Genomic DNA, 57,671 nt, shown 5'->3' with positions numbered 1-57,671 from the left:
CAATTGGTAGTATTTTGGATTCCCATTATAATACGCTTGTTTAGAGTATTTAACAAGACCTACAACAGATATGGGTCTGGAAAGTTCTGGGGTTTCTAATATTACTTCCTCCAGTTGGTCCATACGTTTTAAAGTGGCTAATTTCATAACGCCCTTTTTACGTTTCGTGTCCACCACAATTTCAACAGGCATAATCCCATTAAATTCTTCTTCGAAAAAACGGATGTCTTGGAAAAATTCTGCTTCCTCCGACATGTCTTCTATTAAACTCCCGGATATTTTTATTTGATAGATACCTATCATACTTACAATTAATAGTATAATAGCAGTAATATAAATAGTAACACGTCTGTGTTTTACCATGCGCTCTATCCAATTGGTAAATCCACCTATCCAACGTTTATTTAGATGTTCTAAATGTCTGTCTTTAGGATAAGGCAGAAAGGTGTAAATAATTGGAATAATTAAAATACACAAGATAAAAATGGAGATAATACTTAGAGAAGCTACTATTCCAAATTCTTTTAAAAGTGTACTTTGGGTTAGCATAAAAGTTGCAAAACCAGATGCTGTGGTCAAGTTGGTTAATAAGGTGGCATTTCCAACTTTAGTAATAACTCGTTGTAAAGATCTTACTTTGTTTCCATGAAGTTTAACTTCATGCTGGTATTTGTTTATTAAAAAGATACAGTTAGGAATACCAATTACAATTATTAGGGGAGGTATTAAGGCTGTAAGAACAGTTATTTCATAGTTTAGAAAACCTATAATCCCAAAGGTCCACATAACTCCAATACAAACAACCAGTAAGGAAATTAGCGTGGCTCTGGCAGATCTAAAAAAGAAAAAGAAAATTAAAGAGGTAACAATTAAAGCAAGAGCAATAAATTTCCCAATCTCGTCTATAATGTTTTGAGCGTTTAAAGTACGCACATAAGGCATTCCTGAAATCCGTACATCTAAGCCAGTGGCCGCTTCAAAAGCTTCAACTCTTGGTAATAATTGATCGAAAACAAAATCTTTCCTAGCAGCTGTGTTTACAATCTCTTTTTTAAGATAGATTGCAGAACGAATTGTTTTTGTTTTTTTATTGAACAGAAAGTTATCGTAGAACGGGTATTTTTTAAATAACTCGTCTTGCAGCGTATCTAACTGTGTTAAATTATGAATGGAATCCTTAATAAAAGGCTTTAATACAAATTTTTCTTTTTCGGTGTCTTTTAATAGCTTTTGAAGGTCTTTAATAGATACAACAGCTTCAACATCGTCCAGATCTTTAAAAGATTCTGAAAGGTTGTTCCAAGCATTGAAGTTTTTAACTGTAAACAGGCTAGAGTCTTTAACACCAAGAACAATAAGGTTTCCTTCTTCCCCAAAAATCTTTAAAAAATCGTTATAGACTAGGTTTACCTCATGGTCGTCGGGTAGTAGGTTAGCCTCGGTATAGGTAAAACGCATGTTTTTCCATTGGGTACTAAAGAGTAGAGTAACCAAAACAATACCAATAAGTATAGCAATCTTATTTCTAAGAATAAGACGCGCAACGACATCCCAAAAACTTTTTGTAAATAATTTAAACATATTAAAAATAAAACAGGCGCAAAGTTAGGCAAAAGCAATGTATTTGCTAACCGATTTTAGGTATAATGTCTTGTTAAAATGAATCTTTACAAAAAAGCGACCTAAAAATGAATGGGAATTTTTTAAATTGGTTTTTAATCTTCGAGTAGCAGATTTTTTATAGAAAGATAACGGGAATAAAAGTTTTAGAAGATGGATAGAAATTTAACACAATAAAAAAAAAGCGACTTGTGGGTCGCTTTTTTGTTATACAGTCATAATTTCTTTTTCTTTTACCTCAAACAAGGCATCGGCTTTTAGAACGTATGAGTCAGTTAATTTTTGAACATCAGCTTCTGCATTTTTTTCAAGATCTTCAGAAATATCAGATTTTTTAATATCGTCGTTAGCATCTTTTCTAGCTGTACGTATGCTTATTTTTGCATCTTCGACTTCGGCTTTAGCTTGTTTTGCCAAATCACGTCTGCGTTCTTCCGTTAATGGCGGCACGTTAATGATAATGGTATCGCCATTATTCATCGGGTTAAAACCCAGATTAGCATACATGATACCTCGTTCAATTTCTTGCAGCATGTTTTTCTCCCAAGGCTGAACCGTTATAGTTCTACCATCAGGTGTGTTTACGTTGGCAACCTGACTCAGCGGGGTTTGAGATCCGTAATAGTCTACCATGACACTTCCTAACATAGCAGGACTTGCTTTTCCAGCACGAATGTTTATAAATTGTTTCTCTAAATGCTTAATAGCAGCATCCATAGATTCTTTTGCCGTGTCTAATATAAATTGAATGTCTTCGTTCATCTTTAATTTTTTTTAATCCTTATTTTAAAAATAAGTTAAACGTAAAAGTACGTATTATAAATTAACTTTGGTTCCAATATTTTCGCCAGAAACTACTTTTAATAAATTTCCTTTTTTGTTCATATCGAAAACAATAATAGGTAATTCGTTTTCTTGACTTAAAGTAAAGGCAGTGGTGTCCATAACTTTTAATCCTTTTCTCAATACATCGTCAAAAGATATATGGTCAAATTTTGTAGCTTTAGAGTCTTTTTCAGGATCGGCATTATAGATACCATCAACGCGAGTTCCTTTTAAAATGACGTCTGCTTTAATTTCTATAGCTCTTAGAACAGCAGCCGAATCTGTTGTAAAATATGGATTTCCTGTTCCTCCACCAAAAATAACCACACGTCCTTTCTCTAAATGTCTTAAAGCGCGTCTTCTAATAAAAGGTTCGGCTACTTCTTCAATATGGATGGCTGTTTGCAGTCTGGACTGTACATCAGCATCTTCTAAAGCACTTTGTAAAGCCAGTCCGTTAATTACGGTTGCCAACATACCCATATGGTCTCCTTGTACTCTGTCCATACCGTTGCTTGCGCCTGCAACACCCCTAAAAATATTGCCGCCACCAATTACTATGGCAACTTCAATACCTAGTTCTTTAATTTCTTTAATGTCTCTAGCGTATTCTGCTAAACGTACGGGGTCAATTCCGTACTGTCTGTTACCCATTAGGGCTTCACCTGATAATTTTAAGAGAATTCTTTTGTATTTCATGTGTTTTTTAGATGAATATTATTCCTGTTTCAAGAAGAATAAAGGTTTTGCAAAGCTACATAAAATTTTTATTTTTTAAATTTTTAAAAATTGAGATTTTATAAAAAAAAAACCACTACATCTATAACAGAGTAGTGGTTTGTATTTTAAGCTTTCCTGCCTTCCTGTCTGTTTGACAGGCAGGTGTTGGAACTTATTATTCTCCTACAGAGACACGTTTAAATCCGGTAACTTCAACATCACCAAAAGATTTAACATATTCTGCAACAGTTTGCTTTTCATCTTTAATAAACTTTTGATCTAATAGACATTGCTCTTGATCTAAAGTGGTGTTATCTGAGATGAAACGCTCCATTTTTCCTGGAAGGATTCTATCCCATATTTGTTCTGGTTTTCCTTCAGCTTTAAGTTCTGCTTTTGCATCTTCTTCAGCTTTAGCCAATACTTCTGGAGTTAATTGAGCCATAGAAATAAACTGAGGAACGTTTTTAAGAGTTTTACCCATACGTCCTCTTTCAATATTGTCTTTTTCTATAACAGCAATTCTAGCTTCAGTTTCAGAAGCAATAAAATCTGCATCAAAATCTTTGTAAGACAAAGAAGTTGCTCCCATAGACGCTACTTGCATAGATAGGTCTTTTACTAAAGTTTCAGCATTTTCTACTTTAGAAGATAATCCTACTAAAGCAGCAATTTTATTAATGTGTACATAAGAACCTACATAAGGAGCTTCTAATTTTTCAAAAGCAGTGATGTCTAATTTTTCACCAATTACTCCTGTTTGTTCTATTAATTTATCTGCAACAGTCATGCCTCCAAAGTCAGACGCTAAAAAGTCTTCTTTAGAATTAAAGTTGATTGCTTTTTCAGCCAATTCGTTAGCTAATGCTACAAAGTTTTCGTTTTTACCAACAAAATCTGTTTCACATCCTAAAACAAGAGCAACACCAACCGTGTTGTCGTTGTTTATTTTAGAAATAGCAGCACCTTCAGAGTTTTCACGATCTGCTCTTTTTTCTGCTACTTTTTGTCCTTTTTTACGAAGAACTTCAATAGCTTTATCAAAATTCCCTTCTGCTTCTACCAAGGCTTTTTTGCAGTCCATCATTCCTGCACCTGTAGCTTGTCTTAGTTTATTTACTTCTGCTGCTGTAATCTTTACCATAGCTTCCATTTTGTATTTAAAATTTAAAAAAGTCGTTCAACCTTACTTTCAGAAAGAAAAGAATAAACGACTTATTAATGTTGTGTTACTTACTTTTTATTCTTCCTCTTCTTGAGCTGCTTTCTTTTTAGGAGCTTCTTTTTTAGCGTCTGCTTTAGGAGCATCTGCTTGTTTAGAAGTTTCTTTTTCAGCTTTTCTTTCAGCTAAACCACCTGCGATAGCATCTGTAACGTGAGTTAAGATTTTATTTATTGATTTAGAAGCATCATCATTTGCTGGGATAACATAATCTACTTGACGTGGATCTGAGTTGGTATCTACCATAGCAAAAATTGGAATGTTTAATTTTTGAGCTTCTGCAATTGCAATGTGTTCACGTTTAATATCTACAACAAATAGAGCTGCTGGTAAACGCGTCATGTCGCTAATAGAACCTAAGTTTTTTTCTAATTTAGCACGTTGACGATCTACTTGTAAACGTTCTTTTTTAGATAAAGAATTAAAGGTACCATCTTTCTTCATTCTATCAATAGTAGCCATTTTTTTAACAGCTTTTCTAATAGTAACAAAGTTAGTTAACATTCCACCTGGCCATCTTTCTGTAATGTAAGGCATGTTGATGTTTCCTGCTTTTTCAGCAACAATATCTTTTGCTTGTTTTTTTGTAGCAACAAATAAGATTTTACGACCAGAGGCTGCAATTTTTGCAAGTGCTGCTCCAGCTTCGTCCATTTTAGCTGCTGTTTTGTAAAGGTTTATAATATGGATGCCATTACGCTCCATATATACGTAAGGAGCCATGTTTGGGTCCCATTTACGTGTAAGGTGACCAAAGTGTACACCTGCTTCGAGTAAGTCTTTTACTTCTACTGCCATTTTGTAATAGTTTACGTTCTGTTGAATTAGCAATGATTTAGTGGTCTTTTTTTAAAAAAAAATCGCCTGAACCATTTAGATGCTAAACTAAATCCAGATTTCCTGATTTTAAAGAAATCTTGGACAACAATAACTGAGTTATATTTTTTGTTTTTTTCAACAAGATGGAGAGACTTAAAGTAAAGATGTCCCATCTTGTTGAAGATATATTAACGTTTAGAGAATTGAAATTTCTTACGAGCTTTCTTCTGACCGTATTTTTTACGTTCAACCATTCTTGGGTCTCTAGTTAATAAACCTTCAGGTTTTAAAGTCAATCTGTTTTCAGGATCTAACTCGCACATAGCACGAGATAAACCTAAACGGATTGCTTCTGCTTGACCTGTAATACCACCTCCATATACATTTACTGTAATATCAAAGTTGCCATCATTGTTAGTCAAAGCTAAAGGTTGGTTTACTTTATACTGCAAAGTAGCAGTAGGAAAATAAGCCGCTAAGTCTTTTTTATTAATCGTGATGTTTCCTTTTCCTTCGGCAACATACACACGAGCAACAGCCGTCTTTCTACGGCCAATTTTGTGAATTACTTCCATGTTATTTGAATTCTTCTAGGTTAATTGTCTTTGGTTTCTGAGCTGCATGAGTATGCTCTGAACCAACAACAACATTTAAATTACGGAATAAATCTGCACCTAATTTGTTTTTAGGTAACATTCCTTTTACTGATTTCTCTACTAATCTTGCAGGATCTTTTCCAAACAATTCAGTAGCAGTTAAACTTCTTTGACCACCTGGGTAACCTGTGTGACGAATGTAAGTTTTATCGTCCCATTTGTTTCCTGATAAGTTGATTTTTTCTGCATTGATAACAATTACGTTATCTCCACAGTCAACATGTGGTGTGAAGTTAGGCTTATGTTTTCCTCTTAAAAGTTTTGCAACTTTAGAAGATAAACGCCCTAGGCTTTGACCTTCAGCATCAACTAAAACCCACTCTTTATTAACAGTAGCTTTGTTTGCTGAAATTGTTTTGTAGCTTATTGTGTCCACACTTATTAAATTTTTTACCACGCGCGATGCGCAGTAGATTAAACATTCCTCTCTTTTTAAAGAGTTTGCAAATTTACGATTATATATTTGATTACCAAATAGTGGGGAAAGTTATTTTTGATAACTTTGTTTATATCTTTTTCTAGGTTTATTCTTAATCGAAAAATTTTAATTTAAAAACCATGAGCTAATTAACCAGATTAATAAATTGAATGACGGTAAAGTCTTCTTTTTATGTGTAGGTTGTCAATTGTAATGGTAATTGATAAAAATAAGACTTAATAATGATACAACTGTGTAACTTTAATATAACCAGGTATAATTGCCGTTGGCAACGCCAGAAATTGCAGTAAAAAAAGTTACCATATATATGGTGTATATAAATTTTAGTTTTTGAGGAATGTAATTTTGGTCGTACCTAAATATTTCTCTATTTAATGGAGCCAATAATTCTACGCTTTATATTATCCAACAGAAAGTTTAGCAGCATCTTTCCATAAATAATGAGGCATTGGCTCTTGAAGTTCCCAATTAATACTCATTGGTTTAGCTCCTTTGTAGTCTTTTAGTTCACCCTCACCAATAAATACATACCCCATACTTTTACCATATTCATTTTTAGCTTTTTCTCTAACAAAAAGTAAAATACGTTTTTCTGTTTTTTTATGATTTATATAAGATAAGCCTTTACCTAAGTCTGGTCTAGCTGAGTTTTGAGTTTGCCAATGGAATAACAATTCATTTACTGCATAATCGTCATACATGGTTGTTGGTGAAAAGTTCTCTTCTGATTTGATGAGGTTGATAAATAATATTTCGGTATTAAGATCCTTGTTTTCTGCAGTTCCCTCTCTGTTAGATGATTTCTTTTCGAAGCTGCTAAATTGAAAAGCAGCTAAAATTTGGTCTCTTGTATAGCGACTATGTAATTTTAAAGGTTGTTTATATGGAAGGTCTATTGGTAATTCTTTGAAGTTTATATTTTCAATTAATAACTCTATAACCTCTTTTATTTCTTCAACTAAAACTTTGTTGGCTCCAATTTGATGAATGCTTTTTTCTAAAGAGCTAAAACCACCTTCTTTTTGCCAAATATCATAATGTAACATTAAGAGCATGGTCTTTTCGGTTTTATTAAAATTTGAAATATTGATGTTGAAATCCTGTTGAGCAAGTTTTAGAATAAATGTGAAGTAGCTTAAAGAATTCGTAGAAAGCCACTTGTTAGAAATAGCTGATGCGATTTCTTTTTCGTTTTCAGAACTAAAATCATCTAGCTTACCAGCAAGGTTGCAAAGTCGTTTCCAACTACCTCTTTTGTAAATAGAAGATAAAGGAATATTGTAAAGCTTACTAAAGTTGGTGATTGTTAGAGGTGAATGTGTGTCGTGCTGAAATTGTTGTATTCTTTGGATTAATTTGTTTTTATTTAAAGACGTAGCTGCTGTTATGTTTTTTAAGATAGTAGTTTTTGCTTTTTTCTCTAAAATAATAGAACAGCCTAAAGGTAAATGGGGGAAATTATCTTCTACTTCTTTAACAACGGTAGTATTTGTTTTACCAATTAGTGCTCTAAACTTACTTTCAAAATTGTATTCAGAATGAGCATTTCCAACAAAGTCTAAAACAGTTAATGAATCTTTTTCTTCATATAAACGTAATCCTCTTCCTAATTGTTGAAGAAAAATAGTTAAACTTTCGGTTGGTCTTAAAAAGAGTAATGTGTCAATTTGAGGAATGTCAATCCCTTCGTTAAACATATCAACTACAAATAAATAATTGATTTCCTTTTTTTCTAATTTTTGACGAATAGCAGTTCGGTCATTACTATTATTACTTGTTAAATAATCAGCTTTTAGTCCAACTAAATTAAATTTTTCAGCCATGTACCGAGCATGTTCCATAGAGACACAATAACCTAGCGCTCTCACATCGTGTATGTCTTTTGTGTATTTTTCTAATGCATCGATAATTTCTCGGACTCTTCTGTCACTTTCTGTATAAATATTGGTTAACTCACTGGCAACATATTTCCCTCTTGCCCAACCTACATTTGATAAATCAATACTATCCGTAATGCCGAAATATTGAAACGGACAAAGTAATTTTCTTTTTAAAGCTTCCGGTAATCTAATTTCAGCAGCGATTTTATTATGAAAATCTTCTAAAATATCTCCCCCATCCATTCTTTCGGGAGTTGCTGTTAGTCCCAGAAGTATTTTTGGTTTAAAGTAGTCGATAATAGCTCTGTAGCTTTTCGCTGCTTGGTGATGACATTCATCTATTATAATGTAGTCATAATAATCGGGTGCTAATCCTACAGTTTCAAGTTGATTGTTAACTGATTGTACAGATGCGAAAACAAATTCAAAATTATTAGGGACCATTCCATCAACCCATAGTTCACCTATATTATTGTTTTTTAAAACACCTTGAAAGGTTGAAAGTGATTTTTGTATAATCTCTTTTCTATGAGCAAGGAAAAGCAGTTTGGATGATTCGTTATTTTGTCTAAAACGTTTATAGTCGAATGCGGAAATTACAGTTTTTCCTGTTCCAGTAGCGGCAACTACTAGGTTTCTATATCTGTTGTGAACGGTTCTTTCTACTTCTAGTTTTTCTAAAACTTCATTTTGATATGGAAATGGTTTAATGTCGAAATAAGCAGAAGTGTTTTCGTAGGGCTTACTAAATTTACTTTGCTTTAAAGCGCTTATAAGTTTGTCTTTATGTATGGATTCATCAAATAATTCAAAATCATCACTCGCCCAATAAGCATCAAATGTTTTTTGAAATTTACTTATAATATGACTAACTTCCTTTGTTGTTACTTTTAAATTCCATTCCAAGCCATCTGTAAGTGCAGATCTTGAGAAGTTTGAGGACCCAATATACGCTGTGTGATATCCAGTGTCTCTGTAAAATAAATAAGCCTTTGCGTGTAATCTTTCGTTTGAAGTATTATATGATATTTTGACTTCTGTGTTTGGTAATCTAGAAAGTAATTGAATGGCTTTATAGTCGGTTGCTCCAATATAAGTTGTGGTTATAACTTTAAGTTTTCCACCGCGCTCTGTAAATTCTCTTAATTCATTTTCAAGAATAATAATCCCTTTAAACTTTATAAAAGAAACTAATAGGTTTATTTGATTAGATGAGAGAATCTCTTTCTTTAATTCACTTTCAAGAGATAAACCTGCATTTCCTCCTGTAAATAATTCACTTTGTGTAAGTCTAGTGTATGGTGTAATCTCTCTTAAGTGAAGGTCTAAGTCTGAAAAATGTGCATCTGCTTTAGAGAATACAGCTTTTAAAATTTCACCTTCAACACTTACTAAGTCATCATCAAATTCTTGCTTGTTTAGTTGTTCTTTTAAAAGCTTGATGATTTTGTTAGCAATTTCAATTTGTTTGTCAATCTTATTAACTCCCTTGACAAGTTGAAAAGCATGTTTTAAAGTTTTTGAAAGATGTTTTGATAGTACATCTGAAGCTTCTTCTTTATCTATTTCACTTTTCTTAATAAAAAATTTATCTCTATCGAGTTCATTTATTTTTTCAGTTACAAGTTGTGTGACTAACCCTTCATATATTCCTTGATTCATAACGCTAATAATTCTTTTACTACAGGCAAATCCGCCTCCGCCCAATCTAAACTAGGTAAGTCTCCTTTGTTTACTAATTTGTAATCTGCATGCTCTCTTAGTTTCAACTCCCCAGAAACATAATCGGCAAGAAAAGGAATTAAAGTGATTTTAAAATCAGGATAGGCATGAGTAACCGGAGTCAGTCTTTCCTTTAAATCAATAGTCAAGTTAAGCTCTTCTAAAACTTCCCGCTTTATGCAATCAATTTCCGTTTCTCCTGCTTCAATTTTGCCACCAGCAAATTCCCATTTTAACGGAAGTTTCATGGTTCCACTTCGTTGTACGGCAAGAATTTTTTCATCAAAACGAATGATGGCGCAGGTAACAAGAATAGTTTTCATAATAATTCGCTCCCCAACCAATTAATTCCAAAATCTATTTCCATATCAAAAAGGAGTTTTGGTATAAAAGCATCTTAGTTTTTAATTTCTGGGTTCTAAATTAATGAAAATAATACTCATGGCAACTTTTATACTGTCTAGAAAAAAGCTTGAATTTATGTGTTCTTTACATTAGGCTTTGAAACACTCTGGAAGACTGTGTTAAACGGATTAGTAATTCTTAATTATGCAAGTCTGTCTAAAAACGTGTCCATGTTTTAAGACTCTTTAACAGAACGCGTTAATCTTGGGTTAATCCCCTGAATATATTTGGGGTAGGAGGTTATTCATCTTATATTAAGTAATAAGAATTAATAACATATAAAAATTATATAAAAATGGATAACTTAAATAGAAAGACCGTTGCAATTTTGGCAACCAATGGATTTGAAGAAAGTGAATTAAGAGAACCAAAAAAAGCCTTAGAAGAAGCTGGCGCTGAAGTACATATTGTATCTCTGGAAGCAGGGGAAATAAGAGGATGGAAAGATGGAAATTGGAGTAAGTCTTATAAAGTAAATAAAACACTAGACGAGGTTTCGCAGAAAGATTATCATGCGTTGATGCTTCCAGGTGGCGTTATTAACCCAGATTTATTAAGAAATAATGAAAAAGCAGTGAGTTTTGTAAAGTCGTTTTTTGAAAACAAAAAGCCTGTTGGTGCTATTTGTCATGGACCCTGGTTACTGGCAGAAGCCGATGTGCTAAAAGGACGAAAAGTAACATCTTACAGCTCGATTAAAACGGACATTAAAAATGCAGGAGCCAATTGGGTAGATAATGAAGTGGTAGTAGACCAAGGTTTAGTTACTAGTCGTTCGCCAAAAGATTTACCTGCCTTTAATGCTAAATTGGTAGAAGAGGTTTACGAGGGGAAGCATAAGATGCAAACTGCTTAGAATATCACATATTAAAAACTAAGAACTAAACTGTTCTTGATAAAGAAAACGATTCTTCTGGAATCGTTTTTTTTATATATTCTTAGAATTAAACTTTTGTTAGTGCTGTTCCTTTATGGGTGGCAATATGTTCGGATTTATCGCTTTTTATTTCGTATTGGGGGTCGTTATCACTGGCATGATGCGTATAACCTTTATAATCAAAATCTGAATGATGAACTTTAATAATTTTTCCACTAACATGCCCGGCTTCGGAGTTCCATGTTACATGATCTCCAACTTTAAAATGTTTCATAATAATTGTTTTTTAAAATTTAAATATTTCGCATAACATAATCAGTTATTCTATCGCATCTACCAAACCCGAATTCAAAAACTTGTTTTTTATCGGCCATAGCATAAAGCGAATCTTTAAGCATGATTTTAGAACGATGCAATCTTACTTTTACATTGGCAACTGTTAAATCTAATACGGTTGCAATATCTTTTAAACTCATTTCTTCTACTTCCTTCATAATATAAACGGATTTATATTTGCTGTCTAATAGGTTGATTGCTTTTTCTAAAAGTTGCTTTGTTTCCATCTGAATTAATTTGTCTTGTGGATTTAGCTGTTTGCTGTCTGGGAGTTCTAAAATGCTGTTTTTTAAATGGTCATCAGGCGTTTCTCTTAAATGGTATAATTTACCTTTTTCTCTTATTCTAGCTAGGGCTTCGTTAATTCCAATTCGAATAAGCCAGGTAGAAAAAGCAGCATGTTGTTTAAACTGATACAACTTCGTATAAGCCTTAATATAGCTATTTTGCATAACATCTTCAATTTCTGCCTCTTCGCTTAAATACCCTCGTATTACCCGATATAATTTCTGATTGTTTCGTCTAACCAGAATTTCGTAGAGTTCTTTTTCACCTTTTAAAATACGGGTAACAATGTCATTCTCTTTTATTTTATGATTATTATAATCGTTGATATCTATTACCTCCATAATCTGTCTTTTCTATTTAGATTCAAAAAGGACATTTAAGTTACAAAATTTTGTAACCTTTTTAAAAAATGAGAATCAAAAGCTTGAAAGAAATTTATAAACAATTAAAAACTACAATTATGAATACTCAAGTGGAATTAGTAAAAAACTTATTAAAATATACCTATGGTATTGTGCCAATTGTTGCAGGGCTGGATAAATTTGCCAATATTTTAACTAATTGGAGTGCGTATGTTTCAGATGGATTAGCTGGAATCTTGCCTTTTGAACCTACTACTTTTATGATGCTTGTGGGCGTTATAGAAATTTTAGCAGGTGTTTTAGTTTTTACAAAAACAAAAATAGGAGCATATATTGTTTCGGCTTGGTTAAGCTGTATTGCTTTAAGCTTAATTTTTAGTTGGACTTATGTGGATGTAGCCGTTAGAGATTTGGTTATGGCTATTGGAGCATTTTCTTTAGCTAAACTATCAGAAAACAGACAAACTAATACTATTAAATAGATAGTAGTTAAGATGAAGTTTAATGGAACTATATTCGTTTAATATCTATGTGCTTTTAGGTTGAGATAGAAAGAACTAAGGCAAGTTAAAAGCGTTTCGCGTGATAAATAATTTAATTTTAGCTAGCAGGATTTACTAGTTTAATTGAATTTTAACCAAGGTTTCTAAGGTCAAATATTTATATATTTACCCAATTCAAATATATTTATATTTTTAAAATACTAAGAAACTATGCTAAACAATAGAGGTCAGTTGCTTTTCCTGTTGGTTTTAACCTTGTTTTTTTCTTGCAATAAAGATGATGAAAATAGTGGTAAGACTCAGTCAGATATTTTTGTAGCTCTGCCTACTAGTCCCGTAAAACTTATAAATACAGATGGGACGTGGCTTGTGTATGAAATGCATATTATTGCTCCAAAGATGGATCGGGTAAATGTTTTTTATAATGATACTCAATTACTTTCATATACCCAGTTTATAACTAAGGGCAATGCCCATATAGCAAGTATTTGGCTTGAATATCCTGAGGCAGGTTGGGACAAAGAATTGCTAAGACATAATTTTGAATATAGAGATGCAGCTAATAACCAAAAATCTTATGTCTATAACTTAAAAATAGACCAACAGTATCCAGATCCTGCTACCGTAGCGTTTCCCGTGCCTCAAGGAGTGTGGTTGGCTGAGGGAGCTCCGAGTGCTTCTTCTTATCATACCAGAGCTATTTTTCCGTATAGCGAACCAGTATTTGACTATGAGCAGCAAGGTTATTTAATAGGAAATAATCCACAGCGCTATGCTATAGATTACGCGATGTTAGTAAATGGTCTTCCTTATATTAATGATGGTAAAAACCTAACAGATTGGTACTGTTATAATTTACCAGTCTTGGCTGCTAAAGGTGGAAAGGTAATCTTTACTGAAAATAGTATTCCAGATAATACAACTCCATTTGAATTAGATTATCCAACAGATATTACAAATGCTAATGGAAATGTAGTTTTTGTTGAACATACCGATGGAACTATTGGTACTTATTGCCATTTGGTGCCAAACTCTATTGTGGTAGAGGTAGGAGATATAGTAACTACAGGGCAAGAGCTAGGACGTTTAGGAAATTCTGGAAACTCTTTTGCACCACATTTACATATGCATGTATTACTAAATCCAGAAGGGAAAACTTTAGAAAGCTATGAAGATGGGTTTTTTATGGAGAGTTCGCCATATAAATTTGCCCAGTTTGCAAAGCTTGGAGATGTGGCTCCTGGGTTTTTAGATCAAACTCCCATTGTGCCTTTTACGTCAAATACCTCAGAAGTCTACTCAGATATGCTGCCTTCAGAAAGTGATGTTATTGAGTTATAAGCGATAATAGAAATGAAAAAAAGCATCCCTTCCAGGTTTAATGGAGGAGATGCTTTTTTTTATGCATTTTTTAAAGAAGGTTTATGCTTTTCCTTTGTCGGCACAACAAGCCATTTTGCAATCTTCTTTACAAGCCATTTTCTTGTCGGCAGACGTTTCAGATGCTTCAGCTTTGTCTTTACAACAATCTTTTTTGCAGTCTTTGTCACATGCTTTCTTTTCAGCATCGGCATTTTCTCCAAAATTATCTACTGTGTGCATATCTGTTACAGAATACATATCTCCCGCTTTCTTTACAACCTCTTTTAAAGAAGTGGCATTTACTTTTGCTTCGTCGTATTCTACCATAGCCAATTTCTTTTCAAAGTCTACAGTTGCAGATTTTACACCTTCCATTTTAGCCATTTTCTTTTCAATGGTTTTTGCGCAACCCATAGCACATGTCATTCCTTCAATAGTGAATTCTGCTTTGGCATAAGTGGCATTTGGATCGAAAGAAGTCACTTCTTCTGTGCTTGTTTCAACTTCTACCGTTTTTATTTCTGGTGTAGTTTCGTTTTTACAAGCTGATATAAAAACAGTTAAAAACAATAACCCGATAATATTTTTTAATGTTGTCATTTGTATATTAATAAATTGATTTAGAGACAAAAATACAAATTAATAGTGTTTTCTATATTAAAAAAGAGAAATTTGTGCCTTTAAAAAAAGGTATGAAAAGTTTTCCAGTAAAATGGCTATATTTATTTGCTTTGTCCTTAATCTGGGGAAGTTCTTTTATTTTAATTAAAAAGTCGCTTCTTGGATTAACTCCTTATCAATTAGGAGCTTTAAGAACTATTATTACAGCTGTATTTTTATTTCTTGTTGGTTTCAAAAGTATTAGGCAAATCGAAAGAGTTCAATGGAAATGGATTGCTTTATCTGGGTTTCTAGGCTCTTTTTTTCCTGCTTTTTTGTTTGCTATTGCAGAAACCGAAATTGATAGTTCTATAGCTTCTATATTAAATTCTTTAGTACCTTTAAATACCATTTTATTCGGCTTTTCCATCTTTAAAATCACCTCTACCAAACGTCAGGTTCTAGGGGTTGTAATTGGGTTTATTGGAACTGCACTGCTTATTTTAAAAGGCGCTGAATTAAATCCTGAGCAGAACTATTTATATGCTGGATTTATTATTCTTTCTACTTTTATGTATGCATTAAATGTGAATATTATAAAAACGCATCTACAATATGTAAAACCATTGGGAATTGCCGTTGGGAATTACGTAGTCATTCTAATTCCTGCAATTATAGTTTTGATGTTTTCAGATTTCTTTACAGCAGAAACTTTTGAGAATCCAAATTTGAAAATGTCTTTGGTTTACGTAACCGTTTTATCTTTTTTTGGTACAGCTTTGGCTAAAGTACTGTTTAATAAACTAATCCATATATCTACGCCGGTGTTCGCTTCTTCGGTTACCTATTTAATGCCAATTGTAGCATTAACTTGGGGGATTTTAGATGGAGAGTCTTTTACGCCTTTACAGTTTTTTGCTACTGTTATTATCCTTTTGGGTGTTTATTTATCCCATAAAAGAAAGAAATAACCATCAGCAGTTAAATAGCAAACAGTATTAATTTTTTATAATATTTACTATCTTAAAATTAAGGAATACCTATTATTTTTATTAAAAATTATGCTTTTAATAAAATAATCACGAAATTGAGTGAAACTAATCCAAAAGCATTAAAAATGAATACATCAGCTAAAATTTCGATTAAATACGGATTAATAACCGCCATCTTATTAATTGCTTATTTTTTAATATTGAAACTTATGGGATTGCATACTAACCCCTGGTTTAGATTAGCAAATGGTTTAATTATGGCTTTTGGCATTTATACCGTTATTAAACAATATAAGTTAATTTCCGGAAACGATTTTACGTATATCAATGGATTTAAAACAGGTTTAATAACAGGGTTTTTAGCAACCTTTGTGTTTGCTCTCTTTATGGGGATTTACTTTTTTCATTTAGATGTAGAATTCATGAATACTTTATTAAAAGATTGGTTCCAGGACTATAACCATGGAGGAGGTATTTTAATATTTGTTATAATTATAGAAGGATTGTCTTCTACAACCATTTTGACCTTAGCTTTTATGCAGATTTTTAAAATCAGTAAAAATGTGCCCCAAAATAAATAAAACGTTTGTAATTTAATTAATTAGCAGTATATTTGCACCCGCTTTCCATTAGGCAAGCAGGTATATTTTAAACAAATTTAATTAATAAACGTTACGCTATGTACGCAATTGTAGAGATAGCAGGGCATCAATTCAAAGTTGAAAAAGACCAAAGAGTCTTTGTCAATCGTTTAGCAACAGAAGAAGGTAAGCAAGTGTCTTTTGACAATGTACTTCTTTTAGCTGATGGAGACAAAGTAACTGTAGGCGCCCCAGCTATAAACGGAGCTCAAGTAGGAGCCAAAGTATTAAAGCACCTTAAAGGTGATAAAGTAATTGTTTTCAAGAAGAAAAGACGTAAAGGTTACCGTGTAAAAAACGGACACAGACAAGCTTTAACTGAAATCGTAATTGAAAGCATTGTAGCTTCGGGAGCTAAAAAAGCAACCAAAGCTGAAAGCGAAGGAGCTAAAGCTGAAAAGAAAGCTGCTCCAGCTAAAAAGGCTGAAACTAAAGCTGCTGCTCCAAAAGCAGAAGCTAAAAAAGCTGCTCCTAAAAAATCAGCTGCAAAAGCAGATGATTTAAAGAAAATTGAAGGTGCTGGACCAAAAGCTGCAGAAGCATTAGTGAATGCAGGTTATGAGACTTTTGCAAAAGTAGCAAAAGCAAAACCAGAAGAATTAAGTACTGTATTATCTGAAGCTAGCTCAAGATTAGCTCATATAGTTACAGACACTTGGCCAAAACAAGCTAAATTAGCTGCAGATGGTAAGTGGGATGAACTTAAAGAATTACAAGACAGATTAGACGGTGGAATTGAAAAGTAATTTTCATTTCATTTAATATTAATAAAATAAAACCTTAAGACAATGGCTCATAAAAAAGGAGTTGGTAGTTCGAAAAACGGTAGAGAATCAGAATCAAAACGCTTAGGTGTTAAGATTTTTGGTGGACAAGCTGCTATTGCTGGAAATATCATCGTAAGACAAAGAGGTAATACACATCACCCAGGTGAAAATGTGTATGGTGGAAAAGATCATACGTTACACGCTCAAGTGGACGGAATAGTAAAATTCACAAAGAAAAAAGATAATAAATCTTATGTTTCTGTAGAGCCTTTTGAGGCTTAAGAAACTGTTTCTTTTACTCAAGTAAAAGGCCCTTTCAGATGTTCTGAAAGGGCTTTTTTATGTGCTCTTTTAAAATAATTTCCAATTAGATCTATTTTTTGAATCGTAATTTTTTACTGTACCTATTTTCTGGTTTTTGAATAAAACTCTAATTATTAAGATACTTGAGAATGCAATTCCTAAAATTGTATCAAAAAAGAATCCCAAACAGTGCTGCTTGGGATTTTTGTCTAATATCTAAAACCGACGTGTTAGTATGCAGTCAATAAAGACTTACTTTATAAAAACACGGGTCTATTTTTTAGTATCTATAGTATTCAGGTTTAAACGGACCTTCAACTTCTACACCAATATATTTAGCCTGGTCATCACGAAGCTCGGTTAACTCAACACCTATTTTTGCTAAGTGTAATTGAGCTACTTTTTCATCTAAATGTTTAGGTAACATATAAACTTCGTTTTGGTAAGCATCTCTGTTTGTCCAAAGTTCTATTTGAGCCAAAGTTTGGTTGGTAAAAGAGTTACTCATTACAAAACTTGGATGTCCAGTTGCACAACCTAAATTCACCAAACGTCCTTGAGCCAAAATTATAATGTCTTTATCGTTAATAGTATATTTATCAACTTGTGGCTTAATTGTGTTTTTAGTATTACCATGGTTTTTGTTTAACCAAGCCATGTCAATTTCGTTATCGAAATGTCCAATATTACAAACAATAGTTTTGTCTTTCATGGCTTCAAAATGGCGACCTTGAACAATATCTTTATTTCCAGTAGTTGTAATTACAATATCTGCATTCCCTACAACAGTTTCTAATTTTTTAACTTCAAAACCATCCATAGCAGCTTGTAAAGCACAAATTGGATCAATTTCTGTAACTGTTACAATACTTCCAGCACCTTTAAAAGATGCAGCAGTACCTTTTCCAACATCTCCATAACCACAAACAACTACACGTTTTCCAGCAAGCATGACATCTGTTGCACGTCTAATAGCATCTACAGCACTTTCGCGACATCCGTATTTGTTGTCGAATTTAGATTTTGTAACACTATCGTTCACGTTAATGGCAGGCATTGGTAAAGTTCCAGCTTTCATACGTTCGTATAATCTGTGAACTCCAGTAGTTGTTTCTTCCGAAAGACCATTTATACCAGCAGCAAGCTCTGGATATTTATCAAGAACCATATTGGTTAAATCTCCACCATCGTCAAGAATCATATTCAATGGTTTTCTGTCTTCTCCAAAAAATAAGGTCTGCTCAATACACCAGTCAAACTCTTCTTCTGTCATGTCTTTCCATGCATAAACAGCAGTTCCAGTAGCGGCAATGGCAGCAGCAGCCTGATCTTGAGTAGAAAAAATATTACAAGAACTCCAAGTAACTTCAGCTCCTAAAGCCTGTAAAGTTTCTATTAAAACTGCTGTTTGAATAGTCATGTGTAAACATCCAGCAATTCTAGCTCCTTTTAAAGGTTGTGAGTTTTTGTATTCTTCACGAAGACTCATTAACCCTGGCATTTCGGCTTCAGCTAATTCAATTTCTTTTCTTCCCCAATCTGCTAGTGAGATATCTTTTACCTTATTTGGTACGTAAGCAACGGTTTTTGTATTCATTCTTTCTAAATTTCTTTTGTTTTATTAAAGTCAACATCTTTGGTTTAGCACTTTAATTCGTTAAATTCGCTACGTTAAAAATGAGACATTCGCCTTAGGCGGTGCAAAGATAACTAATAACTTTTAGAAAATTAAATGCCTCTATATAAATCCTTTAGTCCTAATTCCCAAACAATTGTTAAAATCTGGAAGATCACAGAATCTTACGACCAATTATTTCAGGCTGTTTCACTAAAGCCAGAAAATATGGAACGTGTTTTAAAAATGAAAAGCGAATTGCACCAAAGAGGGTTTTTAAGTGTGAGACATTTATTGGCAGAATTTGGATATACAGATACCGATCTGTATTACGACGAAAATGGCAAGCCTCATTTAAAAGATGGCAAGTATATTTCCATAACACATTCTTTTACTTTTTCGGGAATTATTGTCAGCGATTTTAAAGTGGGAATAGATATTGAAAAGCAACGTGATAAAATTGGTGTAATTGCTCATAAATTTATGGAATATGAGTTTCAATATTTGAAAAAAGAGAAGCCAGATTATATTAATAAACTAACCGTTATTTGGTGTGTTAAAGAATCTTTATATAAGCTTTTTTCTACCCCAGGCTTAAGTTTTTTACAGCATACATTAGTAATTCCTTTTACTATGGAGGAAGCCTCAACAGTGGCTTGGATTGACTATAAAGATAAAAAACACCGATTCGATACGGAGTTTTTTGAATTTGAAGGTTTTACTTGCGCATTCGCTTTACCGTCTTAATAAATTTAGAGATTGACATAATTCATGAAGCGTAAAAACTCAATATATTCACAGATTTTAGAATCTACTTCAGAAGGAAAAAGGATGCTAGCTGTTTTAATCGATCCCGATAAAATGACCATCGAAATGGTCTCTAATTTTCTTATAAAAGTGAATGCCTCCATAGCTACTCATATTTTTGTAGGAGGAAGTACCGTGGACGCTTTTGTTACAGAAAAAATAGTTTCAGAAATAAAAACGCAGACAACTTTACCAATTGTTCTTTTTCCTGGAGATGTGTCTCAAATAACCAACAAGGCAGATGCTTTGCTTTTTCTGTCTTTGCTTTCTGGAAGAAACCCTGAATATTTAATCGGACAGCAAGTTAAAGCGGTTTCAATACTTAGAGATATATCCTTAGAAGTTATCTCTACTGGATATTTGCTCATTGAAAATGGAAAGGAAACAGCAGTGCAAAAAGTAACGAATACCAAACCAATGTCTGTTGAAGATATTGATAATATTGTGGACACAGCAAAAGCCGGAGAATTGTTAGGTATGAAATTAATATATCTTGAAGCAGGAAGTGGAGCTTTACAAGCTATAGCTTCCAATATTATACAAAAAGTGAAAAATGAAATAGAGATTCCACTTATTGTAGGTGGAGGTATAAGAACGAAAGAACAATTGGAAAATGCCTATCTTTCGGGAGCAGATATGGTAGTTATTGGAACAGCTTTCGAGAATAACGAATCTTTTTTAGATAGTTTAAAAAGCAATATGATTGATTAGGCCGAGATTCGAAAATAGTAATAAAAATAATTATAACTAAAAGACTGCTTCTTGCAGAAATAAAGATGAAAATATCAGTAGACTTAACGCTATCGCCTTTACAGGACGATTATGAGATTCATGTTATAAATTTTATCAAAACTCTCAGGGATTCTAAATTTACAGTTCTAGAAAATCCGCTAAGCACGCAGATTTTTGGAGAATACCATGAGTTAATGCCATTTTTAACAGAGCAAATACATAAATCGTTTCAAGAACAAAAAATATGTGTCTTAACAATGAAAGTGGTAAAAACAGATAGAAGCGATTATGAACCAGATTTTTAATTTCTTTATAGACGCGTATCGCAATACAGAAACCTATTTAATTGTATTGGAGATTTTAGCTTTTGTTTTTGGCATTGCCAGTGTGTATTATGCTAAAAAAGTAAATATTTTAGTGTATCCAACCGGACTTGTGGCTACTGTTATAACTGTTTATCTTTTATATGTAGCTGGATATTTAGGAGATATGATGATGAATTTTTACTATTCTATTATGAGTATATATGGATGGTGGAATTGGGCACGGAAAAAAGATGACGCTCCTGTTGTTCCTATTTCAAGAACAAATCAACGAGAGAAAATTATTGGATTTGTTTTATTTATTATTACAGCAATTGTAACTTATACGGTTTACAAGGTTTATGGATACGAGCTTAAGATTCCCAATTATATCGATATTTTTACCTCTGGAATTTTCTTTACAGCTATGTGGTACATGGCTACTAAAAAACTTGAAAATTGGACTTTGTGGATTTTAGGAAATATCATTACCGTTCCGCTTTACGCTTATAGAGGTTTGGGGATATTATCTTTACAATATGTTGTTTTTACAGTTTTGGCAATTCAAGGGTATATAGCATGGAAGAAACACTTAGACAAATTAGAAGCAACTGCATAAAAGTAGTTTTGTTTGGACCAGAATCTACTGGAAAAACTGTTTTAGCCAAGCACTTAGCGTCACATTATAAGACACTTTGGGTGCCAGAATACTCTAGAAAATATGCTGAAGAAAAAGCAAAAAATAACGAGGTGTTAACTAAATCTGATGTATTACCTATTGCTAAAGGACAAATGGCTCTAGAAAATGATAGAGCAAAACGGGTGGAGAAACTATTAATTTGTGATACCAATTTACTAGAAACTAAAGTGTATAGCCAAGCCTATTACAACGGCTATTTTCCGAAAGTCTTAGATAAATATGTGGTTGAAAACAAGTATCATCTCTATTTTTTAACTAATATTGATATTCCATGGGAATCTGATGGCATTCGTGATAAACCCAATGACCGAGAAAACATGTTTAAAGCCTTTCAAACAGCTTTAATAGAAAATAATCTTCCTTATGTATTACTACAAGGAAGCTTGTCTAATCGGATGGAAACAGCCATAAAACATATAGATAAATTATTAAAAAATAACTGAATGTTTTCTAATAAAGACATACATCAAATAGAAAAAAAAGGGTTATCCGTTAAAAAGGTAAATTCTCAAATAGATTTGTTTACAACAGGTTTGCCCTTCGTAAACCTGCAATCTGCAGCTACTATAAATAATGGTATTTTAAAACTTTCAAAGGAAGAAAAAGAGACATTTATCCAGTTATTCGACCAGGAAAGGAATAACTATTCTATTATTAAATTTGTACCAGCTTCTGGAGCGGCAACCAGAATGTTTAAATCGTTTTTTAGTTTTTTAGAAAATTATAATCCGGACGAAGAAACTTTAAATTCTTATATAAACAGAACCAAAGAAACCTTATTAGCTGTATTTTTTGTAGGCTTGGAAAAATTACCTTTTTACAAGATTGTTATGGATAAAATAGCTAGTATCTATCCAGATTATAAAACATTCTCAAACGATAAACAGCATTATATATTTGTGAAAACCATGTTGGATAAAGATAAATTAAACTATGGTTTTTTTCCAAAAGGGTTATTACCTTTTCATCAATATAAAAAACATAATGCAACAGCTTTTGAAGAACATTTGTTCGAAGCTGCTTTATATGCATCCAGCAATAAAAAAGCGAATATACACTATACAATATCAGAAAAATATAAAGATATTTTTAACGCTGAGTTTAAAAAAATCCAAACCGTTGTAGAGTGTAAAACCAATACTAAGTTCGAAATTTCCTTTTCTTATCAAAAGGAAGCAACAGATACTATTGCAGTTACTTTAGAAAACGAACCTTTTAGACTAGAGGATGGCAGTTTGCTATTTAGACCTTCTGGTCATGGTGCTTTACTCTCAAATTTGGGCGATTTAGATGCAGATATCATCTTTATTAAAAACATAGATAATGTTGTAGTTTTTAAATATGAAGATGAAGTAAGCGAATTCAAAAAAATGCTGGCAGGAGTTTTAATTCAGGTTCAAAAGCAAGCATTTAATTATCTAAATAAATTAGAAAACCATAGACTTACTGAAAATGAAATAGTAGAAATTGCCATGTTTTTATCCAATAAAATGAATGTGGATATCTCATCAGAGTTTGAAAAATTTGCAACAGAATATCAAATAGAATATTTAAAAGCTAAACTCCACAGACCTATTCGCGTTTGCGGTATGGTTAAAAACGAGGGAGAGCCGGGAGGTGGTCCTTTTTGGGTAAAAGATGAAGGAGGACAAATATCTTTACAAATTGTTGAATCTGCCCAAATAAATAAAAAAGATAAAGCACAGAAAGATATTTTAAAAAATGCCACACACTTTAATCCTGTAGATTTGGTTTGTGGAATCAAGGATTATCAAGGAAATAAATTTAATTTGGAGCAGTTTGTTGATCCTAAGACAGCTTTTATAACCATGAAAACAAAAGAAGGAAAAGATTTAAAAGCACTGGAATTGCCAGGGCTTTGGAATGGAAGCATGGCACATTGGAATACTATTTTTGTGGAAGTGCCACTTATAACTTTTAATCCGGTTAAAACGGTTACAGATTTACTAAAAGCAACACATCAAATAAAATAGAATGTTTGATGCAAATTTACTTATTACCGAATTAAACTTCAAAGCTATTAGAAGCTCTGGAGCAGGAGGACAGCATGTTAATAAGGTATCGTCTAAAGTGGTTTTAAATTTCGATTTAAGTAATTCCCAAGTGTTTTCTGAAACACAAAAAGCGTTGTTGTTTAAAAATCTGTCAAACAGATTAACAACCGATGGAGTTTTAATTCTACAAAGCGACGAGAGTAGAAGTCAACATAAAAATAAAGATCTAGTAATAAAAAGGTTTTTAGAACTTATAAAAGAAGGCTTAAAAAAACCTAAAAAACGAAAACCTACTAAAGTTCCACGGTCGGTTAAATTAAAACGCTTATCTAAAAAGAAGCAACAAGCTGATAAAAAAGCGAATAGAAAACCACCTGAAATAAATTAAATAATTCCTTATTATTGGTTGCTAATTATTAATTGATAACTATCTTTGCAGCGTTCTCAAAAAGGGGTGCCTATTATCGGCTGAGATCATACCCAATGAACCTAGAACAGGTAATGCTGTTTAGGGACTTTAAACACAGTTATGTGTCATGCTGAGCTTGTCGAAGCATCTCACAAAAAAACAATCAATTAATAACAAAGAATAATAACCTCTTTTTATTCGCATAAATTTATTTTATCGGATGAAACTTTTATTCAACAACCTGTCGTTCTACAGTAGGCAGAATTCTCAAATTTTATTACTTTTTTTACTTTCAACTTTTTCAGTTTACTCACAAGAAAAGGAACAAGATTCTACAAAACTAGAAGCCTTGGACGAAGTTTTAGTTAAAGCAGTGCGTGTAAATGCCACATCGCCAATTACACACTCTAACTTAACTAAAGAGCAATTACAAAAACGAAATCTTGGTCAGGATTTACCTATTCTTTTAAACTATTTACCCTCGGTGGTAACTACTTCAGATGCTGGAGCAGGCTTAGGTTATACAGGAATTAGAGTACGCGGAATTAACGCACAATCTACCAACGTAACCATTAATGGAATTCCTTATAACGATGGAGAGTCCTTAGGAACTTTTTGGGTTAATTTAGGCGATTTTGCCTCCTCTGTAGAAAGTCTTCAGCTGCAGCGTGGGGTGGGAACATCGACCAATGGTTCTGGTGCTTTTGGTGCAAGCATTAATGTGCTTACAGATGCTGTTTCACAAAATGCTTTTGGAGAAATAGCCAATAGCTATGGAAGTTTTAATACTTGGAAGCACACCGTAAAATTTAGTACAGGTTTGCTTAACGATCGTATAGAAATTGCTGGGCGTTTGTCTCAAATTAAATCGGATGGTTATGTAGACCGGGCCACATCAGATTTAAAGTCGTATTTTCTTCAAACTACCTATGTAGATGATTATAGAATGATAAAGGCATTAACCTTTAGCGGGAAGGAAAAAACTTATCAGTCGTGGAATGGGATTGAAGATCCATATATTTTGGAACATGACAGAACTTTTAATTCTGCAGGAATGTACACAGATGAAAACGGAAATATTCAGTTCTACGATAACGAAATTGATAATTACCAGCAGGACCATTATCAGTTACATTGGAATGAGCGAATTAATAACAGGTGGTCCACTAATTTAGCTCTTAATTATACTCAAGGAAAAGGCTATTTTGAGCAGTATAAAGAAGATGCAGAATTTGCAGATTATGGTCTTGCAGATGTGGAAATTGGCAGTGAGACAATAACAGAAACAGATTTAATTAGACGTAGATGGCTAGATAATAAATTTTATGTTTTTAATGCTAATGCCAACTACAAAAATAATGCTTTAGATGTTATTTTTGGAACCTCTTTAAGTTCTTACTCGGGCGATCATTTTGGAGAAATTATCTGGGCGCAATATGCAAGCGATATGATGATTAGAGATAGATATTATGATGGAAACGGAAAGAAATTAGATATGAGTGCTTTTTCAAAAGGGCAATATAGATTAAACGATCATATTAGCTTGTATTTGGATTTGCAATACAGATATGTTAATTATAAAACTACTGGAACAAATTCTGATGTGGCACCATTTATTGTTGATAAGCATTTTAATTTCTTTAATCCTAAAGCAGGAATTACCTACACTCTAAACGATAATAATAACTTCTATTTTTCTTATGCTAGAGCTAATAGAGAACCAAACAGAGACGATTTTGAAATAAATGCCGACGTGAAGCCAGAGCAATTAAACGATTTTGAATTAGGATGGAGACATAAGTCTGATGCTTTTATTCTAAATACCAACTTATACTATATGTTATATAATGAACAATTAGTTTTAACTGGAGCTATTAACGATGTTGGAAATCCGGTGAGAGATAACTCAGGAAATAGCTACAGATTAGGTTTGGAAGTTGATGCTGTTTTTAATATTTCGAATAAATTTAGTATTCAGCCAAATGTGGCTTTAAGTACCAATAAGAACAAAGAAACAGTGGTTTCTTTAGACGGAGAATTAGTCGATTTAGGGGCGACAAACATTTCGTTTTCCCCTAATGTTGTGGCAGGAAATGCTTTTGTTTATAGGCCGCTGGAAGGCTTGCAAATGTCGTTATTAAGTAAATTTGTAGGTGAACAATATATGGGGAATACAGATACAGAGGCATCGAAATTAGATAGTTATTTTGTAAACGATTTTAATATCATGTATGAAATTGAAACAAAATCTATATTTAAAGCCATTATTATTTCTGGTTTAGTAAATAATTTATTTGGAGAAAAATACAGCTCTAATGGGTTTTATTATACTTATGATGACGATTGGTCCAATCCTAACCAAATAACAACAATTGAAGGCACTGGTTATTATCCGCAAGCTACTACTAACTTTTTGTTAGGGGTAACTTTGAAGTTTTAACTTCAAGTGATAGTGAGAACCTCAAATTACAATAAAAAAACTGCTCTATTTAAGAGCAGTTTTTTTATATGCAAAAAGGATAGTAGCGGCATCCTTTTTATTGTTTTTTAAATAAAAAGATACAGCGGATAGCCTGGTTTTAAAGCCAATTAAAGGCTTTAAAATTTGCCCTAATTATTATAAACCCGAATTATATTTCCAGCAACTTCTACATAATAGCGCTTTAACGCATAATGTCCAGTGGTTCCTGTTTGCCCAATGCCATTTAAAATGTCGTAATTATTGCCGTCATCACAATCGCAAGTAGCAATAACCCCTTGAACCGTTAAAGTAGAACAACTGCTTAATGGATGGTTAGGATCGCTTAATTCGAAAGCGCTATAATTTTCTCCAGAAGAGTGGAATAAAACGACGCCATTTATACCGTAATTATTGTTTAAAATAACATGATTATTGTCGAATTTTAAATTGCTGAATTGAGGTAGATTTGTGTTGACAAGCGTTCCCGTATTAAAAGGAACATTAGGAATATTTGGGTTATTTTTATAAGCATCGTCGTCACTTTTGCTACAAGAAGCAACTATAAGGCTTAATAAAATAATATAAAAAATACGTTTCATTTTTTTTATTAAATTTTCGGGTACAATTTACAACAAAAACTAAACACAATTAAATATTTTGTATCTTTGTACATCAATCTCGTGAGAACGAGATTTTTTGCGTTAATCCCGACCGGTTTCTTTTTGGATGTAAAACTGTGTTTCGGGATATTATCTATTATATAAACGATGAAGTTATGAGTAAAGTATCCTATTATACCGAAGAAGGTTTAAAGAAATTAAGAGAAGAGTTAAGAATATTAAAAGATATAGAGCGTCCAAATGCATCCCGAGCAATTGGTGAGGCTAGAGACAAGGGCGATTTAAGTGAGAATGCCGAATATGATGCTGCCAAAGAAGCGCAAGGTATGCTTGAAATGAAAATTTCAAAACTTGAAGAAACACTTGCAGGAGCGCGTTTAATAGACGAATCTCAGCTAGATGCAACTAAAATCTTGGTGCTTTCTAAAGTGAAAATTAAAAACCAAACCAATGGCATGGAAATGAATTATACTTTGGTTGCAGATGGAGAAGCTGATTTAGCTTCAGGAAAAATCTCTGTAAACTCTCCAATAGGAAAAGGTTTGTTAGGGAAGTCTGTGGGTGAAGTGGCTGAGATACAAGTACCAAATGGGGTATTGAAATTTGATATTTTGGAAATATCCAGATAACAAATTGTCTATTAAGGCATACAACTCGAAAATATTATCAAAAAGATTCCTGCAAAACAGGAATCTTTTTATATTTACGTAAATACATAAGATACTATGGCTTCTATATTTTCAAAAATCATTTCAGGAGAATTACCTTCATATAAAATTGCAGAAACCAATGAGTTCCTGGCTTTTTTAGATATCAATCCAAATTCTAAAGGACATACCTTGTGTATACCTAAAAAAGAAGTAGATAAAATTTTCGATTTAGATGAAGAAACGTATTTGCGATTAATGTCTTTTTCTAGAGAGGTAGCTATGGCCATAAGAAAAGCAATACCTTGTAAGCGAGTTGGGATGACAGTTGTGGGATTAGAAGTTCCACATGTACATGTGCATTTAATTCCGTTAAACTCTATGGAGGATATTAGGTTTCTTAATAAAGTAACTCTTAGCGAAAAGGATTTTGAAGATACAGTAAAAGCTATTAAAACCTATTTATAATAAATTTGGTACAACGGCAATTCCTATTAGAATAAGCATAAAAATTAAAGTGCTAATTATTAGAAGCCATGCTGTTTTTTTTAATTTAAAAGAAGATTCTTTAGGACTAAAAGCTCTTTGATGATAGTTAAAAACCCTTTCAATATCTTCGGTCCATCTAACAGGATATATACTGGTATTACATGTGCTGCATTCTAATAAATGCATGGTTTCTTGGGTAATAGATTTATAAAACTTATTCTCAACAAACCTTTGCTTAAACGTTAATTGCAAACCATTGGTATTATAGCATTCAGGACAATTGTTGTTTAAAGCAACTTCTTTAATAGTAATAAACTTCTCCTTCATAATTTAAACAGATTTCATTGAAATTTGCATGGTTGTTCCTTTACCAATTTCAGAATGTAAAACTTTTATCTTACCATCATGAAACTCTTCAATAATGCGCTTTGCAAGCGAAAGCCCTAAACCCCAACCTCTTTTTTTGGTTGTATAACCGGGTTCAAAGATAGCATTAAATTGCTTTTTTGGAAGTCCATTACCAGTATCGCTTACATTTATTTTTACAGTATTTTCTAGTTGTAATATTTCAATTGTAAGCTGGCCTTTCCCTTTCATAGCATCGATAGCATTTTTTACTAAATTTTCGATGGTCCAACTATATAGCTGTTTGTTTAAATTTACATAAATTTCGTTAGAAACTGTAATTAGTTTAAATTCAATTAATTTTGAGCTTCTGGCTTTTAAGTAATCATAAGAATCTATAGTCTCCTTTACAATGTCTGTTTTTTCTAAGGTTGGAAGCGAACCTATTTTACTAAAGCGTTCTGTAATAGTTTGAAGTCTGCTAATATCTTTTTCAATCTCGACTATGTATTCTGGATTAATATTTTCAGTTTTTAAGATTTCTGCCCAACCTATTAACGATGATAATGGGGTTCCAATTTGATGAGCCGTTTCTTTAGCCATTCCAGACCATAATTTATTTTGAGCTGCAATTTTTGAGCTTCTATAAAAGAAATAAGCTACGGCCCCAAATAAGAAAATAATAAGCAATAAGGCTAATGGATAATATTTTAATTTATTTAAAACCTCAGAATTGCCGTAATATAAAGTTCCGTAAACAACAGTCTCTTTGGTTTCGCTATCTTCATAAGAAATAACAATAGGTGTGTTTTCTTCGGAATATTGTTTAATTAGTTTTTTAATAGACTTATCACTTTTAAGCTTTTGGTCTTCTATATTATTAGAAAGCAAAACGTTTCCTTTATTGTAAACAAACATAGGGTTAGATATGTCTGAAGTAAAAACCTTATCTACCAAAGGATTGACATTTTCATCTAAAGGATTGGAGTTAATTTCTTGATGCGCAGCTGCCCAAATATCCATTTTAGACTGCTCTTCAATTTTAAACTCTTGAAAAAACACATAAGTATTCCATAATATTAGAGATATAATCCCAAAAGATGCCACAACAATAATCCACCGACTAAGATTTCTGTGTTTAGAAAAAAGCATAAAACATATTTTATTCTGAAATATAATGTAAAATCTATACATTTTATTGTGTAAGCAAAAACAAATAAAATTAGATATAGAATAAAAGGAGTCTAAAAATGTTGAATGCGAATTAAAATGTTAGAAACTATGCACGGTTTTATGGGAAAATTATCTAAAAAAATGGTTAGTTTTGTGCAAATAAAAAAATGATAAATGACATCTTTTGAGCCTAAAGAATTATCTGTTGCCAAATTACATGGGTATTTGCTAAGTGCTGTGTCACCTAGACCAATAGCCTTTGCTAGTACTATGGATGAGAACGGGAATCCAAATCTATCGCCTTTTAGTTTTTTTAATGTATTTAGTGCAAATCCTCCTGTTTTAATATTCTCGCCCGCACGTAGGGTTAGGAATAATACAACAAAGCATACTTTAGAGAATGTAATAGCCACTAAAGAAGTTGTAATTAATGTGGTAAATTACGATATGGTGCATCAAGCATCTTTAAGTAGTACAGAGTATGCAGAAGGTGTAAACGAATTTGATAAAGCAGGATTAACCATGCTAAAATCGGATTTAGTAAAACCTTTTAGAGTTGCCGAATCTCCTGTACAATTAGAATGTATAGTAAAAGAAATAGTTGCATTAGGAAATGAAGGTGGGGCTGGAAATTTAGTAATTTGTGAAGTTGTTAAATTACATATAGAATCTGATGTTTTAGATGAAGACGGAGTTATCGATCAAGAAAAACTAGATTTAGTTGCTCGGGCTGGAGGTAATTATTACAGTCGCGCTAGAAATGGTTTTTTTGAATTACCAAAACCTCTTACAAGTTTAGGAATAGGTGTGGATAGTTTTCCGGAAGAAGTAAAAAACAGTATGATTTTAACTGGAAACGATTTAGGTATGTTAGGTAATGTTGATACCTTGCCAAGTACCGAAGCGGTTAATGCGTTTTTAGAAACTGTAAGCGAGCGTTATCCAGAAATAAGAACAGCTTCGCATAGAGAAAAACATAAATTAGCTCGCAACTATCTAAGTTATGGCGATATTCAAAGTGCCTGGAAAATATTATTATCATAAAATAAATGAATGAATTCCTGTTTTGAGGAATATTAAAAGTTAAATTAAATTAAGTCATGGAAGTACAAGGAAAAATTAAATTAGTAGGAGAGACGCAAACCTTTGGGAATAATGGATTTAGAAAACGAGAAGTGGTTGTAACTACTGAAGAACAGTATCCACAGCATATAATGGTGGAATTTGTTCAAGATAAATGCGACTTATTGAATAATTTCCAAGTTGGTCAACAAGTAAAAATCAATATTAATTTGCGTGGAAGAGAATGGACAAATCCACAAGGAGAGGTAAAGTATTTTAACTCGATTCAAGGTTGGAGAATTGAAGCGGTTCAAGATGGTGCCTCAGGTCCAGGAACACCTCCAGTTCCACCAGCTGAAGCTTTTGAGCCAGCTAACGATTTAAAAGAAGACGAACACGACGATTTACCATTTTAGGTAAGTGTTGACATTTTAAAGAATGTAAAAATCTTAAATATTTAACCTCAATGTGAAAACGTTGAGGTTTTTTTATAGCACATAAATATGATATCCTATTTAACACAAGAAATTGTTTTTCCACAAGTTAATCAGGCTGATGCCGATGGTTTGTTGGCATTGGGTGGCGACCTTTCGGTAGAACGGCTTATTCTTGCATATAAAAGTGGGATTTTCCCTTGGTTTGAGGATGATCAGCCTATATTATGGTGGTCTCCAAATCCTAGATTTGTACTTTTCCCTGACAAGTTAAAAGTGTCTAAAAGTATGAAACAGGTTTTAAGAAATAGCGATTTTGTAGTAACAGTCAATCAGGATTTTAGAACGGTAATAACAGAGTGTGCTAAAGCAAAAAGAGTAGGACAACAAGGTACTTGGATAACCAATAGCATGATAAATGCTTATGTAAAACTTCATGAACAAGGCCTGGCTAAATCTATTGAAGTTTGGCAAAACGGTAATTTAGTTGCAGGGTTTTATGGTATTGATTTAACCAATGGTGTTTTTTGTGGAGAAAGTATGTTTACAAAAGTTAGTAATGCCAGTAAAGTGGGTTTTATAAGCTTTATTAGAAGCACAAATTATAAATTAATAGATTGCCAGGTTTACACCAATCATCTTGCTAGTTTGGGAGCCGAGGATATTTCTAGAGATTGTTTTTTGGAGTATTTAAACTAGGAGCGAATTAGTTATTGATTAAAAATCGCTAAATTTCTCTTAACTTAGATTATGCACTTCCTTATATCTAAAACACTCAATTTCATGGTCGTTTACCAAACCTGTTGCTTGCATAAATGCATACATAACTGTGGAACCAACAAACTTAAAACCACGTTTTTTTAAGTCCTTACTCAAGGCATCAGAAACAGTGGTAGTTGCTGGCGCATCTTTGTAATTTTTCACAGTATTTATAATAGGTTTTCCGTCAACAAACTTCCAAACGTAATTGCTAAAACTACCATACTCTTCTTGGATTTCCATAAATAATTTAGCATTCGTAATTGTGGCATTTACCTTTAGCTTGTTTCTAACAATGCCGACATCTTGCAACAGGCTATCAATTTTAGTTTGCTTGTAGTTTGCAATTTTTTTATAATCGAAGTGATCAAAAGCTTCCCTAAAGTTTTCACGTTTTCGTAGAATGGTAATCCAACTTAAACCAGCTTGGAAGGTTTCAAGAACTAAAAACTCAAATAAGGTTGCATCATCTGTTACTGGAACACCCCATTCTTCATCATGATAGGCTTCGTATAAGTCGTCTCCAACACACCAACCACATTTATGTATTTTTTGATTTTTCATTGAATAGTTATTGTCGTTTCTACGGAAATGGAAACCTCATTATCTTTTTTAGTACAGTAAAACCTTGTAATTTTTGTTTTAAGTAACTATTAATACTTCATATTAGTAGAAATCACTATAAGGGGTCAAAAAGGTTCATTTCAATTTAATAAAAACTTTATTTCTTGTAAGTTATTGGGTTAAAGATAGACATAGATATGACATAAATCATACTTGAAATAAGATTAAGCTCTTATTTTTGTAAAAATATTTTTAATAACAGATGGATCAAATAATAAAAGATAGTTTGACTAAGAGTATGTCTTATCAAGCATATAGAGAATTAATGGGACAAATGGTGGAAAATCAATCCACAACAGGAAATGATAAAAGTGAAGACATGGTAGAATATACCAAGTTGAACGAACAGCGTATGAAACGTTGGGATAAAACTTTAAAAGTTTCGGATAATACCAAAAAAGATCTGGCTAATATTGATACCAAACAAACATGGTTGGTACTTGCAGAAAGCTGGTGTGGAGACGCAGCACATGTAATTCCTGTATTTAATAAATTAGCAGAATTAAACGAAAATATTAATTTAAAATTGGTGCTTCGTGATGACAATGACGCTTTAATGAATCAGTTTTTAACCAATGGCGGAAAATCTATTCCTAAGTTGATAATTATAGACGATGCTACTAATAAAGTGATTAGTTCATTTGGTCCAAGACCTGCTGAAGCAACAAAGTTAGTTGTTGATTATAAAGCAAAACATGGAGAGATAACTCCGGAGATTAAGGAAGAATTACAACAATGGTACAACAAAGATAAAGGTCAAAGTGTGATGAGCGACTTAATGAGTCTACTTGCAGTTTCAGTTTAATTTTTACCCTTAAAGTAAAAAGTAATTGTGCCAATTTGAGATGCTTTTGAAGCATCTGTACTAAATCGAGCATCTTTAGCATAAGATAAGGCATGTTGCTTTAAACATTCATTATCAGAACTGGAAGAAGCATTGACATAAGTGTCTGTAACCAGACCAGAGGTATTTACCGTAATATTAATAACTATTTTTCCACCCTCCTCACATAAGTAAACAGGAGTTGGTAAATATTTATGCGTTCTATTAACCAAGGAATAGTGCATGCTACTGTTTTTATTAACAGACTGGCTGCTATTGCTTGGTTTTCTTTTGTTTAATATTTGGTTTACACTACTGTAAGAAGATAATACATCCTCGTCTATTTCTGAAGCCGCATTGGTATTACTTGGTTCTAAATTTTCATTTTCAGACAAGTCTTCCGAAGGCGTTGGTACATAATCCTTTGGAGGTGCTATGGGCTGATATGCTTGAGCAAATTTCTTATAATCTTGAGTTTCGTTGAAGGCTTTGTTAGTTTGAGAACTTGGTTTCTCTTCGGCTTCTGCTAATTTTTCTGCCTCAAGTTCTTCTGGTGTTTTTGGTTCTTCAGGTTCCAATAAATAGTAACTTTCTGCCATTAATTCTGTTTGTTTTGTAATATGAAAACTGAATAATAGAAGTAAGATGGTTCCTGAAACCAAAAAGGTAATTAAAAGTGCTTTATGTTTGTCTGATAAATTCAAAAGTAAAATGTTGGGTGTAAAAGCTTGCTCTGCTTCAAACTAATATACGAAAAATAGGGCTATTTGGTTGTTAAGCTTTCTATAAAGGCTTCAGGACTTAGTGCATTATCAACATGAAAGTCGCCAATTTTTGTGCGTCTTAAAACAGATAAATGAGAACCAGAGTTTAGTGCTTTTCCAAAATCGTTAGCTAAAGAACGAATATAAGTTCCTTTACTGCAAACTACTCTAAAGTGGAGCTTATTATTGTCTATAGCTGTAATTTCAAATTCTGAAATTGTAATTTTTCTTGGTTTAATTTCAACTTCCTCCCCCGCTCTAGCAAATTCGTATAAGCGCTTCCCGTCTTTTTTTATAGCTGAAAAAACGGGAGGGAATTGGTCTATTTCACCAATAAATTGTTTGGTAGCTTCGTGGATTGCTTTTTCTGTAATATGCTCTGTAGGAAATGTTTCGGTAATTTCAGTTTCTAAATCGAAAGAAGGCGTTGTCCCACCCAAAACAAAGGTTCCGGTATATTCTTTTTCTTGCCCTTGAAATGTGTTAATTTGCTTGGTCATTTTTCCAGTGCAAATAATCAATAAGCCTGTTGCAAGAGGATCTAAAGTTCCTGCATGACCAACTTTTATTTTTTTAATGTTGAAGGCATGACGTATTTCCCAACGTAGTTTATTTACCGCCTGAAATGAGGTCCAGTGTAAAGGTTTGTCTATTAATAAAACTTGTCCGGAAAGGTAATCTTCAGCTGTTAACATTTTAAATGGTAGTTAGACTATAAATAAAGTAATGGATAATAATTAGAGAAATTCCTAACACGATTCTATAATATCCAAAAATCTTAAATCCTTTTTTGCTTAAATAATCAATAAACGATTTAATGGCAATTAAAGAAACAACAAAGGCAATTACATTTCCAACAATTAAATAATTGATTTGATCACTATTTAATTCAAAGCCTGCTTGGTAATAATCGTATAATTTCTTGGCAGTAGCTCCAAACATAGTTGGAACTGCTAGAAAAAAGGAAAACTCGGCAGCTGTTTTTCTATTTAGTTTTTGAGTCATTCCTCCCACAATAGAAGCTCCACTTCTGGATGTTCCTGGAATCATGGCTAAACATTGGAAAAAACCAATTTTTAATGCAGTTATATAACTTATTTCCGTGTGTGCAGTGGGATTGTTTTCGTCTACTATTTCATTGGCTTTAAACCAATCGTCTACTTTTAAAAGAATAAAACCCCCTATTATTAAGGAAATTGCTACAGTAAGCGGACTTTCTAAAAGATCGTCAATAAAATCGTTTAATAGAAGTCCTAAAACTACAGCTGGAATAAATGCTACTAATAATTTGAAGTAAAAGTCGAGACTTTGAAAGAAGCGTTTCCAATATAAAACAACAACGGCTAGAATGGCGCCAAGCTGAATAACAATAGTGAAAAGCTTTGTAAAATCGTCGCTAGCAATTTTCATAAAGGACGAGGCAATAATCATGTGTCCTGTTGATGATACTGGTAAATACTCTGTAATTCCTTCAATAATGGCTAGAATAATAGCGTCTAATAAATCCATGGAGAAAAATAATCGATAGTTAGGCAGCAAATTCCAATTTTAATAGGAATTTGTTTAAAAGTAAGTGTGTAAATTATTGATTTGAACTATTATCTTTCTTGGGTTTTAATAAAATAGCATAAACCTGAATTCCAAAACCAATAAGAACTAAAGTTGGAGCCAATCTAATACGTCTAAAACTAAAAATGTCTGGGCTAAAAACATTAGGGTCGTCGCTTCCACCACCAGACATTAAAATAAATCCAACAGCAATACACGCTAAACCAATTAGCATGAATTTATAGTTTCTTTTCCCGAAGATAAAGGTGCTTTCTGTTTGCTCCTTACGTTTTTGTTCTCCCATGATATTTATATTTAATCCACTAAAACTTAGAAAGCGCAAAGTAACAGTTTTATTTAAACTATAACGTTAACAGATTCTAAAAAAGGATGCTACCTGTTTCTAAGTTTTAAAATCTTAATATGTTTTTGAATTAATAGTAAAGTTGATCTGTCTTTAAATTTAAGAAACGTTGTGTTGCAATAAACGTACTTATCCAAGTAATAACTATGCCTAATAAAAAGATGCCAGCAAACAAAGCTCCAATAAGAATAGGGTTCTGTAATAGGTTTAACTCAGGGAAAGTTTCATTTAAATAATAAAGAACAACAGCCACACCTAATAAAGCAACTATAGCTCCAATAATTCCTAAGCGCACACTTTTCCATACAAAAGGTCTTCTAATAAATTGCTTTGTGGCACCAACCATCTGCATGGTTTTAATGGTGAAACGTTTGGAATAAACTGATAACCGAATGGAACTATTAATTAATAAAACGGCAATTAAAGTAAAAACACCACTTAATACTAACACCCAAAAGCTTATTTTTTTTACGTTATCATTCATCAAGTTTACTAAATCATTATCATAGCGTACTTCATCCACAAAGTTTTTTGAAAGTGCTTCGTCTTTAATAGTTTCTAAATGTTCTGAAGTGACAAAATCGGCTTTTAAATGTACATCTATCGAGTTTTGTAACGGATTATATCCAAGAAATTCCATAAAATCTTCGCCATTTTCGGCTTTCATAGATTCTGCAGCCTGTTCTTTGGAAACAAATTCGGTCGATTTTACATACTCAGAAAGTGCTAAGCTTTTTTCAAGCTGCTTTATTTCTACATCTTTAGCTACTTCTTTCAAATAAATAGTTACCACCACTTGTTCTTTAAAGTGATCGGAAACTTTTTTTGCATTTATTATCAATAGACCAAGTAAGCCTAATAAAAATAAGACCAGAGCAATGCTTAGTACCACTGAAAAATAAGAAGAAATTAATCTTCGTTTTTGATAATTTTCAAAAGAAGAACTCATAGATATTTTGTTAACGATGTAAAAATATAAAAGAAATCTATTCTCTTGTGGTTTAAAACGTTTAAACTTTCAATATTCTTATAATAAGTTTAAATTTGCGCTTTTACAAGCGAAAAATAAGACAATGCAATACCATTTTAACGACATCGAGGCCAAATGGCAAAAATATTGGGCAGAAAACAAAACGTTTCAAGCCGATAATAGTAGCGACAAACCTAAATACTACGTACTAGATATGTTTCCTTATCCAAGTGGAGCCGGATTACATGTTGGACATCCACTAGGTTATATTGCCTCCGATATTTATGCCCGTTATAAACGTCATAAAGGATTTAATGTATTGCACCCACAGGGCTACGATAGTTTTGGATTACCTGCAGAACAGTATGCTATTCAAACAGGGCAACATCCAGCTGTAACAACAGAAGAGAATATTAAAACCTATAGACGCCAATTAGATCAAATTGGGTTTTCTTTCGATTGGAGCCGAGAAGTTCGAACCTCAGATCCAAATTATTATAAATGGACCCAATGGATTTTTATTCAATTATTTGAGTCTTGGTATTGCAAGCACACAAACAAAGCTTTTCCTATAGATGAGTTAGTCAAAATTTTTGCACTGGAAGGAAATGCTGCTGTGGAAGCTGTTTGTGATGATAATGTAGATGTGTTTAATGCAGCACAATGGAACAGCTTTTCTTCTATAAAACAACAAGAAATACTATTACAATACAGATTAACTTATTTAGCTGAAACTGAAGTAAACTGGTGTCCTGCACTTGGAACCGTTTTAGCAAATGATGAAATAGTAAACGGCGTTTCGGAACGCGGTGGACATCCAGTTCTAAGAAAAAAAATGACCCAATGGTCTATGCGAATTTCGGCTTATGCTGAAAGATTATTGCAAGGATTAGATACTATAGATTGGACAGATTCCTTAAAAGAAAGTCAGAAAAATTGGATTGGAAAATCGGTTGGAGCCTCTGTCTCTTTTAATGTGAATAATCACGATGAGGTCATCGAAGTTTTTACAACAAGACCTGATACCATTTTCGGGGTATCATTTATGACTTTAGCTCCAGAACACCATTTAGTTTCGCAAATTACAACCCCAGAACAAAAACTTGAAGTGGAAGCCTATATTCAAGCCACTGCAAAACGTAGCGAACGTGATAGAATGGCAGATGTAAAAACTATTTCAGGCGTGTTTACAGGTGCTTATGCAGAACATCCGTTTAGCAAAGAACCTATTCCAATTTGGATTGGAGATTATGTTTTAGCAGGTTATGGAACAGGAGCAGTTATGTCGGTTCCATGCGGCGACCAACGTGATTACGATTTTGCTAAACATTTTAATATTCCAATTCCTAATATCTTTGAAGGTGTTGATATTTCTAAGGAAGCTTATTCTGACAAAGAAAACACAGTAATTGCAAATAGCGATTTCTTAAACGGAATGAATTACAAAAAAGCTACCAAACGAGCTATTTTTGAATTAGAACAATTAGGTCAAGGCGAAGGTAAAACCAATTACAGATTGCGTGATGCTGTCTTTTCTAGACAACGTTATTGGGGAGAACCATTTCCTGTATATTATGTAAATGGTATGCCACAAATGATTGATAAAGCACATTTGCCAATTCGTTTACCAGACGTAGAAAAATATTTGCCAACCGAAACCGGCGAGCCACCTTTAGGTCGTGCCGATGTTTGGGCCTGGGATTCTAATAGGAATCAGGTGGTTAGTAACGAGATGATTGATAATGAAACCGTATTTCCACTTGAGTTAAACACCATGCCTGGGTGGGCAGGAAGTTCTTGGTACTTCTTTAGATATATGGATGCACATAACGACCAAGAGTTTGCAAGTGAAGAAGCACTTAAATACTGGGAAAATGTCGATTTATACATTGGAGGAAGCGAACATGCCACAGGACATTTATTATACTCACGTTTTTGGGTGAAATTTATGAAAGACAGAGGCTTTGTTGGGGTAGAAGAGCCATTTAAAAAGCTGATTAACCAAGGGATGATACTTGGAACAAGTGCTTTTGTTTATCGATTGAGTTATGCTTTTGCTAATCCTAGAGAAGAAGAGAAGATTAGTAGTCCAATACTGAAAAAATTAAAAAATATTTATATCTCACATGCAGAATTTATTAGTAAGGGAGATTTAGAATCAAATAGAAACTACCTAACAGAGCTTAAATCTAAACTTGCGGAAATTGCAGATTTACAGAAAGACACTAAGGAATTAAATAGTTTGATAGTTGTTCCTTTGCCAATCCATGTAAAAGTAGAATATGTAAACGCTTCAGATGAATTGGACATAGATGGACTAAGAAATGACAGCGAATTTGGAGAAGATTTTAAAGACGCCATTTTTATTGGAGAAAAAGGAGCTGTTATAACAGGTGATAATGATGTTTATAAAGTAGGTCGGGAGGTCGAAAAAATGTCTAAATCTAAATATAATGTGGTAAATCCTGATAGTATTTGTCATGATTACGGTGCAGATAGTTTACGCCTTTACGAAATGTTCCTAGGCCCATTAGAGCAGGCTAAACCTTGGAATACGGCTGGAATCTCTGGAGTTCATGGCTTTCTTAAAAAATTATGGAAGTTATATGTAGGCGAAAATGGTTTAAATGTCAATGATAACGAACCAACTAAAGACAACCTTAAAACACTTCATAAAACCATAAAAAAAGTAGAAGAAGATATTGAGAGCTTTTCTTTTAACACGTCTGTATCTACTTTTATGATTGCAGTTAACGAGCTTACAAGTCAAAAGTGTACAAGCAAAGCTGTTTTGGAACCTTTATTAGTCTTATTGTCTCCTTATGCTCCACATATTACTGAAGAGTTATGGAGTCAATTAGGAAATAGTAATTCTATAGCTACTGCTCCTTTTCCAGTATTCGATGCAAGTCATTTGGTAGAAAGTTCTAAGAATTACCCTATTTCATTTAATGGTAAAATGCGTTTTACTTTAGAATTACCAATGGATATGAGTAAAGAAGATATTGAAACCACTGTTATGGCTCATGAGAAAACAATAGAACAATTAAAAGGTAGAACCCCAAAGAAAGTAATTGTTGTTCCAGGAAAAATTGTGAATATTGTTGGATAAAACAACAAGAGGGATAAGTTGCTTTTAGACATGAAGTTGTTGTCACTTATCAAGAAATGACAGTGAAAATCTGACAAAATTTCTCAACAAACATTTGGCGTACTATTTGCTATAACACATATAACTTTATCTATTAAAACAGAAAAAAAATGATTGGATATTATATATTAATTGGAGCCATTGGACTTGTAAGTTGGATGGTAAGCAATAAATTAAAAAAGAAGTTTGCTTTCTATTCTAAAGTGCAATTACAAAATGGCATGAGTGGAAAAGAAATTGCAGAGAAAATGTTGGCAGATAATGGTATCTACGATGTTGAGGTAATTTCAACTCCAGGAAAGCTTACAGACCATTATAACCCTAAAAATAAAACTGTAAATTTAAGTGAGTCTGTTTACAGTCAGAGAAATGCAGCTTCGGCAGCAGTAGCAGCACACGAATGTGGTCACGCTGTTCAACATGCACAGGCTTATAGCTGGTTGCAAATGCGTTCTACTTTGGTGCCTATGGTAAGTGTTACCTCTGGCATGTCTCAATGGTTAATAATTGGAGGTTTAATTTTAGGTGGAGCAGCAGGCGTTGGCTTAGGTTGGTATGTAGCTGTTTTGGGTGTAATTTTTATGGGAATGGCTACTGTTTTTAGTTTTATTACACTTCCTGTAGAGTACGATGCAAGTAACAGGGCTTTAGCTTGGTTAAAAGCTAAAAACATGGTTACTCCAGAAGAGTATAAAGGTTCTGAAGATGCGCTTAAATGGGCGGCAAGAACATACTTAGTTGCAGCCATTGGTGCATTAGCTTCATTGATGTATTGGGCTTTACAAGTTTTTGGAGGCAGTAGAGATTAAAGTAAAATAAAATATAATTATTAAAACCGAATGCCTTTTAAAAAAGACGTTCGGTTTATTTTTTTTAGTACATTTAACAAACTAAAATACTATTTATGGAAGATCATTCTCAAACCCCATTACAACCTACAGATTCTAAAGTCTTAATAGGTGCACTATCTGAAACAGATAGGGTTGCATTTTATAAAAATACATATGCACATGTTGCAGGAGGTGTTTTGGTGTTTATTTTATTTGAATATTTATTACTTCAAAGTGATACCATTGTGAATTTTGCATTATCTATGACAGAAGGATACAGATGGCTTATTATGTTAGGAGGTTTTATGTTTATAACTAACTATGCTGAAAAAATGACTATGAAGTCGCCAGATAAAAACAAACAATATCTAGCTTTCGGCTTATATATTTTGGCTGAGGCCTTTATTTTTGTGCCTTTAATCTATATTGCGGCTTATTATATGGATTCTGGACCAGAAATTTTGAATCAGGCTGCAATTGTAACACTTGCTTTGTTTACAGGCTTGTCTGCTGTGGTTTTTGTAACTAAAAAAGATTTTTCGTTTTTAAGAACAGGTTTAACTATTGGATTTTTTATAGCCATTGGACTAATTATTGCAGGAACTTTGTTTGGGTTTAATTTAGGACTTTGGTTTTCTGTTGGGATGTGTTTATTGGCAGGAGGCTCTATTTTGTACCAAACATCTAATATGGTTAACAAATATACAACGGACGATTATATTCCGGCTGCTTTAGGTCTATTTGCGTCTTTAATGTTACTATTCTGGTATGTACTGAGTATTTTTATGTCCAGAGATTAATACTAAAATATATTATATAAAAAAGCTCCTGAAAATTTCAGGAGCTTTTTGGTTTAAAAAATATATCTATAAGGACACAAGAATTAATCGGCATATTCTAATTCTGTAAAAGAACCCGTCATGGATGTTGTATAATTACCATCTACAGAAGAAGCTATGGTGCTAAATTCACCCGAAATTAAACGGTGTCCAGGGTTTGTTGGGTGTTCTCGATTATTAGTAATTGTAACACTTCCGCTAGAAGAATAGTAGGAAACCATTGGCTGTTGTTGTCTGATTAAGATGTAATTTGTGAAATTATTTGAATCAATATTTCCCATTTCTTTAACCGTTCCGCTACTAAAACCACCAGTTCCATTTAAAAATAAAGTAACCATTTCGCCATTACTGTCGGCAATATCAATACTTAAAGTGTTACCATTTGTTCCTTTTGTAATTTCATATACTCCAACTGTAAAATTATAGTCGGAGAAAGTGCCACCATTAATTTGGGCTTGAAATCCTGGGTCTTGGGCAGGAGGATTATTGTCGTTGTTGGTATTATCGTCGTCACTACTACAAGACAGTGCAATAACAGATAAAAATAAGATTGTAAAAATACGTAGGTTTTTCATGTTTTAGGGTTTAGGTATAGATTTAGGTTTTTTATGTTTTAGTAAAAACATGCATCCAATGTAATAAATATTTTTGAAACAGTACTAATTAAGAAGGTATGTTGTAACTATCTAAATTAGAATCTAATCCAAATAGAAAAACATTTGGAATATTTTGAACAGTAAAAAACTAAAGAATTATAGGGTTGAATTTATGAATTAAACCTCTAATTAAATTTTTATCTGTCTATCTATTTGTTGATTTAAAGAGATAAAGGTTTCTGTTCTAGAAACGCCTTCAATAGATTGGATATCTTTATTTAATAAATGCATTAAGTGCTCGTTGTCTCTACAAAGAATCTTAATAAAAATACTCCAGTTACCTGTGGTATAGTGGCATTCTAGGACTTCAGGAATTTTTTTAAGTTGCTTTACTGCTTCTGGGTTACTAATAGCTTTATCTAAGTAAATACCAATAAAAGCCATAGTTGTATAACCTAAAACTTTGGGATTAATAACAAATTTAGAGCCAGAAATAATCCCTGATTTCTCAAGCTTTCTTAGGCGCTGATGAATAGCGGCACCAGAAATCCCCACTTGTCTGGCAATTTCCAAGATGGGGGTTCTGGCATCATTCATTAAGGCTCTTAATATAGCCTTATCAATTCCGTCTATTTCAATATTTTGATTGACAACTTTCAAATTATACGTTTAATGGATTGTATCCTAAATAAGGTACTTCATTTTCAGTAAAAACAATTCCGTAGGATTCTAATTCTTTCAAAATAGGTTCGTATACCTCTTTATTAATAGGAATTTGAACTCCAGGAGTTACTATCTGTTCATTTAAAATAGCTAAGGTTGCAATTGCTACTGGTAAGCCAACTGTTTTAGACATAGATGTATATACTTTATCTTCACCTAAAGTAACCATGGTAGAATCTATTTGGTGTTTTTTACCATCAAGTTCGTATCCAAATTTATGATACATTACAATCATATCTTTTTCATGATCTTCTAAAGTCCAGCTATCTTCTAATATTTTTTGAAGTATTTGTGCAGGAGTTGCTCTTTTTAGTTCGACCATTTTTTTATTACTAAAAATATCTAGTTCCATGAGTTTATCCCAAACAATATCATCTTGATCTATTTTTAGAGCATGTCTAAATTTAAGCTCTACAGAATCTGTTGGACTATAAGGTAAAAATGCATTTATAAAGTCGCGATAGCTCATGTTTTCACTATCGTCAATGGTGTAGCTGTCATCCGTAATTCCTAGTTGTACAAACATGTTCCAAGCTCTAGAGAAGCCAACGCGACGCATGGTTCCACGATAAAGAGTTTTTACGTGTTCTAATCCGTAAGCCGATTGGTATTTTAGAGAATCTCTATTGGCATAACCTTCAAAACGTCCGTAACCTTCTACATCTAGAAATTCAGTTCTTCTAAATAATCGGTTATAAGGAATGTATTTATAGGTGCCTTCTTGTAAGAATTTTGCAGCACCTCCTTGTCCCGCAACCACAACGTTTCTTGGGTTCCAAGTAAATTTGTAGTTCCATAAGTTGTTGTCGCTTTCTGGAGCAACTAAACCTCCTGTAAAGGACTCAAAAAGGATCATTTTTCCACCAGCATCACGAATTCTATCAATTATATGCATGGCGCTCATATGGTCTAATCCAGGGTCGACTCCAATTTCATTCATAAAAACAAGTCCTTTTTCCTTAGCAGCTCTATCTAAATTCTGCATTTCTTCGCTTACGTAAGAAGCAGTAACCATATTTTTATTAAAGCTAATACAGTCTTTGGCTACTTCTATATGAAATCTTGCAGGCAACATAGAAACAACTATGTCGGCATTTTGAATAGCTTGTTCTCTGGATTGTTTATTAAAAACATCAAGCATGATGGCTTGTGCATTTTCATGATCTCCAATAAGTTTTTTAGCGTTCGAAAAGTTGACATCACCTACAATAATAAGTAAGTTCTCTTTTTCCGATTTGTTTAATAGGTATTTTATAAGGTAAGATGCAGATTTTCCTGCACCAATAATTAAAATCTTTCGCATAATGAGATAAGTTGAGTATTTTTGCAGCTACGAATGTAATAAATACTAAGGGTTTTATAAAACTCATTAACTTATTTTATATGAACAAAAGGATATTGATTGCAGCTGCTATTTTAGGAGTTTTAAGCGTAGTTTTAGGTGCTTTTGCTGCTCATGGATTAAAAGAGTTGATTTCGTTAGAAGCACAACAAACCTTTGAAACTGGCGTTAGATATCAAATGTATCATGCTATTTTACTGTTATTTGTTGGAGGCTCGAATTATGTAAATGAGAAATCTAAAAAAAGCATCTTTTATCTGGTTTTAATAGGACTCTTATTTTTTTCTGGTTCCATCTATGGATTGGCTACCAACGAGCTTACAGGTTTTAACTTTAAAAGTATAGCATTTATAACTCCAATTGGAGGTCTGATGTTAATAATATCCTGGCTGGTATTGTTAATAAACTTTTTAAAAGTCAAGGCTGATAATTTGTAAAATAGGCGCTTACTTCAAAATAAAATTATAATTTTGCACTTTAAACAACACAACACAAATTATGGTAGATCATACCCAAGCATCTAATACGGTTTCATTAGAATCGTATGGAATTAAAAATGCGAAAGTACAATATCAATTAACTCCTAAACAACTTCACGACAGTACTATTGCTAAAGGACAAGGTGTGGAAGCATCTTCAGGAGCATTAGCTGTAAATACTGGAGAATTTACTGGAAGGTCACCTAAAGACCGTTTTATAGTAAAAGATAGTATTACTGAAGATAAAGTATGGTGGGGAGACATTAATATTCCTTTCGAATCGGATAAGTTTCAGAAGTTATACGATAAGGTAACTGCTTATTTGTCTGAAAAAGAAGTTTTTGTAAGAGATAGTTATGCTTGCGCAGACGAAAATTACAAATTAAATATCCGTGTTATAACAGAAACACCTTGGAGCAATATGTTTGCTCATAACATGTTTTTACGTCCTACAGAAGACGAATTAAAAACCTTTACTCCAGAATGGACCATTGTAAATGCTCCAGGATTTATGTCGGATCCAGAAGTAGATGGAACTAGACAACATAATTTTGCTATTTTAGATTTTACCAGAAAAATAGCACTTATTGGAGGAACAGGATATACTGGGGAAATTAAAAAAGGTATTTTCTCTGCCTTAAACTTTATTCTTCCAGTATTTAAAAATACCTTACCAATGCACTGTAGTGCAAATGTTGGAGAAAAAGGAGATACAGCTATTTTCTTTGGACTTTCTGGAACAGGAAAAACAACGCTTTCTGCAGATCCATCTCGTAAATTAATTGGAGATGATGAGCACGGTTGGACTAAAGACAATAAAGTATTTAACTTTGAAGGAGGTTGTTACGCGAAGGTTATTAACTTATGTGAAGAAAACGAGCCGGATATCTTTAATGCAATTAAGCCTGGAGCTATCTTGGAAAACGTGATTATGAATGATAAAGGTGTAGTTCAATTTGAAGACATCACCATTACACAAAATACCCGTGTAAGTTATCCAATATATCATATTAAAAATATTCAAGTACCTTCTATAGGAGAAAATCCTAAAAACATCTTCTTCTTAACAGCAGATGCTTTTGGTGTATTGCCTCCAATTTCCAGACTAACTCCTGGGCAAGCTGCTTACCACTTTATTTCAGGTTATACAGCTAAAGTTGCAGGAACAGAAGCGGGAATAGACGAGCCTTTACCAAGTTTTTCAGCTTGTTTTGGAGCACCTTTTATGCCTCTGCATCCAACTAAATATGCTGAAATGTTAAGTGAAAAGATGAAAGAATCTGGAGTAAAAGTTTGGTTAATAAATACAGGCTGGACTGGTGGTCCTTATGGCGTTGGTAGTAGAATTAAATTGAAATACACAAGAGCTATGATTGCTGCAGCTCTTAACGGAGATCTTGATGAGATGAGTGCTGAGACGTATAGAAAACACTCTGTTTTTGGATTAAATCAGCCAAAATCTTGTCCAGGAGTACCGGACGAAGTGTTAAGTTCTAGAGCAACTTGGAACGATGATGAAGGTTATTATAAAGCAGCCTATAAATTATCTGAATCTTTTAGAGATAACTTTAAGAAATTTGAAGAATTTGCCAACGACGAAATTATGGCAGGTGCTCCAAATGTGAAATAAATTATTTAGACAAACTACATTAAAGTCAGCTATTTAGCTGACTTTTTTTATGGGCTTCAAATCAATAATGTTTAATTTTATCTTATAAATTTGAAATTTATTAACATGAAAAAAACTACTTATTTAGTAGTCCTTTGTCTTAGCTTTATTTCCTTTTCCTACGGTCAATATACAGCTATTCCAGATGCTCAATTCGAACAGGAGTTGATAAATGCAGGAATTGACACTGGTTCTTTAGATGGTCAGATATTAACTTCAGTAGCTAATGCTTACTCGGGTATAATTATTGTAAATAATAAAGGTATAAATGATTTAACAGGAATCGAAGCTTTTACTAGTATCACAGGGCTTGAGTTTGGATATAATCTGGGGATTACTAGTGTGGATCTTTCCGGATGTACAGCTCTGCAAACTGTGGATGGCCGTGGCTGTTTAAGTATGACGTCAGTCAACCTTAATGGACTTGTTAACTTAACAGAAATTAACTTTAAGAAAGTTGGACTAACATCTTTAGATGTGTCCACAAACTCTGCACTTAGTATTGCACTCTTAAGAATAAATAATCTTTCTTATATGGATTTCTCTCAAAACTCAGCTTTGACCGTATTGGATGTTAAAAATAATAATTTAACATTTTTAGATATGAGAAATGGGAATAATGCACATATTGATTATTTCAATTCAGATTATAATTCAAATTTAGATTGTATCCTTATTGATGATATTTCTACCCCTGATTTACCATTTTGGATTAAAGACCTTCTTAGTTGTTTTTGCGAAGATCCAGGAGTGTGTTTAACCGTATCTGTAGATGAGGTTCAGAAACTATCATTTAATATGTATCCTAATCCAACAACAGATTCTATTTACGTATCCGCTTTAAAAAACAACTCTTTTCTAAGTATTTATAATATTATGGGGAAAGAGGTTTTTAATAAATCCTTAATTCAGGGAGAGAATTTAATTGACATATCTGGATTACCTTCAGGGATTTATGTGGCCAAATTTACTTCGGGCAAACAAGTAGATACTAAAAAGTTAATTATTCAATAACTTTATATTGAGTTTATAGAAAAGAGACTGATTTTATAGAAGGAGTTCTTCATTGTTTTCTTTGATTTAAATTTCACTTAAAAACAGGTGTTAAATTTAAAGTATCTTAATAAGATTGATAAATGTAGCTGTCTAAAAGTTTCATAACGAGTTTTAGAAGTCTCTTTTTATTTTGTAAAAGAAGGCCTACAAATTCCTTTTACTTCTAAATAAAAATGGATAAAGCACATAATTTTCTGTTACATAGCAGACTATATGTTTTGTTCCCTTTTTATTATGCAGTAATTTTATATAAGGAAATATTCACTCAGTTATAATTATTTATAAAATATTACATTATGAAAAAAAATATGTACTTCATACTAATTTGTTTTGTCTCATATTCTATGGCCTATGCACAATACACAGCTATACCAGATAGCAATTTTGAACAAGAGCTAATTAATGACGGAATTGACTCAGAAGGCATTTTAGATAATCGAATTTTAACCTCTGATGCTAATTCATTTACAGGGACCTTAAATGTTGTTAATAAGGGGATTAGTGATTTGACGGGCATTGAGTCCTTTACTAGTATAAGTGGTCTTGATTTTGGTTATAATACGGGGATTAATAATGTTGATTTGACAAGTTGTACTTCTTTATTAACTGTTGATGGTACGGGGTGTTCTAATTTGTCATCAATTAATGTAACCGGTTTAGTCAATATAACTAAATTGAAATTTACTTTTTGTAACTTACAATATTTGGATGTTACAACTAATATTGCGCTCAAAGATTTAAACGTTAGAGGGAATCAAATTCCTAGTTTAGATTTAACTCAAAATGTAGTTATAGATCATGTTGATGTTAAGACAAATCCACTGGTCTTTGCCGATTTACGCAATGGGAACTGCGCAAATATGGTGTTTTATGTTGGCGATTATACACCATGTTTAAAGTGTTTGTTTGTTGATGATTCTTCTGATCCTCATTTATGGGATCATGCATATTGGATTTTTGATGATATAACTCAGCCTGTCTCGGATGAGGCAGAATGCGCTACTTGGCCCGAGATACCTGAAAGCTATTGCTCATCGTTAGGTTTGGAAGAATTAAACAAAGTTGCATTTAACATGTATCCAAACCCAGTAAACGAAGTATTACATGTTGCTGTTAACACAAGCCATGCCGTAATAAATATATGTAGCATTACCGGAAAAGTAGTTCTTACAAAGAACTTGAATCAAACAGATAACTTAATAGATGTTTCAGGGTTAGCTTCTGGAATATATTTGGCAAGATTTGAATCTGATCAAAGAGTCGATACTAAAAAATTAGTTATTAGATAGGTTGTTAATTAAACTCAACAAAAAAGAGCAGTTTGTAAACTGCTCTTTTTTTGTTTTATCGTCTATCTTTCTACAATTTATTTCTTTTTGTTTGCACCATTAATGTACTTTTCTAAAGCCATGGTCATAGATGGTGTTTCTGGGCTTGGAGCAGCAATATCAACTCTTAGTCCTTTTTCTTCAGCAGCTTTAATAGTTGTGTTTCCAAAAACAGCAATTCTTGTGTCTTTTTGTTGAAAATCTGGGAAGTTATGAAATAAAGAATCAATTCCAGATGGGCTAAAGAATACTAATATGTCATAATAAACATTAGCTAAATCAGACAGGTCACTAATAACAGTTTTATAGAAAACAGCCATTTTCCAATTAAGGTTTAGTTCGTTTAAAATTTTAGGAACTTCAGGCTTTAATTTATCAGTAGTAGGCAGTAAAAAGGTCTCGTCTTTGTATTTCTTGATTAAAGGCGAAAGCTCAGCAAAATTACGTTTTCCAACATAAATTTTACGTTTTCTATAAACTACATACTTTTGAAGGTAATAAGCTACAGCTTCCGACTGGCAAAAATATTTCATAGAGTCAGGGACTTTAAAGCGCATTTCTTCTGCTACTCTAAAAAAATGATCTACGGCATTTCTACTGGTTAAAATAATTGCTGAGTAATTGTTTAAATCAACTTTTTGAATTCTTATTTCTTTGGCATCAACTCCTTCGACATGTATAAAAGGTCTAAAGTCTATTTTAACTTTTTGCTTTTCTTGGAGATCAAAGTAGGGCGAATTTTCTATTTTAGGTTCTGGTTGAGACACTAAAATTGTTTTCACTTTCATAGGCTAGTATGTGTTAAACTTTGGTTTCTATAAGAACCTTATATAAAATTACATAAGGCCCAATTTCGAGTGTGCAAAGATATAAAATAAAATAGAAAAAGTCTCTTTTAATTAAATTAAGATTTGATTTGTAAGAAGTAAGCAGGCCTATAATATTTATAAGTAGTAATAAGACAATAGCTATTAGAATTATGGGTTTGCTTGGACTTATGCTATAAAGCAAAATAATATTTATTGGTATTAATACAAGCCCTAAAAAATTCTTGTAACTTGTTTTCTGAAACAGATACCTGTCTAGCAGAGTGTCTATATTAAATAGACTACCTAAGAGCCTTTCTGCAAGTGTTTTAATTAATATAAAAGAACCAACTCCAAGACAGAGTTTTGTAATAAAAGTATAGCTTATTTCTAAAGGTTCAAAAAGCACAGAATAGCTAATAAAACTAAAAATTGCCGTAGAAAAAAGCAAGTTTATAAATAGAAGACTATCAAATAAATCTATGAATCGTTGATCTTTAGAGTAAATTTTTAAGTAACTGGAGTTGATTAAAATAGAAGTAAACTGATTAAATCTTTTCTCAAATAGCAGTTTGGTTACAGCAACAAATACAAGGCTTACTATTATTAAAATAGTGAAAAAATCGTATGAAAATTCAGGACGTAACATTTTGTAAAATTATTATAAAAATTCATACTTGTTTCAAGTTTTTAAGGAATTTTTAAAAAACTATCTCTTTTAAATAGTTTACATTTGTTGAAATTATAAACTTTTCGATGAGCGACACAATTGTCATTATTCCCACCTATAATGAAATTGAGAATATAGAAGCGATTATAAGGGCTGTATTCTCCCAAAACAAGGCATTTAATGTTTTGGTGGTAGACGATAATTCACCTGATTTAACAGGTGGAAAAGTAAAGGAATTACAAGAAGAGTTTAAAGACGAACTATTCCTCTTAGAACGAAAGAAAAAGACAGGTTTAGGAACAGCTTATATTGCCGGATTTAAATGGTGCTTAGAAAAGGACTATAAGTATATTTTTGAAATGGATGCCGATTTCTCGCATGATCCAAACGATTTAATTAAATTATATAATGCTTGCCATGTAAATCATGCAGATGTAGCCATAGGTTCTAGATATATAAAAGGAGTTAATGTTGTTAATTGGCCTATGAGCAGAATTTTGCTCTCGTATTTTGCTTCAAAATATGTAAGGTTTATTACACGAATGAAAATTGAGGATACAACAGCTGGGTTTGTATGCTATAAAAGAGAGGTACTAGAGACAATAAATTTAGATAATATTGAGTTTGTAGGCTATGCCTTTCAAATTGAAATGAAATTTAAAGCTTATCTAAAAAAGTTTAAAATTGTAGAAATACCTGTAATTTTTACAGATAGAAGAAAAGGAAAGTCTAAAATGAGTGGTAGCATTATTTCCGAAGCCATTTTTGGTGTAATTAAAATGAAGTTAAAAAGTATTTTCAATCCGAAATAATTATGAAAACCATACTGATTAAGAACGCAAGAATTGTTAATGAAGGAGAAATTTTTGAAGGCGATATTCTTGTAGAAAATGATATTATAAAGGAAATCTCTAATTCTATAAGTGCTAAATCTTCTAATGTTAAGATAATCGATGCAGAGGGGAATTATGTTATTCCTGGAGTTATTGATGATCAGGTGCATTTTAGAGAGCCAGGATTAACAGAAAAAGCAACTATAGAAACCGAATCTAAAGCAGCTATTGCAGGTGGAATCACGTCATATATAGAGATGCCCAATACCAACCCGCAAACAACGACAATAGAAGCTTTAAACGATAAATTTAAAATTGCTTCAGAAACCTCGTCTGCAAATTACTCGTTTATGTTTGGCGGAACTAACGATAATTTAGATGAAATACTAAAGGTAAATCCAAAAGAAGTTGCCGGGCTAAAATTGTTTTTAGGCTCCTCAACTGGAAATATGTTAGTGGATAATCCAGAGGTTTTAGAAAAAATATTTTCTAGTACAGATATGATTATTTCTGTACACTGCGAAGATGAAGCCACTATCCAAGCTAACTTGGAAAACTATAAAAATGAATATGGAGACGATATTCCAATAAAATTTCATCCTCAAATTAGAAGTGATAAAGCTTGCTATATTTCATCTTCTAAGGCCATTGAGCTGGCTAAGAAAACGGGTGCAAGATTACATGTTTTCCATGTGTCGACAGCCATAGAAACCAAACTGTTTACCAATAAAATTCCGTTAAAAGACAAGAAAATTACTGCAGAAGTCTGTTTGCATCATCTATGGTTTAGCGATGAAGACTACGAAAGTAAAGGAACTTTAATTAAATGGAACCCAGCGGTTAAAACTTCTAAAGACCGAGAGGCTTTATGGAAAGCGCTTTTAGATGGAAGAATAGATGTGCTTGCGACAGATCACGCACCTCATACCATAGCAGAAAAGAATAATGTATATACCAAAGCGCCTTCTGGAGGTCCATTGGTTCAACATGCTTTAGTAGCTATTTTAGAAACTCATCATAAAGGACAAATTTCTTTAGAAAAAGTTGTGGAAAAAATGTGTCATAATCCTGCCATATTATTTGATATTGAAAAACGAGGCTTTATTAAAGAAGGTTATTTTGCCGATTTGGTAATTGTTAACCTCAATCAACCTTGGACAGTAAATAAACAAAATATTTTATATAAATGCGGTTGGTCGCCATTTGAAGGTACTACCTTTAGATCTAGAGTTACCCATACGATATTAAATGGAGAATTGGTTTTTGAAAACTCAAAGGTTATAGCTTCAAAGCAAGGAAGAAGACTAACTTTTAATAGATAAAAGTCTAACAAATGAAAAACTTTATAACCCTTTTAGTGTTGGTTGCTTTTGTATGCTCTTGTTCTAATTTTGAAAAGCGCAAAAAACCGAAGAATTTAATCTCTAAAGAAAAAATGGTAAGTATTTTATTAGATGTATCCATAGTAAACTCAGCTAAGGGACTTAATAAAATAACTTTGGAAAATAATGGTGTTGTTCCAGATCAATATATTTATCAAAAATATAATATAGATAGTCTTCAATTTATTTCAAGTAACGAGTATTATACTTACAACTTAAATGATTACGAGGATATTATAAGCAAAGTTAACGACAGTTTAAAAACGCTTAAAGAAATTTATGATGCTGCTTTAGAAGTAGAAAAAATCGAGGAAAGAAAATTGGATTCTATAAAAAAGACTAAGCGTCCAACAAAAGCACTTATCAATACTAATGTGCTACAGGAGGAAGCGTCGAGTAAAAATTAATGTTCTTTCAGAAATTTTTTGGACACTTCTTCTATGCTTTTGTTTACAGGCTTAAACTGAATATCTAAAAGGGTTTTAATTTTATCACTACTGTAAGTCGTGCTTGTAACTAAAGTATTAGCCAACTGTTTGCTTAGTATCCTTCTTTCTCCTGTTAATTTGCTTTTTAGCCAGTCCATTCTCCATGCTATACTTAAAAGAAAAACTTTCGCTTTCTTTGTAGGTCGTTTTACTTGTAAAGAATTTGCTACTTCTATTATAAAATTTTTGTAAGATTGGTTCTCTGCCACTAAAACAAAACGTTCGTTTTTAGTAGAACTTTCCATAAGTTGAATCATGGAGTTCACTACATCAAATACATCGATATATCCGGTAGTTCCTTCGGTGTAATATGCTAAGCCATTATAGACTTTTTTAAAAATATGTCCGCTCCCATAGTTCCAAATGCCTGGAGCAAGTATAACTCCCGGGTTAACAATTACGGCGTTCAAACCTTCCTGAATACCACGCCAAACTTCCATTTCAGCTCCATATTTTGTAATCCCGTATAGGCTATTGTCGGATTCAGGATTCCAGATGGTGTCTTCATCCACATCTGTATTGTCAAGAGTTTTTCCTAAGGTAGCAATAGAACTTACATAACAGAGTTTTTCAACCTGGCTGGAAGCACAGAGATTAACAATATTAGCTGTTCCCTCAATATTCGTTTTTCGTAATTCGTGATATTTGTTTGGTTCAAAAGAAACAAGAGCAGCACAGTGGTAAACATATTTTACGTTTTTAAAAGCATCTATTAATAGTGGAATGTCTAATAAATCAGCTTGAACCCATTCTATTTTATTAAAGAGTTCTTCAGAATTCTTATTATAGTAAGAAAATATCTTTTTTACGGTAGTTAGTTTTTTTTCATCTCTATAAATAGCTTTTATAGCTTTATTTTTCAATGCCAATTCTAGCAGTAAGTGCGATCCAACCAATCCAGTGCCTCCGGTAACTAATATCATAAAACTAAAGTAAAGAATTATTACTTAAAGAGCCTATAATTATTCATTGATTTTTATCTTTGCCACTTAAAAATTAAAACCTAGAAAAAATGGCTAATAAATTTGTTGAAGAGCTACGTTGGAGAGGTATGGTACAAGATATCATGCCCGGAACTGAAGAGCAATTGAGTAAAGAGAGTACCACAGCGTATATAGGCTTTGATCCAACATCAGACTCCCTTCATATAGGAAGTCTTGTTCCTATTATTTTATTAGTTCATCTGGAAAAAGCAGGTCATAAACCAATGGCTTTGGTTGGAGGTGCTACAGGAATGATTGGAGATCCTTCTGGGAAAAGCGATGAGCGTAATTTGTTAGATGAAGAAGCTTTGAATAAAAATGTTGCTGGTATAAAAAGTGTACTTTCTCGGTTTTTAGACTTCAATTCTAAAACTAAAAACGCTCCTGTTTTAGTTAATAATTACGACTGGATGAAGACTTTCTCCTTTATAGATTTTGCTAGAGATGTTGGAAAGCGTATTACTGTAAATTATATGATGTCTAAAGACTCCGTTAAAAAACGTTTTTCTGGCGAAGAAGGAAGTGTAGGGATGTCGTTTACAGAATTTACTTACCAATTAATTCAGGGTTACGATTTTTATTACTTGCATAAAAACTATAATTGTTTAATGCAAATGGGAGGTAGCGACCAATGGGGTAATATTACTACAGGAACTGAGTTAGTAAGGCGGATGAATGTTGGGGTAGAAGCAAAAGCTTTTGCTATGACTTGCCCATTGATTACGAAAGCTGATGGTTCTAAATTCGGGAAAAGTGAAGGAGGAAATATTTGGTTGGATGCAGATAAAACTTCAGTGTATAAGTTTTACCAATTTTGGTTGAATACTAGCGATGAAGATGCTGAGAAATACATAAAAATATTTACTTTTTTAGATAAAGAAACTATTGAAACCTTAATTGAAGATCATAAACAAACACCACATTTACGTTTGTTACAAAAACGATTAGCTGAGGAGGTAACAACTTTTGTACACTCTAAATCAGATTTTGAAAATGCAGAAAAAGCATCAAACATCCTTTTTAGTAAGTCGTTTAAAGAAGATATTAAAACATTAGACGAAGCTACTTTTTTAGATGTTTTTGAAGGCGTGCCACAAGCTAAAATATCTCAAGCAGATTTAAAAGAAGGAATAGATATGATAGCTGCTTTATCGGCAAAAACAAGTTTCTTAAACTCCAATAGCGAAGCTAGACGAGCATTAAAAGAAAATGCTATATCTGTAAACAAAGAGAAAGTAGATGAGTCTTATAATTTAACAACCGATGACTTAATAAACAATAAATATATTATTCTTAATAAAGGGAAGAAAAACACCTATATAATTAAAGCGATTTAAATAACAACGTCCCGATTTTTTCGGGACGTTGTTATTTATTACAATAACTTAATAAAAATTTAGTTTTTTAATAGCAATGTTGACAGCTGTTATGCAATTATAGAGCCATTAAATTACAACCTCTAATATCTGAGTTGTCAAATCTCCCAATTATCTCAAAAGTACCATCCTTATAAACACGACCTAAGTCTTGAGTAGCTATAAACGAGCAGGAATATACATTGGCTAAATCTATAATATTAATGCCTCCCGTTTTATTGTTTTTTAAAATACTTAAGGCATCTTCGGTATCTCTAGCAAATACTTTCATGCTTTTAGAGCATTCAAAAATTCCTTTGCCTGTCGAGTAAGCTTGACTTAACAGCTCCGTCATGCCATATTCGCTATGAATATGCTCAATACCAAAACCACTTTTTAAAATATCATGTAGTTCGTCTCTTATCAGCTCTTTTCTTCTTCCTTTCATACCTCCAGTTTCCATTACAATTGTGTTTTTTAACTGAAATTGGTAGCTTTCCACTAAATCTAAAAGAGCAAAGCTAACCCCTATTAATAGTATCTTTTCATCCTGGGCTTCCAATTGAAGGAGTGTGTCTTTTAACTCTGAAAGGTTGTCTAAATAAAATCCACTTTTAGGCTTTTTAGATTGTTTGATTAAAGCATCGACCATGTAAATTAAAGAAGAACCATCGCGCTCTAAATAACTAGGTAGTAAAGCCAGAATGGTGTAGTCTTCTACGCTTCCATAAAACTGGTTAAAGCCTAAATTGAAACTAGTTTCGTAGATGCTTAAATCTGTAATAAGGTGTTTACTAGTTATGCTTCCTGTTGTTCCAGAGCTTGAAAATGTTTTTTCAATAGTTTTTTTGGAGCTAAGTATGTCATGACTTTTAAAAAATTCTATAGGAAGAAATGGAATGTCTTCTATAGAGTTAATATCACTTGGATTTTTATAAAGTAAATCGCAAAAGGAGCGATATACAGCATTATGTTCAAACTGAAATTTGAAGACCTGAAAAGCTGTTTTTTCAAAGTCCTTTTCATTTTTAATATTAAATATATCTGCTGTGTTTATCATATAAAATTCAGTCTACTTGCAAAAGTATGTAAAATAAAAAAGCGTTACCAATTTTGATAACGCTTTTAAAATGTCTTAATAAATTTAGACTTATTTAATCACTAATTTCTTAGTAGTTGATTGTCCGTTTTGAGAAATTTTTAAGATGTAAACTCCAGTATTTAATGTAGAAACATTAAGTTTATTATTGTTTACAGTGCTATTTAAAACTTGTTTCCCAAGGATGTCGAATACAGTTACTTGAATTACTTCGTTAGTTTTACTAGAAATGTTTACAAAACCATTAGAAACAGGGTTTGGATAAACGTTAAAGCTAGCTAACTCATAAGAGCTTGTAGATAACACAAAATCATCTAAAGAACGAGCACTAATTTGAGCAACACCGTTATACTCTCCAACAATACCAGTTATAGGAATTTGTCCTGAAGGAATTGTTCCACCTACATAATCAGCTTCGTTAAAAGGTCTAAAGGTTAATGGACCACCTGATGGATCTGATATGTCATAATTTGTATAGCCATCGAATGTACCACCAGCATCAGCAAAAGTAGCATATTCTATTTGTACTAATTCAGATTGGTAAGGTGCTGGTCCAGCTAATAAGTCAGTAACAGTAACTATTTCTGGTGTAATTGTTTCCCCAGAAACTACAGAGGCATCAGTAGAAGGGATGAATTGTAAAACGTTATTAAACTCTCCTAATTCTCCTACAAGGCCACTCATTCCATCACCAATAGCGAAAGTTGTAGTAATGGCACCAGCAGTATCATCTATAAGAATAGCAGAACCACTGCTATCTTGAATGTATTTTGCATTTCTGCTCGTTCTTGTATAGGTTACAGTTGGTGAATTCATTAATTGGTAAAAATCTCCAACAGTACCAGCTCTTAACTCCGTTAAATTTGCAACTTGAGTTGGAACTATAACTTCAAAAGTAACAGAAGTAGTAACTGCAGGATTTAATGGTTGGTGAGAATCATCTACTAACTCTACATTTAGAGTGTGAGGTCCAGCAGATAATCCAGTTAAACTAATTGGATCTGTATCGTATTTCATTACAGCAGTCCCGCCATCTAGTG

General features: G+C 32.8%; 62 protein-coding genes (2 of these 62 running past the window's edge). 32 read left to right on the top strand and 30 right to left on the bottom strand.

Going from position 1 to position 57,671, the window contains the following annotated elements; translation table 11 throughout:
- The 9 genes from OS188_RS03755 to OS188_RS03715 form a co-directional block, all read right to left on the bottom strand.
- Positions 1-1,581, bottom strand: partial view of an efflux RND transporter permease subunit gene (locus OS188_RS03755; protein WP_267147482.1) — the 5' portion only. Its footprint begins 837 nt before the window's first position; only the first 1,581 of its 2,418 coding nucleotides appear in the window; it begins with the start codon at positions 1,579-1,581; the stop codon falls past the left edge of the window.
- 246 nt (positions 1,582-1,827) lie between these two features.
- On the bottom strand, positions 1,828-2,382 hold the full coding sequence (gene frr / locus OS188_RS03750; RefSeq protein ID WP_267147481.1) for a ribosome recycling factor: 555 nt from the start codon (positions 2,380-2,382) through the stop codon (positions 1,828-1,830).
- Positions 2,383-2,436: 54 nt separating this feature from the next.
- Positions 2,437-3,144 (bottom strand): UMP kinase, encoded by a 708-nt coding sequence (pyrH, locus tag OS188_RS03745; RefSeq protein ID WP_267147480.1) that lies wholly within the window; start codon positions 3,142-3,144, stop codon positions 2,437-2,439.
- Positions 3,145-3,340: 196 nt separating this feature from the next.
- Positions 3,341-4,309 (bottom strand): translation elongation factor Ts, encoded by a 969-nt coding sequence (gene tsf, locus OS188_RS03740; RefSeq protein WP_267147479.1) that lies wholly within the window; start codon positions 4,307-4,309, stop codon positions 3,341-3,343.
- 96 nt (positions 4,310-4,405) lie between these two features.
- The gene (gene rpsB, locus OS188_RS03735) at positions 4,406-5,185 is read right to left on the bottom strand and encodes a 30S ribosomal protein S2 (protein WP_267147478.1); all 780 of its coding nucleotides are present in this window, start codon (positions 5,183-5,185) and stop codon (positions 4,406-4,408) included.
- Between the two features lie 209 nt (positions 5,186-5,394).
- The gene (gene rpsI / locus OS188_RS03730) at positions 5,395-5,781 is read right to left on the bottom strand and encodes a 30S ribosomal protein S9 (RefSeq protein ID WP_267147477.1); all 387 of its coding nucleotides are present in this window, start codon (positions 5,779-5,781) and stop codon (positions 5,395-5,397) included.
- A gap of 1 nt (position 5,782) precedes the next feature.
- On the bottom strand, positions 5,783-6,238 hold the full coding sequence (gene rplM, locus OS188_RS03725; protein WP_267147476.1) for a 50S ribosomal protein L13: 456 nt from the start codon (positions 6,236-6,238) through the stop codon (positions 5,783-5,785).
- Positions 6,239-6,702: 464 nt separating this feature from the next.
- The gene (locus OS188_RS03720) at positions 6,703-9,843 is read right to left on the bottom strand and encodes a DUF3427 domain-containing protein (RefSeq protein ID WP_267147475.1); all 3,141 of its coding nucleotides are present in this window, start codon (positions 9,841-9,843) and stop codon (positions 6,703-6,705) included.
- Complete coding sequence (locus OS188_RS03715) at positions 9,840-10,226, bottom strand: (deoxy)nucleoside triphosphate pyrophosphohydrolase (protein ID WP_267147474.1); 387 nt, start codon at positions 10,224-10,226, stop codon at positions 9,840-9,842. The genes OS188_RS03720 and OS188_RS03715 overlap by 4 nt, the downstream gene beginning before the upstream one ends.
- Before the next feature lie 377 nt (positions 10,227-10,603).
- Between OS188_RS03715 and OS188_RS03710 the strand changes: the two genes are divergently transcribed.
- Entirely contained in the window at positions 10,604-11,164 is a 561-nt protein-coding gene (locus OS188_RS03710) for a type 1 glutamine amidotransferase domain-containing protein (protein WP_267147473.1), read from the top strand.
- A gap of 88 nt (positions 11,165-11,252) precedes the next feature.
- On the opposite strand, the gene OS188_RS03705 is transcribed toward OS188_RS03710, so the two are convergent.
- Complete coding sequence (locus OS188_RS03705; RefSeq protein WP_267147472.1) at positions 11,253-11,459, bottom strand: hypervirulence associated TUDOR domain-containing protein; 207 nt, start codon at positions 11,457-11,459, stop codon at positions 11,253-11,255.
- Between the two features lie 19 nt (positions 11,460-11,478).
- Positions 11,479-12,150: an RNA polymerase sigma factor gene (locus OS188_RS03700; RefSeq protein WP_267147471.1), complete on the bottom strand. Its 672-nt coding sequence runs from the start codon at positions 12,148-12,150 to the stop codon at positions 11,479-11,481.
- A 119-nt stretch (positions 12,151-12,269) separates the two neighbouring features.
- Between OS188_RS03700 and OS188_RS03695 the strand changes: the two genes are divergently transcribed.
- Together OS188_RS03695 and OS188_RS03690 are read left to right on the top strand one after the other, a co-directional pair.
- A complete protein-coding gene (locus OS188_RS03695; protein WP_267147470.1) occupies positions 12,270-12,653 on the top strand; it encodes a hypothetical protein in 384 nt (127 codons plus the stop codon).
- A 231-nt stretch (positions 12,654-12,884) separates the two neighbouring features.
- Positions 12,885-14,015, top strand: coding sequence for a M23 family metallopeptidase (locus tag OS188_RS03690; RefSeq protein ID WP_267147469.1), 1,131 nt, complete (start codon positions 12,885-12,887; stop codon positions 14,013-14,015).
- An 81-nt stretch (positions 14,016-14,096) separates the two neighbouring features.
- On the opposite strand, the gene OS188_RS03685 is transcribed toward OS188_RS03690, so the two are convergent.
- Entirely contained in the window at positions 14,097-14,636 is a 540-nt protein-coding gene (locus tag OS188_RS03685; RefSeq protein ID WP_267147468.1) for a heavy-metal-associated domain-containing protein, read from the bottom strand.
- 92 nt (positions 14,637-14,728) lie between these two features.
- On the opposite strand from OS188_RS03685, the gene OS188_RS03680 reads away from it, so the two are divergent.
- From OS188_RS03680 to rpmA, 4 genes are all read left to right on the top strand, one after another.
- Positions 14,729-15,607: a DMT family transporter gene (locus OS188_RS03680; protein WP_267147467.1), complete on the top strand. Its 879-nt coding sequence runs from the start codon at positions 14,729-14,731 to the stop codon at positions 15,605-15,607.
- Between the two features lie 146 nt (positions 15,608-15,753).
- Complete coding sequence (locus OS188_RS03675) at positions 15,754-16,209, top strand: DUF4199 domain-containing protein (protein WP_267147466.1); 456 nt, start codon at positions 15,754-15,756, stop codon at positions 16,207-16,209.
- 98 nt (positions 16,210-16,307) lie between these two features.
- Positions 16,308-17,015, top strand: a complete 708-nt coding sequence (gene rplU / locus OS188_RS03670; RefSeq protein ID WP_267147465.1) for a 50S ribosomal protein L21 — start codon at positions 16,308-16,310, stop codon at positions 17,013-17,015.
- Between the two features lie 42 nt (positions 17,016-17,057).
- Positions 17,058-17,318: a 50S ribosomal protein L27 gene (gene rpmA / locus OS188_RS03665; RefSeq protein ID WP_267147464.1), complete on the top strand. Its 261-nt coding sequence runs from the start codon at positions 17,058-17,060 to the stop codon at positions 17,316-17,318.
- Between the two features lie 301 nt (positions 17,319-17,619).
- Here rpmA and ahcY read toward each other — a convergent pair whose 3' ends face one another.
- Complete coding sequence (gene ahcY, locus OS188_RS03660) at positions 17,620-18,936, bottom strand: adenosylhomocysteinase (protein WP_267147463.1); 1,317 nt, start codon at positions 18,934-18,936, stop codon at positions 17,620-17,622.
- Positions 18,937-19,071: 135 nt separating this feature from the next.
- On the opposite strand from ahcY, the gene OS188_RS03655 reads away from it, so the two are divergent.
- From OS188_RS03655 to OS188_RS03620, 8 genes are all read left to right on the top strand, one after another.
- The gene (locus OS188_RS03655) at positions 19,072-19,701 is read left to right on the top strand and encodes a 4'-phosphopantetheinyl transferase family protein (protein ID WP_267147462.1); all 630 of its coding nucleotides are present in this window, start codon (positions 19,072-19,074) and stop codon (positions 19,699-19,701) included.
- A gap of 24 nt (positions 19,702-19,725) precedes the next feature.
- The gene (locus tag OS188_RS03650) at positions 19,726-20,472 is read left to right on the top strand and encodes a phosphoglycerol geranylgeranyltransferase (RefSeq protein WP_267147461.1); all 747 of its coding nucleotides are present in this window, start codon (positions 19,726-19,728) and stop codon (positions 20,470-20,472) included.
- A 65-nt stretch (positions 20,473-20,537) separates the two neighbouring features.
- Positions 20,538-20,798, top strand: coding sequence for a hypothetical protein (locus tag OS188_RS03645; RefSeq protein ID WP_267147460.1), 261 nt, complete (start codon positions 20,538-20,540; stop codon positions 20,796-20,798).
- A complete protein-coding gene (gene pnuC, locus OS188_RS03640) occupies positions 20,782-21,414 on the top strand; it encodes a nicotinamide riboside transporter PnuC (protein ID WP_267147459.1) in 633 nt (210 codons plus the stop codon). Before OS188_RS03645 ends, pnuC begins: the two co-directional genes overlap by 17 nt.
- Complete coding sequence (locus OS188_RS03635) at positions 21,375-21,938, top strand: ATP/GTP-binding protein (RefSeq protein ID WP_267147458.1); 564 nt, start codon at positions 21,375-21,377, stop codon at positions 21,936-21,938. The genes pnuC and OS188_RS03635 overlap by 40 nt, the downstream gene beginning before the upstream one ends.
- Positions 21,939-23,489 carry a DUF4301 family protein gene (locus OS188_RS03630; protein WP_267147457.1) on the top strand — a complete coding sequence of 517 codons (1,551 nt, stop codon included), beginning with the start codon at positions 21,939-21,941 and terminating at the stop codon, positions 23,487-23,489.
- Between the two features lies 1 nt (position 23,490).
- Positions 23,491-23,898: an alternative ribosome rescue aminoacyl-tRNA hydrolase ArfB gene (arfB, locus tag OS188_RS03625; protein WP_267147456.1), complete on the top strand. Its 408-nt coding sequence runs from the start codon at positions 23,491-23,493 to the stop codon at positions 23,896-23,898.
- Between the two features lie 241 nt (positions 23,899-24,139).
- Entirely contained in the window at positions 24,140-26,359 is a 2,220-nt protein-coding gene (locus OS188_RS03620; RefSeq protein ID WP_267147455.1) for a TonB-dependent receptor, read from the top strand.
- A 170-nt stretch (positions 26,360-26,529) separates the two neighbouring features.
- Here OS188_RS03620 and OS188_RS03615 read toward each other — a convergent pair whose 3' ends face one another.
- Positions 26,530-26,979 carry a hypothetical protein gene (locus tag OS188_RS03615; protein ID WP_267147454.1) on the bottom strand — a complete coding sequence of 150 codons (450 nt, stop codon included), beginning with the start codon at positions 26,977-26,979 and terminating at the stop codon, positions 26,530-26,532.
- 176 nt (positions 26,980-27,155) lie between these two features.
- Between OS188_RS03615 and greA the strand changes: the two genes are divergently transcribed.
- Positions 27,156-27,629: a transcription elongation factor GreA gene (gene greA / locus OS188_RS03610; RefSeq protein ID WP_267147453.1), complete on the top strand. Its 474-nt coding sequence runs from the start codon at positions 27,156-27,158 to the stop codon at positions 27,627-27,629.
- 96 nt (positions 27,630-27,725) lie between these two features.
- A complete protein-coding gene (locus tag OS188_RS03605; RefSeq protein WP_267147452.1) occupies positions 27,726-28,115 on the top strand; it encodes an HIT family protein in 390 nt (129 codons plus the stop codon).
- Here OS188_RS03605 and OS188_RS03600 read toward each other — a convergent pair.
- Together OS188_RS03600 and OS188_RS03595 are read right to left on the bottom strand one after the other, a co-directional pair.
- Positions 28,110-28,463, bottom strand: coding sequence for a hypothetical protein (locus OS188_RS03600; protein ID WP_267147451.1), 354 nt, complete (start codon positions 28,461-28,463; stop codon positions 28,110-28,112). The two genes, OS188_RS03605 and OS188_RS03600, sit on opposite strands and share 6 nt — an antisense overlap.
- Before the next feature lie 3 nt (positions 28,464-28,466).
- On the bottom strand, positions 28,467-29,633 hold the full coding sequence (locus tag OS188_RS03595; protein WP_267147450.1) for a sensor histidine kinase: 1,167 nt from the start codon (positions 29,631-29,633) through the stop codon (positions 28,467-28,469).
- A 195-nt stretch (positions 29,634-29,828) separates the two neighbouring features.
- Here OS188_RS03595 and OS188_RS03590 point away from each other — a divergent pair, with 195 nt between their 5' ends.
- From OS188_RS03590 to aat, 3 genes are all read left to right on the top strand, one after another.
- Positions 29,829-30,698, top strand: a complete 870-nt coding sequence (locus tag OS188_RS03590) for a flavin reductase family protein (protein WP_267147449.1) — start codon at positions 29,829-29,831, stop codon at positions 30,696-30,698.
- A 56-nt stretch (positions 30,699-30,754) separates the two neighbouring features.
- On the top strand, positions 30,755-31,132 hold the full coding sequence (locus OS188_RS03585; RefSeq protein ID WP_267147448.1) for a DUF3127 domain-containing protein: 378 nt from the start codon (positions 30,755-30,757) through the stop codon (positions 31,130-31,132).
- 87 nt (positions 31,133-31,219) lie between these two features.
- Positions 31,220-31,849, top strand: coding sequence for a leucyl/phenylalanyl-tRNA--protein transferase (aat, locus tag OS188_RS03580; protein WP_416236494.1), 630 nt, complete (start codon positions 31,220-31,222; stop codon positions 31,847-31,849).
- Between the two features lie 39 nt (positions 31,850-31,888).
- On the opposite strand, the gene OS188_RS03575 is transcribed toward aat, so the two are convergent.
- A complete protein-coding gene (locus tag OS188_RS03575) occupies positions 31,889-32,473 on the bottom strand; it encodes a DNA-3-methyladenine glycosylase I (RefSeq protein WP_267147447.1) in 585 nt (194 codons plus the stop codon).
- Between the two features lie 262 nt (positions 32,474-32,735).
- Between OS188_RS03575 and OS188_RS03570 the strand changes: the two genes are divergently transcribed.
- Positions 32,736-33,338: a thioredoxin family protein gene (locus OS188_RS03570; RefSeq protein WP_267147446.1), complete on the top strand. Its 603-nt coding sequence runs from the start codon at positions 32,736-32,738 to the stop codon at positions 33,336-33,338.
- On the opposite strand, the gene OS188_RS03565 is transcribed toward OS188_RS03570, so the two are convergent.
- The 5 genes from OS188_RS03565 to OS188_RS03545 all read right to left on the bottom strand — a co-directional run bounded on the left by OS188_RS03565 (position 33,335) and on the right by OS188_RS03545 (position 36,981).
- Entirely contained in the window at positions 33,335-34,060 is a 726-nt protein-coding gene (locus tag OS188_RS03565) for an energy transducer TonB family protein (protein ID WP_267147445.1), read from the bottom strand. The genes OS188_RS03570 and OS188_RS03565 overlap by 4 nt on opposite strands.
- A gap of 59 nt (positions 34,061-34,119) precedes the next feature.
- On the bottom strand, positions 34,120-34,815 hold the full coding sequence (gene truB / locus OS188_RS03560; RefSeq protein ID WP_267147444.1) for a tRNA pseudouridine(55) synthase TruB: 696 nt from the start codon (positions 34,813-34,815) through the stop codon (positions 34,120-34,122).
- 1 nt (position 34,816) lies between these two features.
- Positions 34,817-35,629 (bottom strand): undecaprenyl-diphosphate phosphatase, encoded by an 813-nt coding sequence (locus OS188_RS03555; protein ID WP_267147443.1) that lies wholly within the window; start codon positions 35,627-35,629, stop codon positions 34,817-34,819.
- Between the two features lie 73 nt (positions 35,630-35,702).
- The gene (locus OS188_RS03550) at positions 35,703-35,972 is read right to left on the bottom strand and encodes a DUF3098 domain-containing protein (RefSeq protein WP_267147442.1); all 270 of its coding nucleotides are present in this window, start codon (positions 35,970-35,972) and stop codon (positions 35,703-35,705) included.
- 130 nt (positions 35,973-36,102) lie between these two features.
- Positions 36,103-36,981 carry a cell division protein FtsX gene (locus OS188_RS03545; protein ID WP_267147441.1) on the bottom strand — a complete coding sequence of 293 codons (879 nt, stop codon included), beginning with the start codon at positions 36,979-36,981 and terminating at the stop codon, positions 36,103-36,105.
- 124 nt (positions 36,982-37,105) lie between these two features.
- On the opposite strand from OS188_RS03545, the gene OS188_RS03540 reads away from it, so the two are divergent.
- From OS188_RS03540 to OS188_RS03530, 3 genes are all read left to right on the top strand, one after another.
- Positions 37,106-40,114 carry a leucine--tRNA ligase gene (locus tag OS188_RS03540; protein ID WP_267147440.1) on the top strand — a complete coding sequence of 1,003 codons (3,009 nt, stop codon included), beginning with the start codon at positions 37,106-37,108 and terminating at the stop codon, positions 40,112-40,114.
- A 149-nt stretch (positions 40,115-40,263) separates the two neighbouring features.
- Positions 40,264-40,962, top strand: coding sequence for a zinc metallopeptidase (locus tag OS188_RS03535; protein WP_267147439.1), 699 nt, complete (start codon positions 40,264-40,266; stop codon positions 40,960-40,962).
- A 95-nt stretch (positions 40,963-41,057) separates the two neighbouring features.
- Positions 41,058-41,783: a Bax inhibitor-1/YccA family protein gene (locus OS188_RS03530; protein WP_267147438.1), complete on the top strand. Its 726-nt coding sequence runs from the start codon at positions 41,058-41,060 to the stop codon at positions 41,781-41,783.
- A gap of 83 nt (positions 41,784-41,866) precedes the next feature.
- Here OS188_RS03530 and OS188_RS03525 read toward each other — a convergent pair whose 3' ends face one another.
- The 3 genes from OS188_RS03525 to OS188_RS03515 all read right to left on the bottom strand — a co-directional run bounded on the left by OS188_RS03525 (position 41,867) and on the right by OS188_RS03515 (position 44,444).
- The gene (locus OS188_RS03525; RefSeq protein WP_267147437.1) at positions 41,867-42,397 is read right to left on the bottom strand and encodes a hypothetical protein; all 531 of its coding nucleotides are present in this window, start codon (positions 42,395-42,397) and stop codon (positions 41,867-41,869) included.
- Between the two features lie 210 nt (positions 42,398-42,607).
- Positions 42,608-43,078, bottom strand: a complete 471-nt coding sequence (locus tag OS188_RS03520; RefSeq protein WP_267147436.1) for an Lrp/AsnC ligand binding domain-containing protein — start codon at positions 43,076-43,078, stop codon at positions 42,608-42,610.
- Position 43,079: 1 nt separating this feature from the next.
- Complete coding sequence (locus OS188_RS03515; RefSeq protein ID WP_267147435.1) at positions 43,080-44,444, bottom strand: saccharopine dehydrogenase family protein; 1,365 nt, start codon at positions 44,442-44,444, stop codon at positions 43,080-43,082.
- A gap of 80 nt (positions 44,445-44,524) precedes the next feature.
- On the opposite strand from OS188_RS03515, the gene OS188_RS03510 reads away from it, so the two are divergent.
- The 4 genes from OS188_RS03510 (at position 44,525) to OS188_RS03495 (ending at position 48,976) form a co-directional block, all read left to right on the top strand.
- The gene (locus OS188_RS03510) at positions 44,525-44,920 is read left to right on the top strand and encodes a DUF423 domain-containing protein (protein ID WP_267147434.1); all 396 of its coding nucleotides are present in this window, start codon (positions 44,525-44,527) and stop codon (positions 44,918-44,920) included.
- A gap of 61 nt (positions 44,921-44,981) precedes the next feature.
- Positions 44,982-46,592 (top strand): phosphoenolpyruvate carboxykinase (ATP), encoded by a 1,611-nt coding sequence (gene pckA / locus OS188_RS03505; RefSeq protein WP_267147433.1) that lies wholly within the window; start codon positions 44,982-44,984, stop codon positions 46,590-46,592.
- Between the two features lie 105 nt (positions 46,593-46,697).
- Complete coding sequence (locus OS188_RS03500; RefSeq protein WP_267147432.1) at positions 46,698-47,645, top strand: T9SS type A sorting domain-containing protein; 948 nt, start codon at positions 46,698-46,700, stop codon at positions 47,643-47,645.
- A gap of 338 nt (positions 47,646-47,983) precedes the next feature.
- Positions 47,984-48,976: a T9SS type A sorting domain-containing protein gene (locus OS188_RS03495; protein ID WP_267147431.1), complete on the top strand. Its 993-nt coding sequence runs from the start codon at positions 47,984-47,986 to the stop codon at positions 48,974-48,976.
- Positions 48,977-49,053: 77 nt separating this feature from the next.
- Here OS188_RS03495 and OS188_RS03490 read toward each other — a convergent pair whose 3' ends face one another.
- Together OS188_RS03490 and OS188_RS03485 are read right to left on the bottom strand one after the other, a co-directional pair.
- Positions 49,054-49,803 carry a uroporphyrinogen-III synthase gene (locus OS188_RS03490; protein WP_267147430.1) on the bottom strand — a complete coding sequence of 250 codons (750 nt, stop codon included), beginning with the start codon at positions 49,801-49,803 and terminating at the stop codon, positions 49,054-49,056.
- Positions 49,804-49,816: 13 nt separating this feature from the next.
- Positions 49,817-50,470: a DUF4271 domain-containing protein gene (locus OS188_RS03485; protein WP_267147429.1), complete on the bottom strand. Its 654-nt coding sequence runs from the start codon at positions 50,468-50,470 to the stop codon at positions 49,817-49,819.
- A gap of 107 nt (positions 50,471-50,577) precedes the next feature.
- Between OS188_RS03485 and OS188_RS03480 the strand changes: the two genes are divergently transcribed.
- The 3 genes from OS188_RS03480 to OS188_RS03470 are packed head-to-tail and all read left to right on the top strand — an operon-like array spanning position 50,578 to position 53,113.
- The gene (locus tag OS188_RS03480) at positions 50,578-51,303 is read left to right on the top strand and encodes a polyprenol monophosphomannose synthase (protein WP_267147428.1); all 726 of its coding nucleotides are present in this window, start codon (positions 50,578-50,580) and stop codon (positions 51,301-51,303) included.
- Between the two features lie 2 nt (positions 51,304-51,305).
- A complete protein-coding gene (locus OS188_RS03475; RefSeq protein WP_267147427.1) occupies positions 51,306-52,646 on the top strand; it encodes a dihydroorotase in 1,341 nt (446 codons plus the stop codon).
- 11 nt (positions 52,647-52,657) lie between these two features.
- Positions 52,658-53,113 carry a DUF4296 domain-containing protein gene (locus OS188_RS03470; protein ID WP_267147426.1) on the top strand — a complete coding sequence of 152 codons (456 nt, stop codon included), beginning with the start codon at positions 52,658-52,660 and terminating at the stop codon, positions 53,111-53,113.
- On the opposite strand, the gene OS188_RS03465 is transcribed toward OS188_RS03470, so the two are convergent.
- Entirely contained in the window at positions 53,110-54,117 is a 1,008-nt protein-coding gene (locus OS188_RS03465; RefSeq protein WP_267147425.1) for an NAD-dependent epimerase/dehydratase family protein, read from the bottom strand. The genes OS188_RS03470 and OS188_RS03465 overlap by 4 nt on opposite strands.
- An 89-nt stretch (positions 54,118-54,206) precedes the next feature.
- Here OS188_RS03465 and tyrS point away from each other — a divergent pair, with 89 nt between their 5' ends.
- On the top strand, positions 54,207-55,514 hold the full coding sequence (tyrS, locus tag OS188_RS03460) for a tyrosine--tRNA ligase (RefSeq protein WP_267147424.1): 1,308 nt from the start codon (positions 54,207-54,209) through the stop codon (positions 55,512-55,514).
- Between the two features lie 97 nt (positions 55,515-55,611).
- Here the strand turns inward: tyrS and OS188_RS03455 are convergent, their stop codons facing one another.
- Positions 55,612-56,592 carry a LuxE/PaaK family acyltransferase gene (locus OS188_RS03455; protein WP_267147423.1) on the bottom strand — a complete coding sequence of 327 codons (981 nt, stop codon included), beginning with the start codon at positions 56,590-56,592 and terminating at the stop codon, positions 55,612-55,614.
- A 90-nt stretch (positions 56,593-56,682) separates the two neighbouring features.
- Positions 56,683-57,671: the 3' portion of a T9SS type A sorting domain-containing protein gene (locus OS188_RS03450; protein WP_267147422.1), read on the bottom strand. 667 nt of this gene lie beyond the right edge of the window; 989 of the gene's 1,656 nt are visible here — the last part of the coding sequence; its start codon lies beyond the right edge, outside the window; its stop codon occupies positions 56,683-56,685.

This window comes from Xanthomarina sp. F1114 (assembly GCF_026410255.1).
Lineage (GTDB): Bacteria > Bacteroidota > Bacteroidia > Flavobacteriales > Flavobacteriaceae > Xanthomarina.
Note: the sequence above shows the minus strand (reverse complement) of the source record. Positions and strands in the feature narration are given on the sequence as shown.

Coding starts and splice junctions, on each gene's coding strand:
- frr (WP_267147481.1), bottom strand. CDS start 2,382: ATGAACGAAGACATTCAATTTATATTAGACACGGCAAAAGAATCTATG.
- pyrH (WP_267147480.1), bottom strand. CDS start 3,144: ATGAAATACAAAAGAATTCTCTTAAAATTATCAGGTGAAGCCCTAATG.
- tsf (WP_267147479.1), bottom strand. CDS start 4,309: ATGGTAAAGATTACAGCAGCAGAAGTAAATAAACTAAGACAAGCTACA.
- rpsB (WP_267147478.1), bottom strand. CDS start 5,185: ATGGCAGTAGAAGTAAAAGACTTACTCGAAGCAGGTGTACACTTTGGT.
- rpsI (WP_267147477.1), bottom strand. CDS start 5,781: ATGGAAGTAATTCACAAAATTGGCCGTAGAAAGACGGCTGTTGCTCGT.
- OS188_RS03720 (WP_267147475.1), bottom strand. CDS start 9,843: ATGAATCAAGGAATATATGAAGGGTTAGTCACACAACTTGTAACTGAA.
- OS188_RS03715 (WP_267147474.1), bottom strand. CDS start 10,226: ATGAAAACTATTCTTGTTACCTGCGCCATCATTCGTTTTGATGAAAAA.
- OS188_RS03710 (WP_267147473.1), top strand. CDS start 10,604: ATGGATAACTTAAATAGAAAGACCGTTGCAATTTTGGCAACCAATGGA.
- OS188_RS03705 (WP_267147472.1), bottom strand. CDS start 11,459: ATGAAACATTTTAAAGTTGGAGATCATGTAACATGGAACTCCGAAGCC.
- OS188_RS03700 (WP_267147471.1), bottom strand. CDS start 12,150: ATGGAGGTAATAGATATCAACGATTATAATAATCATAAAATAAAAGAG.
- OS188_RS03695 (WP_267147470.1), top strand. CDS start 12,270: ATGAATACTCAAGTGGAATTAGTAAAAAACTTATTAAAATATACCTAT.
- OS188_RS03690 (WP_267147469.1), top strand. CDS start 12,885: ATGCTAAACAATAGAGGTCAGTTGCTTTTCCTGTTGGTTTTAACCTTG.
- OS188_RS03685 (WP_267147468.1), bottom strand. CDS start 14,636: ATGACAACATTAAAAAATATTATCGGGTTATTGTTTTTAACTGTTTTT.
- OS188_RS03680 (WP_267147467.1), top strand. CDS start 14,729: ATGAAAAGTTTTCCAGTAAAATGGCTATATTTATTTGCTTTGTCCTTA.
- OS188_RS03675 (WP_267147466.1), top strand. CDS start 15,754: ATGAATACATCAGCTAAAATTTCGATTAAATACGGATTAATAACCGCC.
- rplU (WP_267147465.1), top strand. CDS start 16,308: ATGTACGCAATTGTAGAGATAGCAGGGCATCAATTCAAAGTTGAAAAA.
- rpmA (WP_267147464.1), top strand. CDS start 17,058: ATGGCTCATAAAAAAGGAGTTGGTAGTTCGAAAAACGGTAGAGAATCA.
- ahcY (WP_267147463.1), bottom strand. CDS start 18,936: ATGAATACAAAAACCGTTGCTTACGTACCAAATAAGGTAAAAGATATC.
- OS188_RS03655 (WP_267147462.1), top strand. CDS start 19,072: ATGCCTCTATATAAATCCTTTAGTCCTAATTCCCAAACAATTGTTAAA.
- OS188_RS03650 (WP_267147461.1), top strand. CDS start 19,726: ATGAAGCGTAAAAACTCAATATATTCACAGATTTTAGAATCTACTTCA.
- OS188_RS03645 (WP_267147460.1), top strand. CDS start 20,538: ATGAAAATATCAGTAGACTTAACGCTATCGCCTTTACAGGACGATTAT.
- pnuC (WP_267147459.1), top strand. CDS start 20,782: ATGAACCAGATTTTTAATTTCTTTATAGACGCGTATCGCAATACAGAA.
- OS188_RS03635 (WP_267147458.1), top strand. CDS start 21,375: ATGGAAGAAACACTTAGACAAATTAGAAGCAACTGCATAAAAGTAGTT.
- OS188_RS03630 (WP_267147457.1), top strand. CDS start 21,939: ATGTTTTCTAATAAAGACATACATCAAATAGAAAAAAAAGGGTTATCC.
- arfB (WP_267147456.1), top strand. CDS start 23,491: ATGTTTGATGCAAATTTACTTATTACCGAATTAAACTTCAAAGCTATT.
- OS188_RS03620 (WP_267147455.1), top strand. CDS start 24,140: ATGAAACTTTTATTCAACAACCTGTCGTTCTACAGTAGGCAGAATTCT.
- OS188_RS03615 (WP_267147454.1), bottom strand. CDS start 26,979: ATGAAACGTATTTTTTATATTATTTTATTAAGCCTTATAGTTGCTTCT.
- greA (WP_267147453.1), top strand. CDS start 27,156: ATGAGTAAAGTATCCTATTATACCGAAGAAGGTTTAAAGAAATTAAGA.
- OS188_RS03605 (WP_267147452.1), top strand. CDS start 27,726: ATGGCTTCTATATTTTCAAAAATCATTTCAGGAGAATTACCTTCATAT.
- OS188_RS03600 (WP_267147451.1), bottom strand. CDS start 28,463: ATGAAGGAGAAGTTTATTACTATTAAAGAAGTTGCTTTAAACAACAAT.
- OS188_RS03595 (WP_267147450.1), bottom strand. CDS start 29,633: ATGCTTTTTTCTAAACACAGAAATCTTAGTCGGTGGATTATTGTTGTG.
- OS188_RS03590 (WP_267147449.1), top strand. CDS start 29,829: ATGACATCTTTTGAGCCTAAAGAATTATCTGTTGCCAAATTACATGGG.
- OS188_RS03585 (WP_267147448.1), top strand. CDS start 30,755: ATGGAAGTACAAGGAAAAATTAAATTAGTAGGAGAGACGCAAACCTTT.
- aat (WP_416236494.1), top strand. CDS start 31,220: ATGATATCCTATTTAACACAAGAAATTGTTTTTCCACAAGTTAATCAG.
- OS188_RS03575 (WP_267147447.1), bottom strand. CDS start 32,473: ATGAAAAATCAAAAAATACATAAATGTGGTTGGTGTGTTGGAGACGAC.
- OS188_RS03570 (WP_267147446.1), top strand. CDS start 32,736: ATGGATCAAATAATAAAAGATAGTTTGACTAAGAGTATGTCTTATCAA.
- truB (WP_267147444.1), bottom strand. CDS start 34,815: ATGTTAACAGCTGAAGATTACCTTTCCGGACAAGTTTTATTAATAGAC.
- OS188_RS03555 (WP_267147443.1), bottom strand. CDS start 35,629: ATGGATTTATTAGACGCTATTATTCTAGCCATTATTGAAGGAATTACA.
- OS188_RS03550 (WP_267147442.1), bottom strand. CDS start 35,972: ATGGGAGAACAAAAACGTAAGGAGCAAACAGAAAGCACCTTTATCTTC.
- OS188_RS03545 (WP_267147441.1), bottom strand. CDS start 36,981: ATGAGTTCTTCTTTTGAAAATTATCAAAAACGAAGATTAATTTCTTCT.
- OS188_RS03540 (WP_267147440.1), top strand. CDS start 37,106: ATGCAATACCATTTTAACGACATCGAGGCCAAATGGCAAAAATATTGG.
- OS188_RS03535 (WP_267147439.1), top strand. CDS start 40,264: ATGATTGGATATTATATATTAATTGGAGCCATTGGACTTGTAAGTTGG.
- OS188_RS03530 (WP_267147438.1), top strand. CDS start 41,058: ATGGAAGATCATTCTCAAACCCCATTACAACCTACAGATTCTAAAGTC.
- OS188_RS03525 (WP_267147437.1), bottom strand. CDS start 42,397: ATGAAAAACCTACGTATTTTTACAATCTTATTTTTATCTGTTATTGCA.
- OS188_RS03515 (WP_267147435.1), bottom strand. CDS start 44,444: ATGCGAAAGATTTTAATTATTGGTGCAGGAAAATCTGCATCTTACCTT.
- OS188_RS03510 (WP_267147434.1), top strand. CDS start 44,525: ATGAACAAAAGGATATTGATTGCAGCTGCTATTTTAGGAGTTTTAAGC.
- pckA (WP_267147433.1), top strand. CDS start 44,982: ATGGTAGATCATACCCAAGCATCTAATACGGTTTCATTAGAATCGTAT.
- OS188_RS03500 (WP_267147432.1), top strand. CDS start 46,698: ATGAAAAAAACTACTTATTTAGTAGTCCTTTGTCTTAGCTTTATTTCC.
- OS188_RS03495 (WP_267147431.1), top strand. CDS start 47,984: ATGAAAAAAAATATGTACTTCATACTAATTTGTTTTGTCTCATATTCT.
- OS188_RS03490 (WP_267147430.1), bottom strand. CDS start 49,803: ATGAAAGTGAAAACAATTTTAGTGTCTCAACCAGAACCTAAAATAGAA.
- OS188_RS03485 (WP_267147429.1), bottom strand. CDS start 50,470: ATGTTACGTCCTGAATTTTCATACGATTTTTTCACTATTTTAATAATA.
- OS188_RS03480 (WP_267147428.1), top strand. CDS start 50,578: ATGAGCGACACAATTGTCATTATTCCCACCTATAATGAAATTGAGAAT.
- OS188_RS03475 (WP_267147427.1), top strand. CDS start 51,306: ATGAAAACCATACTGATTAAGAACGCAAGAATTGTTAATGAAGGAGAA.
- OS188_RS03470 (WP_267147426.1), top strand. CDS start 52,658: ATGAAAAACTTTATAACCCTTTTAGTGTTGGTTGCTTTTGTATGCTCT.
- OS188_RS03465 (WP_267147425.1), bottom strand. CDS start 54,117: ATGATATTAGTTACCGGAGGCACTGGATTGGTTGGATCGCACTTACTG.
- tyrS (WP_267147424.1), top strand. CDS start 54,207: ATGGCTAATAAATTTGTTGAAGAGCTACGTTGGAGAGGTATGGTACAA.
- OS188_RS03455 (WP_267147423.1), bottom strand. CDS start 56,592: ATGATAAACACAGCAGATATATTTAATATTAAAAATGAAAAGGACTTT.